This is a genomic window from Bacillus sp. 522_BSPC, from assembly GCF_001076885.1.
GTDB lineage: Bacteria > Bacillota > Bacilli > Bacillales > Cytobacillaceae > Niallia > Niallia hominis.
The window spans coordinates 1-47,798 of the sequence record NZ_JVDT01000263.1; the positions used below are offsets into that span (position 1 = coordinate 1).

Consider the following 47,798-nt stretch of genomic DNA (forward strand, 5'->3'; position numbering starts at 1 on the left):
GCACGAATAAAACAAGCATCTACTTTGGTGGATGCTTGTTTTTTTATAGTTTACTAATTATTAGATAGATTATTCATCCAAAGATTAGGCTTGGCGTCTTTCTTGTAAAATCCGTGCTTTTCCCATTTGATAAACAAAAAATTGATATTTTGGATCACTTGTTTTGGTGTTGACGATTTCTCTCTCGCAGTCCATACATATAAAAGATTGAAAGAGATGAATTCCTTCTAATTTATTATTTTCACATATAAGACATTTTTCCCCTTTAATTGATTGGGTATGATATTTCCCCATTTTTTCTCCACCTCCATAGAAACTATTTTAACCATTTTAGTAATCATTTATACATTGACTCTCAAAGTCTATCAATCACTTATTTACTTCGTTCTAGCAAGTTTAAAGCTAGGCAATGATAAGATAGTCAAAAAAGTGATACTATAAATAGAGAGAAAAAAGAAAAGAGGAGTACTATTGCAAGAAAAAACACCATTATATTCTAAACTCTTACAGTTTCAGTCGGAAAATAATATATCTTTTCATGTGCCAGGCCATAAGAATGGAGAATTGATTTCTTATAATGACGAGGAATGGAGAAGACAATTATGGAAATTTGATGTTACGGAGCTTAATGACCTAGATGATTTACATGCTCCTATGGGCGTTATTGGTGATGCAGAGAAACTATTAACAGATCTTTATGGAGTGAAAAAAAGCTATTTTCTTGTAAATGGAAGTACTGTTGGGAATTTAGCTATGATACTTGCCTCTTTAAAAGAAGGAGATAAAGTATTTGTTCAAAGGAATAGTCATAAATCAGTAATGAATGGAATAAAGCTTGCTAAAGCAAAACCGATTTTTCTAAGTCCCGATTATGAGGAAGAATGGAAGGTGGAAACAGTCCTTTCAGAAAGAACCGTAAAGCAAGCGATTGCTCAATTTCCTGAAGTGAAAACACTTATCCTAACGTCTCCTAATTATTATGGTATGATTGGAAATTTAGAAGAAATCATTCAATTAGCCCATGCTAACGGAATTTGTGTTTTAGTTGATGAAGCCCATGGTGCTCATTTTATAGGAAATGATAAATATCCACCATCAGCTGTTCAATTGGGGGCTGATCTAGTTGTTCAGTCCGCACATAAAACACTTCCTGCCTTAACCATGGGAGCATACTTACACTATAATACTGATTTTATAGAGGAGCATGAAGTAAAATATTATCTGGAGATATTGCAGTCCAGTAGCCCCTCTTACTTAATCATGGCTTCCTTAGATAAGGCTAGACACTATTTAGCAACATACAGTGAGGAGGATTGGGATTACCTGCAAAATACTATTAGTCTGTTTCGTAGTGAGCTAGCAAAGGTTTCACAGCTAAAAGTGTTAGGTTATCCTTATATAGGGGATCCCTTAAAAATTACTATTCAATCGACAGTAGATAAAACTGGTTTTATTCTTCAAAAACAATTAGAAAAAGAGGGGATTTATACAGAATTAGCTGATTCTAATAATGTACTATTTGTTTTTCCATTGCTAAAAAAAGAAATAGCATTTCCTCTTAATGAGATTATTACTAAAGTAAGAAAGGCATTGTCTGAGAACCTATCTGAGATTCCCTATGAAAGAAAAGTGTCAGCATCTATAAAAAAAGGGCAGGATATAGTAGAATTAAAACTTGGTGAAACAGAGCAAGCTTTACGAAATAAAAGAGAAATATCATTAAATGATGCCCATCATGCTATTTGTGCAGAAACAATTATTCCGTATCCACCAGGAATCCCTATTCTAATGCCTGGTGAGGAAATAACGATGTATCATATCAATCAAATAAAGAACTTATTAAAAGATGGAGCGAGATTCCAAGGAAGCCCATCTATTTATGAAAATAAAATTACAATTTTCGAGAAATGACAGCTTTAGGAGGACAATACGGTGACAAAAGGGCTCTTTATTACATTAGAAGGACCAGAGGGAGCAGGGAAAACAACGATTATTGATATGTTGTTAAACTATTACCAGGAGCAAGAGAAGCAGATTATTAAGACGCGAGAACCAGGTGGAATCCCTATTTCTGAAAAAATTAGAAGTATTATATTAGATCCCAAGCATACTGAAATGGATGCTAGAACAGAAGCTTTACTTTATGCAGCTGCAAGAAGACAGCATTTAGTAGAGAAAGTAATACCAGCTTTAAACAGTGGAGCAATTATTCTATGTGATCGTTTTATTGATAGCTCTTTGGCATATCAGGGGTTTGCTAGAGGAATTGACATGGATGAAATTTGGGAGATTAATCAATTTGCTATTGGAGATGTGATGCCGGAGCTAACGATTTATTTTGATCTTGACCCACGAGTTGGTTTAGCGAGAATTAACACTACTAGTGATAGGGAGATCAATCGTCTAGACTTAGAAAAAATAGAATTTCATGAATTGGTCCAAGAGGGCTATTATAAGGTGATAGAGAAATTTCCAGAAAGAATTGTTAAAGTGGATGCATCTAAGCCTTTAGAGCAGGTATTTCAAGATACGGTAGAGATTATTAATCAATTTCTGAAATAGTATGGGTACCTTTAAACAAAATATTCATGTAAATCTATTACTTCTAAAGAATGAGTGCTGACAATGCGCCTGAGGAATTATTTTTCCTTTCAGCTGTTTGTTTTTGCATTTATTGCTATAATAGGAACAAGTTATAAAATCATTCGGAAACTATAATAAGGGGCGGGATAAAAATGAAATTAATTCTAACAGTCATTCAAGATAAAGATAGCAATAAATTGCTTAATGCACTTGTTGAAAATAATTTTAGAGCGACAAAGCTTGCGAGTACGGGCGGATTTTTGAAATCTGGAAATACCACCTTTATGATAGGAACGGAAGATATACGTGTGGAAAAGGCTTTGCAAATTATTAAAGATAATTGTCAATCAAGAGATCAATTAGTAGCTCCTGTTTCGCCCATGGGAGGGAATGCAGACTCTTACGTTCCTTATCCAGTGGAAGTGGAAGTGGGAGGAGCAACTGTTTTTGTATTACCTGTTGAGCAATTTAAGCAATTTTAAATCATACATCGGTTAGCTTCGAGTTGCCGATGTACTTTCATGCTTAATGGATAATGGTAGTCTATGCTATCCAGTAAGAAGTAGAACGTTCTTCAGGAGGAAGAATATGAAGATAAATAAAGACATTCGAATTAAGCCTGAAGGGACTAAAATAGAAACAAAAGGTAGTCTAGGTGGTTCGAAATTTCAAGGATATGTCCAACAACAAAACGAGAAATTGAAGATCGAACAGCTTCAGACATTAATGAAAAACATTGATGATATTGGTAACAGGTTGGGGAGATCTCAAAATCTAAAGGATTTGACTAAGTATAAATCCCTTGTAAAACAGTTTGTAAAGGAAGCTGTTGAATATGGGATGGAAGTGAAAAAAGATAATTCTTGGGATCAGTTTGGTCAGGGTAGAGATTTAAGTATTATACATGTCATAGATGATAAATTAGTTGAACTGACAGAAGAAGTAATAGCAAAAGAGAAAAACAGTTTAAATATTTTGGATAAAATTGGTGAAATCAAAGGTTTGCTGATTAATATATATACGTAATGGAGTGATTGTCTTGACAAGAACATGGGAACAGCTTGAACAGACACAGCCCATTGTTTTAAAGATGCTGAAAAACAGCTTAAAAAAAGAACGACTAGCACATGCTTACCTTTTTGAGGGAATGAAAGGTACGGGGAAAAGGGAAATAAGTCTTGTTCTCACAAAGAGTATTTTATGTGAAAATAGTATAAAAGGATATGTTCCATGTGAAACATGTTCTAATTGCAAGAGGATAAATAATGGAAATCATCCAGACGTTCACTTGCTTGAACCAGATGGATTATCAATAAAAAAACATCAGATACAAAGCCTGCAAGAAGAATTTTCAAAAACTGGGGTGGAGTCAAATCAAAAGGTTTACATTCTTGTTCACGCAGATAAAATGACCACCAATGCAGCTAATAGTTTGTTGAAATTTTTGGAAGAACCTAATGCAGAAACAACTGCCATTCTATTAACGGAACAAATTCAGCAAATATTGCCGACTATTTTATCTCGATGCCAAACACTTTCCTTTAAACCATTATCCCCAAATGAAATGGCAAAAGAACTAGTAAGAAATGGAATTAAACCAAATGAAGCCCCTTTGCTTGCGCAGATTACCAATAGTTTTGAAGAAGCATTGACTCTAAGTACAGATGAATGGTTTGTACAAGCACAAAAAATAGTGGTAAAATTATATGAGGTTCTGAATAGAACCCCATTAGAAGCATTAGTGGCTCTTCAAAGAGACTGGTTTTCACATTTTAAAGAAAAAGATCAGTTTGATAGAGGGCTCGATTTATTATTGCTACTATATAAAGATTTATTATATATACAGCTTGGCAAGCACGATCAGATTGTATACGTTGGCGAGAAAGAACGTCTAGAGGCATATGCCTTAAGAACTTCTAATAGGCGCTTAACGGAACAAATGACAGCTATTTTTGAAGCAAAGCGAAAGCTGCAAGGGAATATGAATCCACAGTTATTGATGGAGCAGCTGGTGCTAAAGCTGCAGGAGGGATCTTCAGTTGTATGATGTCGTAGGAATCCGCTTTAAAAAAGCTGGAAAAATATATTATTTTGATCCAAATGAATTAATTATCCAAAAGGGAGACTTTGTCATCGTTGAAACTGTTCGGGGTGTAGAATTCGGGAGAGTAGTAATTGGCCCGAAAAAAGTAGATGAAAATGACGTTGTTTTACCTTTAAAGAAAGTATTAAGAATTGCGGATCAGAAAGATCAAATGATTGTAGAGGAAAATAAATTCGCAGCCAAAGAAGCATATGATGTTTGCTGTGAGAAAGTGACGCTACATGAATTAGAGATGAAATTGGTTGATGTAGAATATACATTTGACCGTAATAAAATCATTTTTTATTTTACCGCAGATGGTCGAGTAGATTTTAGGGAATTAGTAAAAGATTTAGCATCCATTTTTAGAACTAGAATTGAGCTTCGTCAGATTGGGGTTAGAGATGAGGCGAAAATGTTAGGTGGCATTGGTCCTTGTGGAAGGATGCTTTGCTGTTCAACTTTCTTAGGGGATTTTGAACCAGTATCTATTAAGATGGCAAAAGATCAAAACCTTTCCTTAAATCCAACAAAAATTTCTGGATTATGTGGACGATTAATGTGTTGTTTAAAATATGAAAATGATGATTATGAAGCTGCAAAAGAACTTTTACCTGACTTAGGTGACTGGATTAATACACCGGATGGAAAGGGAAAAGTTGTTGGTTTAAATATTTTAGAACGTGTACTCCAAGTGGAAATTTCTGAACAAGAACGAGTGCTTGAATATACATTAGATGAAATACTGCAAGAAGATGCTGTTTCAGTTCAATCCACAGATTAATGAGGTGGAAGAGTGGATAAAAAAGAAGTTTTTGAATCAGTAATAAATATGGAAAGTCAAATTGGTAATTTATATAAGCAATTAGGTGATCTTAAACAGCATGTAGCTGAACTTATTGAAGAAAATAATAGGTTGAAGCTAGAAAATGAGAATCTAAGGAAGCATTTAGAGGATATACCAAGAGAGAAAGAATCAAGACAGGATAATCAGAAAAAAAGAAACGCAAAACAAAGTAAGATGATAGAGGAAAAAAACATTGATATAGGGGAAGGATATGATAACCTCGCAAGATTGTATCAAGAAGGTTTCCATATTTGTAATCTTCATTTTGGGAGTCCCCGAAAAGATGGTGATTGTCTATTTTGTTTGTCGTTTCTTAATAAAAAATAAGGATGTCTCAAAGAAAATAATCCCAGTGAAAATAAGCAATACAACCAATTGTATTGGATGGGATGACTCTTTCTTCTTGAGACATCTCTTTTTCTATGTAGGTAATAAATAAATGGAGGTTAAAGGTAGTGGTACCATTAATTGGAGATGAAAGATTAGATTATTTATTGGATGAACGTTTAAGGATTATCCAAAGTCCATCCGTATTTTCATTCTCGTTAGATGCAGTATTATTAGCTGATTTTGTAGGTATTCCCTTAAAAAAAGGGAAGATAGTCGATTTATGTAGTGGCAATGGGGTTATTCCACTTTTTTTATCACTTCGTACACAGGGAGAAATCATAGGAGTCGAGATACAGGAACGATTATATGATATGGCGAATCGAAGTATACAGTATAATCAGTTAGAAGAGAAAATTAAAATGATTCATGGTGATATTAAGAATGCCCCTAGCTTCCTTGGATCGGAGAAGTATGATGCAGTTACGTGTAATCCCCCTTACTTTAAGAAGACTAATTCTATAGAAGAGATTAATATAAATGAGCATCTTGCTATTGCGAGGCATGAACTCCTCTGTACGTTGGAGGACTCCATTAGTGTAGCTAGCCAATTAGTTAAACAAGGTGGAAAAGTGGCTTTTGTCCATAGACCAGGAAGATTATTAGATATCATTACATTAATGCGAGCAAATCGATTGGAGCCAAAGCGTATACGATTCGTTTATCCAAAAGCAGGGAAGGAAGCGAATATTTTGCTAGTCGAAGCGATAAAAGATGGCAAACCGGACTTAAAAGTTTTACCTCCGTTATTTGTTTATAAAGATGGCAACAATTATACAGAGGAAATGAGTAAAATTTTATATGGAAAGTAAGAAGCATTATTTCTATGTACTAATTTGTAATGATGGAAGCTATTATGCAGGCTATACAAATGATCTTCAAAAGCGTTTGAATACACATAATGCCGGAAAAGGGGCAAAATATACTAGAGGGCGTTTGCCAGTAGCGATTATTTATCAGGAGGAATTCCAAACAAAACAGGAAGCCATGCAACAAGAGTATGCCTTTAAACAATTAGGGAGAAAGAAAAAAGAGCAGTTTCTAAAGAAGGAGCTTGGTGAAGGAAATGAAGCAACAAAAAAGCTATAAAGAAAAAAGAGGATCTCTGTATCTAGTCCCTACTCCTATTGGGAATTTAGAAGATATGAGTTTTCGTGCAATCAGGATTCTGAAAGAGGCAGATGTTATTGCTGCCGAAGATACACGTAATACAAAAAAGCTTTGTAACTATTTTGAAATCACTACACCTGTGGTTAGTTATCATGAGCATAATAAAGAGACGAGTGGCCAGAAGCTAATACAAGCTTTAAAAGAAGAAAAAGTTATTGCCTTAGTAAGTGATGCAGGGATGCCAACTATTGCAGATCCAGGATATGAACTAGTTATAGATGCGATTGCTCAAGAAATTCCAGTTATTCCACTTCCAGGAGCCAATGCGGCATTAACAGCACTTATTGCTTCAGGTCTTCCGACACATCCCTTTTATTTTTATGGATTTCTTAATCGACAAAAAAAGGAGAAGAAAAAAGAATTACTTTTCCTTAAGACTATTCCAGGTACGATTCTTTTATATGAATCTCCACACCGTTTAAAAGAAACTTTAACTTTAATAATGGATATACTTGGTAATAGAAAGATCACTTTATGCAGAGAATTGACCAAGCTATATGAAGAATTTATTCGTGGTACAGTAGAGGAAGCAATTGCATGGTCGCAATCAGAAGAAATTAGAGGAGAATTTTGTTTAGTAATTGAGCAGGGTGAATTCCAAAAAGAAGAAGAAAATAATTGGTGGGACGAATTGACCGTTGTACAACAAGTGAATCATTATGTTCAAAAAGAAGGAATTACAGTAAAAGAAGCAATTAAAAAGACAGCATTAGATAGAGGAATGCAAAAAAGAGACGTCTACCAAGAATATCATATTGAATAAGAAAAGAGCTGCCGTCATAAAAGTGAACATAAAATAACATGGTGTTCACCTTTAATAAGGCAGCCCTTTGTTTATAAAAAAGAATGAATAGGTTCTAGTTACTTCAAGGAGCTTCTAATCCAATAAAAAGATGGATGGATAAATACTAGTTGAAAAAGTACCTACACATTTCTTATTTTATTCTTATTTAGAAACTTCAAAGTTACTTTTAATTTCTTGGATTAATTGCTCTGCACCTTCACGGCTAAGGATTAATTTACCGCCAGCTAAAGAAAGGTTGTCATCTGAAACTTCTCCAGTAACTTGGCAAGTCATGTTTGGCTTATATTTTTTTAAGATGATTTTTTCATCATCTACATAAATTTCTAGAGCATCTTTTTCAGCAATACCTAATGTACGTCTTAATTCGATTGGAATAACTACACGACCTAATTCATCAACTTTACGAACAATACCTGTAGATTTCATTTATTTTCTCCTCCCAAAAAGTGAATATTTATATTTTTTTCGCTAATTTTCGACAAATTTCTTTGTATGTCATTATAATACCAGCCATTCCCATAAACGTCAATTATTTATTTTCAAATTATTGTATTTTAAAAAGCCTTGTTATATTAGGCTTTTGCGAGAAGTAGTCAGATACTTACCTAGTTAGTGGGATAAATTAGTATATTTTAATAGTATTATTTATGTTCTTTTTTCGACAAAAACCAACATTTTTATTTCTTTTCCAACAGGCTTTAAAATGTCTGTTGCATAAACTAGTAATTTTAGGTATATTTTGATGGGATAAAAGGAAAAAATGGCAATGATTATGCGGTTTATACGAATGTTCTTATACTTTTTTGTTTCGATAAAAAAGAAGAATGGTTACAATAGTAATATCGGTTATTTTTATTTTACTAAAGGTACATATGTATACATATATATAGGAGGGAACTAAGTGAAGGATCAAGAAAAATCTTTTTATATTACTACGCCAATTTATTATCCAAGTGGTAATTTACATATTGGACATGCTTACACAACAGTTGCTGGAGATGCAATGGCTCGTTATAAAAGAATGCGAGGCTATGAAGTTCGTTATTTAACCGGAACGGATGAACATGGACAAAAAATCCAACGAAAAGCAGAAGAAGCAGGAATTACGCCTATTCAATATGTAGATGAAATTGTTGCAGGAATTAAAGAACTATGGGGTAAACTGGATATTTCTTACGATGATTTTATTCGTACTACAGAAAAAAGACATACAGATATTGTGGAAAAAATGTTTAAGAAGCTAGTGGATCAAGGAGATATTTATTTAGACGAGTATCAAGGCTGGTATTCTGTTTCTGATGAAACATATTATACAGAGCTTCAACTAGTTGATCCTATCCATGATGAAAATGGAAAAGTAATTGGAGGTAAAAGCCCTGATAGTGGTCATGCTGTTGAATTAGTGAAAGAAGAATCTTATTTCTTTAGAATGGGAAAATATGCTGATCGTTTATTAGCGTTTTATGAGGAAAATCCAGCATTTATTCAACCAGAATCTCGTAAGAATGAGATGATTAATAACTTTATTAAACCTGGATTAGAAGACTTGGCTGTTTCAAGAACTACATTTGATTGGGGAATTAAAGTTCCAGGAGATCCGAAGCATGTTGTTTATGTGTGGATTGATGCACTTTCCAATTATATTACCGCACTAGGATATGGTTCTGATGATGAGACATTATATAAGAAGTTCTGGCCAGCAAATGTCCATTTAGTAGGGAAAGAAATTGTACGTTTCCATACAATTTATTGGCCAATTATGTTAATGGCATTAGACCTTCCATTGCCGAAGAAGGTTTTTGCACATGGTTGGATCCTTATGAAGGATGGCAAAATGTCTAAATCAAAGGGCAATGTGGTTAATCCTGTTACATTAATTGATCGTTATGGTTTAGATGCCCTTCGTTATTATTTACTAAGAGAAGTTCCGTTTGGTTCTGATGGTGTATTTACTCCTGAAGCATTTGTAGAAAGAGTGAATTTTGACTTAGCCAATGATTTAGGTAATTTATTAAATCGTACAGTGGCGATGATTAATAAGTACTTTAATGGAGAAATACCTACTTATAAAAATTCGGAAGGACCGTTTGAACAATCTCTTGTTGCGGCACATAGAGAAACAGTGGAAAAATATGCAGAGCATATGGATAATATGGAGTTCTCTGTTGTATTAACAACATTATGGCAATTAATTAGCAGAAATAATAAATATATTGATGAAACACAACCATGGGTGTTGGCAAAAGAAGAAAGAACAGAAGAATTAGCAATTGTTATGAACCATTTAGCGGAATCTTTAAGAAGAATCGCTATTTTACTAAAACCTTTCTTAACAAGAACTCCTGACAAGATTTTTAAACAATTAAATATACAGGACGTTTCTTTGCACACTTGGGATAGCCTAGAACGTTTTGGGGTCATACCTGCAGGTACTATAGTTGAGAAGGGAGATCCTATTTTCCCTAGGTTAGATATCCAAGAAGAGGTGGAATTTATCAAGGAAGAGATGAAGGGACCTCAAAAGGAAGAAGAGAAGAAACCAGAAGTCCAAGAAGTTCCAGAAGTAGATGAAATCACGATAGATGACTTTATGAAAGTGGACTTACGTGTTGCACAAGTTCTTGAAGCAGAACCAGTGAAAAAAGCAGACAAGTTATTGAAGCTACAATTAGATTTAGGTTATGAGAAACGACAAGTAGTTTCTGGTATTGCTAAATATTATTCTCCAGAAGACTTAGTTGGACGAAAAGTTATTTGTGTAACAAATTTAAAACCGGTTAAATTAAGAGGAGAGCTTTCACAAGGTATGATTTTAGCTGGAAGTCATGATGGTGAACTGTCTCTTGCGACAATTGCAGAAGCTTTACCATTGGGTTCAAAAGTAAAATAAAAACAAATCAATGAAAAAACATGGAGATGTTCCTAAAGAGGAATCGCCTTTCTTAAAAAGGTGAGGAAAACAATGGGTTAAACATCTCTATGTTTTTTCTTCTTACAGTATGAAAAAAAGAGGAATCAACATAAGCAATAAGCGATTGTAAGTATATCTAACAAAAGATGGAGGGAAGATTTTCATGTTATTTGATACCCATACACATATTAACGCAGATGAGTTTCAAGAGGATTTAGAAGAAGTTATAGAACGGGCAATGGATGCTGGGATGGAAAAGATGGTAGTTGTTGGATTTGATAGACCTACCATCACAAGAGCGATGGAGCTTATTGAGCAATATGAATTTGTTTATGCAAGTATAGGATGGCACCCAGTAGATGCAATTGATATGAAAGAAGAAGACTTAGTTTGGATTGAAGAGTTAGCTAAGCATCCAAAAGTAATTGCAATTGGAGAAATGGGATTAGATTATCATTGGGATAAATCGCCAAAGGAAATTCAAAAAGAGGTATTCAGAAAACAAATTCAACTAGCAAAAAAAGTAAAACTTCCAATAATTATTCATAATCGTGAAGCAACAGCTGATATTGTAGAAATTTTAAAAGAGGAAGATGCGAAAGAAGTTGGAGGGATTATGCACTGTTATGGTGGGAGTGTAGAAACTGCACTAGAATGCATAAATATGAATTTCTATATCTCGCTAGGTGGAACGGTGACTTTCAAAAATGCCCGGAAACCAAAAGAGGTTGCAGAAGCAGTTTCACTAGATCATTTATTAATTGAAACAGACTGTCCATATTTAGCGCCGACACCGTTTAGGGGTAAAAGAAATGAACCGAGTTATGTAAAATTAGTGGCAGAGGAAATTGCTGCGATTAAAGGGATTTCTTATGAAGAGGTGGCTAGAAAAACAACAGAAAATGCAAAAAAATTATTCGGCATAAACTGATAAAGATTTTTGTCGAATAACGAAAAAGTTTGTCTGAAATTCACCTTATTTTTAATCATTCTACATCGCTTTCTTTTCTCATAGACTAATTATGTCGAGATTTCTTTCTTTCCTTTCGCTTGTTTTTTTTGCATAATAAGAAATACGTTCAAAGATTCTTAAGGGTTGACAGCAGACATGATACTCTATATAATCACTCCGAGAGAAAAGGAGGCGTTTTTCATCGTAATCCAAAACATGAAAAACCTGTTTTCGAAATCTTTGAGCAGGAAAAAGGTGTCCATCTTTTTAGCTAGTTTCATCGTTTTTGCAAGTAGCTTAGGCTTTATAATTTATGAAACTACTAAAAATACTGTGGCGCTGACGCTAAATGGTAAAGAACAAATCATCGAGACGCACTCATCTACTATAAAACAAATATTTGATGACTTGGACATTGCTATTGGCTCAAAAGATTATGTGTTTCCCTCGTTAAACACAAAGGTTACAGATAACCTTGAAGTTGTCTGGAAGAAAGCTAAACAGGTTGAATTGCAAAAAGACGACGAGAAGAAAACGGTTTGGACAACAGTAGATACTGTTAAGGAGTTTTTAGAAGAACAAAAAATTTCTTTGAACGAGCATGATCAGATCAATCAGAAAGAAACTAACGCTATAGAACATAATATGGAAGTTGTCGTACATACAGCATTTCCAGTCACACTAGTAGACGCAGGAAAGAAAAAACAAGTATGGTCCACTTCGACTACGGTCGCTGACTTTTTAACACAACATGAGATATCACTTGCTAAATTAGACCGAGTTGAACCAGATCTAAAAGAAAAAGTGAAAGAGGAAACTGTTGTAAATATAAAAAGAATAGAAAAGGTCACCGATGTAGTGGAACAACCGATTAACTTTGCCGTTATTACCCAAAAGGACGATAATCTTCCGGCAGGTACTGAGAAGATACTGAAAAAGGGCACAGAAGGATTAGTCTCTAAAAAGTATGAAGTTACCAAGGAAAATGGCAAAGAGATTTCCCGGAAATTACTCAGTGAAACAACAGTGAAAGAAAAGCAGGACAAAATTGTATCTGTTGGAACAAAAGGCGATGTCATACAACTAGCATCCCGAGGAGAAGAAAGCGGGAAAGAAGTGTACGTCAATTCAACAGCATATACTGCTAGTTGTAATGGATGTTCTGGCCGAACGGCTACTGGAATTGATCTGAAAGCTAATCCAAATGCAAAAGTAATTGCTGTCGACCCAAGTTTTATCCCATTAGGAACAAAGGTTTATGTTGAAGGCTATGGCTATGCTGTTGCAGGTGATACAGGTGGAAGCGTGAAAGGACAGAAAATCGATGTTTTCTTTTCTTCAAAAGCAGAAGCTTACCGTTGGGGTAACAGGCAAGTTATGATAAAAATAATTAATTAGCAATCAATAAATCTAGACACTTTATTACCTATTTAAAGGATAAAAAGATAGCTAATCTGGCAGAGGAATCAATTCCTCTGTCTTTTTCTTTGCTTTTGTTCACATTTTCTCACATAATAACTAGTCACAACAAATCGCCGTTTGTTAAAACATAAATATTAGCTATAATGATAGTGATTATAAATATTTCTCTCTCTGTATATATAGACGTTTCATGTTACAATTATGTTTCATTTTTTTTTCAAATTTTATAAATTATTTTTTGGAGGTTCCATGAAGATTAAAGAAATAATAGTAGTGGAAGGACGCGATGACACAACTGCTATTAAACGAGCAGTTGATGCAGATACTATTGAAACAAACGGTTCAGCAATTAATCAAGAAACATTGGTTAAAATAAAGCTAGCACAAAAAACAAGAGGGGTTATTGTGTTAACCGACCCAGACTATCCTGGTCAAAAGATTCGTCATACGATTGAAAAACATATTCCTGATTGTAAACATGCTTTTATACCAAAGGAGCTTGCAATCCATAAGCATGGTAAAGGTGTTGGGGTGGAACATGCATCAATAGAGGCAATTAGAGAAGCTTTAAAAGATGCTCATCTTATGCAGGAATTGATAACGGAGGAAATTACAAAAGAAGACTTAATAGATGCAGGATTGATTGGTGGTGCAGATTCTAAGGAGCGTAGAGAGCAGTTGGGAAAGCTGCTTAAAATTGGGTATACAAATGGGAAACAGCTTTATAAGAGATTACTGATGTTTCATATTACTAAGGAAGAGTTCGCACAAGCCATGAAGGAAATGCGTCAGGAGGGTAAGGATGTATAAAGATATCGCAACACCAGCAAGAACGAGAGCAATTCTAGATAAGTATGGTTTTTCTTTTAAGAAAAGCTTAGGGCAAAATTTTTTAATTGACACAAACATTTTGAGAAATATTGTAGATCATGCAGAGTTAACAGAAGAATCGGGTGCAATAGAGGTTGGTCCGGGAATTGGGGCATTAACAGAACAGCTTGCTAAGCGAAGTAAAAAGGTTGTTGCATATGAAATCGATCAACGCTTGCTGCCAATTTTAAACGAAACGCTTGAGCCTTATCCACATGCGAAGATTATTCACCAGGACATTTTAAAAGTAAACGTAAAGGAAATGTTAGAAACAGAGTTTAATGATATTCGGGATATTATGCTCGTTGCTAATTTGCCTTATTATGTAACAACACCAATCATTATGAAGATTTTGGAAGAGAAACTTCCTTTAAGAGGCATTGTTGTCATGCTGCAAAAAGAGGTAGCAGAGCGAATATCTGCTAAACCAGGAACGAAGGAATATGGATCTCTTTCAATTGCTATTCAGTACTATACTAAACCAGAAGTAGTGATGATTGTTCCGAAGACAGTCTTTGTTCCTCAACCAAATGTAGATTCTGCTGTAATTCGTTTAACCATTCGAAAAACACCATCTGTTTCGGTAAAAAATGAAGACTTTTTCTTTCAAATAACAAGAGCAAGCTTTGCTCAAAGGAGAAAAACGATTTTAAACAATCTCTCTAGCCAGCTAGAGGGCGGAAAAGAAAAGAAGGGTGAAATAATCGCTGCGCTTGAACAAGCGGGGATTGAGCCTTCTAGACGCGGAGAATCATTGTCTATCGAAGAGTTTGCAAAGTTAAGTGATGTTCTTTATGAAATATTTACTAAATAATGAGTAGAAATAGATGTACAGATGATTTTCTTTTCCCTAAAAGAATGACTGGGGAGAGAAGCTTTCTGTTCATCTTTTTTTGTTGTTGATGAAAATAGCCTTTTATGTTTTCGTTCTTCTCTTTTGAATTGCTCACAACTTTCTAGACATATGCATAATTTATCAGAGATAGATTTTGAATACTAATAACCACTCAGAAACGTGTTTGGGTTAATTGGAGTGACGACAGTGGCTGTAAACATCATGGATATCGTCGGAAGAGAATCATATCAATGCGATATGTTATTTCGAATAATTGATATGAAAGAGGTAAATGGTCAAAAAATCGCTATTCTTTATGGGGAGGATTTTCGTCTTATTGCAGATGCTCCATATGAGGATTTAGTGTTAATTAATCAACCGATGCAACGGAAAATTTCACAAAAGGTCCAGTTGATGGAGGAGCAATCTCTCCAATTATTTCGACAAGATGTGAATCTCTTAAGAAGAAAACAGGAGTATCAAGTAACAGAGGCATACAGCAAACCTTCCAACTATTTTCAACTACCAGGCAAAGTGCTGCATATTGATGGCGATCCTAATTATTTAAACAAATGTTTAACTTTATATGAAAAAATTGGAATCCCTGTAAATGGAGTTCATTGCCATGAAAAAGAGATGCCCAGTAAAATAAGCAGTCTTTTGGATTATTATCGTCCAGATATCCTTGTTATAACAGGGCATGATGCCTATTCTAAGGCGTTAGGGGAGAAAAACGATATTAATGCATACCGACATTCAAAATACTTTGTACAGACCGTCAGAGAAGCGAGAAAGAAACTTCCTAATTTAGATCAATTAGTTATTTTTGCTGGTGCCTGTCAATCTCACTTTGAGTCCCTTATCTATGCAGGTGCTAATTTCGCAAGCTCTCCTTCGAGGGTAAATATTCATGCACTTGATCCGGTTTATATTGTTGCAAAGATTAGTTTTACGCCATTTATGGAACGAGTAAATGTTTGGGATGTATTAAGGAATACCTTAACTGGCGAAAAAGGGTTAGGTGGAATAGAAACCAAAGGAGTTCTTCGAACAGGTATGCCATATCATACGAATCAATCAGAAGAAGGGTAAATAAATGGAACACACAGGATGATAATAGCTTAAGCAAGCATAGCAGGACTGCTTAAGCTATCCATCCTGTGTGTTTCTTTGTTGATTCAGTTAAGATTATCATGCATCCTTTTTCCAGCAGTTTAAAAAAATCAAATTTTTCTACATATTTATCTTTACGTCGTGCATACTAATCTTTGTTGAAAAATTGGAGAAAAATAAGAATAAAAAATATTGACAACTTCCAAAAAAGACTGTTATAATTTATGTTTTTATTTGACTCTGTTATGTCAGTGTGATATACTTTACACAGTGAGGTGGACCGAATGGCAAAAACATTATCAGATATAAAAAAGGCTCTTGATTCAAATTTAGGAAAAAGGCTTATGCTGAAGGCAAATGGCGGTCGTCGTAAGACAATTGAGCGTTCTGGCGTGTTGGCAGAGACTTATCCATCTGTGTTTGTAGTGGAGTTAGATCAGGATGAAAATGCATTTGAACGTGTATCATACAGCTATGCAGATGTTTTAACAGAAACGGTTCAAATTACCTTCTTTGAGGATACATCAGGACAAGTTGCTTTAAGCTAACTATATATTGCTTGAAAGCATTAAGCGGCAGTAAACGATTTGTTTGCTGCTTTTTTCATGCAATAAAAATGGAAGCATGGCCATTTTTTAATAAAGTCAGCTGTGAATGTATAAATAAGTATCGCTTCTGGCAACAAATAGATAACATGAAAAACTAATGATAGTTACATACTAAATCTACCGTGGGTGATGAAAGGAGAGATTCACTATGGGTAGACGAAGAGGAATTATGTCTGAAGGATTAAAAGAAGAATTGGCAAAAGAACTTGGTTTCTATGATGTGGTCCAACAAGAGGGCTGGGGCGGTATTCGTGCAAGAGACGCAGGGAATATGGTCAAAAGAGCAATAGAAATTGCAGAACAAAGTCTTCTTACTCAAAATAAAGAGTAACTTCAACATCACTTAACGTCCATCTTTTTTATATTATAATCACAATGGATTTACTCACGGTAACAATAGGATCTATCATTAGCTACTATCTATATTCCAAAATATAGATAGAAAGGATAATGATAGATCCTTTTTTATTCGAAGATGAATGAGTTAATATTACCTATAAAATCATGATAATAATTCAGGAAATCATAATCTCTATTACATGTAATAGACTAATTTGTGGTAAAATCACTATATCGAAATAGAAGATTAGATGAGCATAATGCTTAGATAGGTACGGAATAAGGAAAAGATAGAGTTCGTCTAGCCTACTATTATTACCTCCTTCCAAGGAAAGCTGTTTTCTTTAGTGAGAGGAAAAAAGTAAATGATGAAATTTGTTAAGTGGGTGGAAATATTGAAGCTTTTGGTTAAAGCGCCAGCTAAAATCAATTTGTCATTGGATGTGCTTCGTAAGAGACCTGATGGGTATCATGAAGTAGAAATGATTATGACAACAATTGATTTAGCAGATAGAATTGAGCTAGCACTGCTAGATAGCGATGTAATAAAAATAACTTCTCTTAATAGATTTGTTCCTGATGACCAACGTAATCTTGCTTATCAAGCAGCAAATATATTAAAAGAAAAGTTCCGTGTAAAGAAGGGGGTAGAAATAAAAATAGAAAAGAACATCCCTGTGGCAGCTGGCTTAGCTGGAGGAAGCAGTGATGCGGCGGCAGTATTACGCGGTCTAAATAAGTTATGGGGTTTAGGGCTAACATTAGATGAGTTAGCGATAATTGGGGCTGAAATAGGATCTGATGTGTCTTTCTGTGTCTACGGAGGAACCGCACTTGCAACTGGAAGAGGAGAAATCATTAAGGAATTACCTGCACCTCCAGTTTGTTGGGTTATTTTAGCGAAACCATTTATTGGTGTATCAACAGCTGATATTTATAAAAGACTAGATGTAGAGACAATTGAGCATCCAAATACGGAAAAAATGATTGAGTCAATTTCATCCAAGGATTATGATTTAATGTGTGAGTGTGTAGGGAATGTACTAGAAAATGTCACTTTATCCTTATATCCTGAGGTTGCCCAAATAAAAGAGCAAATTTGTAAGTTTGGGGCAGATACAGTACTTATGAGCGGAAGTGGCCCTACGGTTTTCGGATTAATTCAACATGATTCAAGAATGAACCGTGTTTACAACGGATTAAGAGGATTTTGTGACCAAGTATTTGCAGTTAGAATGATTGGACAGCGACATACTCTTGATTAAATCCGTATAATAATGTAATATTGTCCTTAAATATTCGGATTTTGGGGGTTCTGTTATGAAGTTTCGTCGTAGTGAACGTTTAATAGACATGACGAATTACTTGCTGGAGCATCCTAGGCAATTAGTGTCTCTTTCTTATTTTGCAGAAAAATACAGTTCGGCCAAGTCTTCTATAAGTGAAGATTTGGCTATTATTAAGGAAACTTTTGAGCAAAGAGGAATAGGGACGTTACATACATTGCCAGGAGCTGCTGGTGGAGTAAAGTATCAAGTAAGAGTCAGTGAAGAGGAAGCAAAACCATTTGTTGAGGAGCTTTGCGATTTAATTAAAAGCCCGGAAAGACTATTGCCAGGTGGATACCTATATATGAACGATATATTAGGCAACACGGCTATCGTTCAAAAAGTAGGTAGGCTTTTTGCATCAGCTTTTGCTGATACGGATATAGATGTAGTCATGACAGTAGCAACAAAGGGAATTCCTTTGGCGTATGCAGTAGGGAATTATTTAAATGTTCCTGTAGTTATGGTTAGAAGAGATAGTAAAGTAACAGAAGGTTCTACTGTAAGTATCAACTATGTTTCTGGTTCTACTAAAAGAATTCAAACGATGCTATTGTCAAAAAGAAGCTTGGAAGATGGTTCAAAAGTTTTGATTGTGGATGACTTTATGAAAGCTGGTGGTACCATCAATGGTATGATTAGCTTGTTAGAGGAATTCAATGCAAGTGTTGCAGGAATAGCAGTATTAGTTGAGGCAGAAGAAGCGGAAGAAAGATTAGTAGATGATTATTTATCACTAGTGAAATTATCAGGCGTTGATGTGAAAGAAAAGAAAATTTCAGTGAAAAATGGCAATTATTTTGACAAAAAATAGATCTTAGGGGGAAAAGACACATGAAAGTTGTTCAAACAAGTAATGCACCAGCAGCTATCGGGCCATATTCTCAAGGTATTATTGTTAATAATCTGTTTTTCAGTTCAGGTCAAATTCCTTTAACTGCTGAAGGGACCTTAATCGAGGGAGACGTTCAGACACAGACACATCAAGTATTTAAAAATTTAGCTGCCGTTTTAAAAGAAGCGGGGGCATCGTTTGAAACGGTTGTTAAAGCGACTGTATTTATTAAAAATATGGAAGACTTTCAAGCAATTAATGAGGTATATGGGGAATATTTCTCAACGCATAAACCTGCTCGATCTTGTGTAGAGGTAGCAAGGTTACCGAAAGATGTATTGGTTGAAATCGAGGTAATTGCTCTTTGTAAGTAAGGTAATTCATATGAAGAATAGTCGAAGTTTTAGTGAAAAAGCGAGGATTTTATCACTTTTCGGCAATTTTTCTTTATTTTATCCGAAATATTCTAAAAAATTTCGCCTTTTAAGAAGGAGTTATGAAAGTTCTGTTGAATTTATTAACTAGATTTTATCTTCTAGTAAAGGTGGTGAACAGGATGGAAGTAACTGATGTAAGGCTACGCCGAGTTAATACGGATGGACGAATGAGAGCTATTGCCTCTATTACACTAGATAATGAATTTGTTGTTCACGATATTAGGGTAATTGATGGAAATAATGGATTATTTGTAGCGATGCCAAGTAAGCGAACACCGGATGGTGAATTTAGAGATATCGCTCATCCAATTAACTCTGGTACAAGAGGAAAAATCCAGGAAGCAGTTTTGGCAGAATACCACCGCCTGGGTGAATTAGAAATTGAATTTGAAGAAGCTGGAGCTTCCTAAAATAATCTGCAGCTAGAGCCTACTTCCTAAGAGTAAGGCTCTTTTTTTTACCTATTAAAAAGCGGTTGAGATACAAAGCAGTAAAATAAGCACTATATAGCACAAAGAGAATTATACATATAGGTCATAATAAATGTATTACACTTCTATATACCCCTTTATTTTCCAATGAAAACCTCTTTTACTTTTAGTATCATAAAATAGTTAAGAAATAATTTATATCCCTGACTTTTTCGGTATATTTAATCCGTTTCATGTAGAGTAAGAGAAGAATCCCCTATTGCTTAAAGCAAGGAAGTCCTACTATGGTGGTCTCTTAAAAAGTGAAATGAAAGTAAGATCCTCTCTCTTAAGCAATTATTAGTGTTTTTCCTATTTAGATAAATTTATTTTTGGTACGGAATAAGCAAATAATTAGTATAAAAAAGAAACTTTTCTAAATAACCATACATAAAATGTGAATCCTTCCTTGAAATCAAGAGGTATTTAAGATATATTTTTTAGTGGATAAAAAGGTTATTGGAGGCCTGTGAATGACAACTCGTTACGCAGTGATTTTAGCCGCAGGACAGGGAACTAGAATGAAGTCAAAGCTTTATAAAGTACTTCATCCTGTTTGTGGAAAACCGATGGTACAGCATGTTGTAGATCAAGTAGAGAAGCTACAAGTGGATTCAATCGTAACAGTAATTGGCCACGGTTCAGAAAAAGTAAAAGCACAGCTTGGCAATAGTGTTAATTATGTGTATCAACAAGAACAGCTTGGAACAGCACATGCGGTAATACAAGCAAAAGATATTCTTGGAGACAAAGATGGAGTGACATTAGTTATTTGTGGGGATACACCACTTATGACGAGTGAGACTATAGAAGCGCTCTTTTTACAACATGAGAAAATGGGAGCAAAGGCAACCATTTTAACTGCAGAAGCAAGTAAACCAGATGGTTACGGTAGAATTGTTCGTAACGAAATGGGAGTAGTAGAAAAAATAGTCGAACATAAAGATGCTACGGAAGCGGAAAGAAAAATAACAGAAATTAATACAGGTACCTATGTATTTGATAATGCATTGTTATTCCAGGCATTAAATAACGTTTCGAACGAAAATGTTCAAGGTGAATATTATTTGCCAGATGTTATTGAGATTTTAAAGCAGCAGGGAGAAACAGTTAGTGCATTCCAAACAAATGATTTTGATGAAACCATTGGTGTGAATGATCGTGTGGCTTTATCGGAAGCAGAAGCAATTATGAGAAAACGTATTAATGAACTGCATATGCGAAATGGAGTAACGCTTATTGATCCATTAAATACGTATATCGAAGCAGATGTAACGATTAAGGAAGATACTGTTATATACCCAGGGAGTATTCTTAAAGGTACGACTGTAATAGGTTCAGAATGTATCATAGGACCCAATACAGAAATAAATAATTGTATTGTTGGAAATAATACAGCTATCAAACAATCTGTTGCACATGATAGTAGCATAGGTTCAGATGTGAATATAGGACCATTTGCTCATATTCGACCAGCGTCTACAATCAATGATGAAGTGAAGATCGGGAATTTTGTTGAAATTAAGAAAGCGACATTTGGAAAAGGAAGTAAAGCATCCCATTTGAGTTATATTGGAGATGCAAGTGTTGGCAATGATGTAAATATTGGCTGTGGTACAATCACGGTTAATTATGACGGCAAGAATAAGTTTATGACTACAATAGAAGATGGCGCATTTATTGGTTGCAATTCCAATTTAATTGCTCCTGTCACAATTGGTAAAGGTGCTTATGTTGCAGCAGGTTCCACCATAACAGATGATGTTCCTTCTGAGGCACTATCCATTGCCCGTTCCCGTCAAGTTAATAAAGAGAATTACAAACGTAAATAATCAGATTTAAAAAAGAGAAGAATAAGTAGCTTTTATTCATACATTCTTCGTATCATTAGTGGAAAAAGACCAGTGGAGGTTCAGCATGCCAGTTAAGAATTTAGATCCAAATTTGAAGGTATTCAGTTTAAACTCTAATCCAGCATTAGCGCAAGAAATTGCAGAGTCAATTGGAGTAGAATTAGGGAAATGTTCTGTGACGCGTTTTAGCGATGGAGAAATTCAAATTAATATTGAAGAGAGTATTCGTGGTTGTGATGTATATGTCATTCAGTCAACTAGTGCACCTGTTAACGAACATATTATGGAATTGTTAATTATGATTGATGCATTAAAGCGTGCATCAGCTAAAACGATTAACCTAGTTATTCCTTATTATGGTTATGCTAGACAAGATAGAAAAGCACGAGCACGTGAACCAATTACAGCAAAATTAGTAGCAAATTTACTAGAAACTGCTGGAGCAACCCGTGTTATTACATTAGACTTGCATGCCCCGCAAATTCAAGGATTCTTCGATATTCCGATTGATCACTTAATGGGTGTACCAATCCTAGGCAACTATTTCAGTCAGCGTGAATTTGATGGAGAACTTGTTATTGTATCACCAGATCACGGTGGTGTTACGAGAGCAAGAAAGCTTGCAGAACGATTAAAAGCACCAATTGCTATTATTGATAAAAGAAGACCAAAACCAAATGTTGCGGAAGTAATGAATATTGTTGGTAATATAGAAGGGAAAATTGCCATTCTTATCGATGATATTATTGATACAGCTGGTACCATCACACTCGGTGCTAATGCTCTTGCTGAAAATGGCGCTAAAGAAGTCTATGCATGCTGTACACATCCCGTATTATCAGGACCTGCAATGGATAGAATCAATAATTCCAAAATTAAAGAGCTGGTTGTAACAAACTCTATTGAACTTGGAGACAAGAAACTTTCTGCGAATGTCATCCAATTATCAGTTGCTGATTTACTAGGTGAGGCTATTTTACGTGTACATCAAGATCAGTCTGTAAGTTTCTTATTTGATTGATAGATTTAAAAGCAAAACTTTCTGATTAGTCGCTTGCCTTTTGGCAGGCGACTATTAGTATTGTCGTACTCTATTTAATAGAGAAGCAAAATTCTCTATGTTTAAATTTCTTCCATTTAGGGCATTTTTTATATAAGAGTGTTCATTGAATAAATAATGGAAGGTGAAATAATGACGACAACTTTACAAGCAAAAAAACGTATGACAGACAAGCATTCAAGCTTAACGAAATTAAGAAATGAGGGAGAAATCCCAGGAATTGTGTATGGATCAAAAGTAGAAAATACGTCGATTTCCTTAAGTGAGGCAAATTTCTTAAAAACGATTCGTGAGGTTGGAAGAAATGGTGTTATTTCGCTGGATATCGACGGGGAAACCTATAATGTCGTTTTAAATGAATATGATTCCGATCCAATAAAGCGAGCAGTACTGCATGTGGACTTCTTGGCAGTTGATTTATCAAAAGCTATCAGTGCACCAGTGAGAGTTTCCTTAGTGGGAGAAGCAGCTGGAGTGAAAGATGGCGGCGTTATGCAGCAGGCATTACATGAAGTAACAGTAACAGCAAGACCTAATGACATACCGACTAGTATTGATATTGATGTAACAGAACTCCAAGTTGGAGATACGATTACTGTGGGAGATGTTAAGGGTTATGATAAAATAGAAATAGACCATGAACAAGAAGAAGTAATCGCATCAATTCTTGCTCCAAGACAGGAAGAAGAGATTAGTACAGGAGAACAACAAGAAGAAGGAATGCCTGATAATGTAGAAGGCAGAGAAACGGAGCCGGATACAAAAGAAGAGTAATGCAATTCCTACAAATGAATTCTCCCTGTACGTTTAGAAAGTACATTTCTAAAGAAGGCTAGCAAAAAAAGGTTTGACCGGTAAGTGTTTCTATTGGCCAAACCTTTTTCATATATAGCTTACATAGTGATTAATAAATCAGGGGGATTGTCATGAAATTAATCGTGGGCCTTGGGAATCCAGGGAAGCAATATGATAGAACAAGACATAATATAGGTTTTGAAGTAATAGATTTTTTATCCAACCATTACAATATTCCATTAGATAAAGCGAAATTCAAAGGGAATTTTGGAATAGGGAATATTGGGGGCGAAAAAATAATTTTACTAAAGCCGCTTACATATATGAATCTCTCAGGAGAATCAATTCGTCCGATTATGGATTACTATAATCTTGAGCCAGAGGATTTAGTAGTCATTTATGATGATTTAGACTTACCTGTTGGGAAAATTAGACTTCGTCAAAAGGGAAGCTCTGGTGGACATAATGGGATCAAGTCTACGATTCTTCATGTTGGGACAGAAAAATTTAATCGTATAAGAGTTGGAATTGATCGTCCTAAAAATGGTATGAAGGTTGTTGATTATGTCCTTGGAAAATTTACAAAAGAAGAAATGGACATATTAGAGGGAACGATCAGAAAATGCGCGGACGCATGTGCGCAATGGGCTGAGGAACCTTTTTTGCAAGTAATGAATAAATATAATATCCAGTAAGATATTGTTCCATTCCTGTTTATTCGGTTATATTTAGCTACGAATCGGTTAATACTAGCATTATTATAATGTGCTAGTAAGGAGGCCTTGGAATGGCTATACATTATCATTGCAGACATTGTGGTGTGCATATAGGTTCACTTGATGCAGGAGCAGTAGAAGCAAACCGCTTAGGATTCGATCATTTAACAGATGAAGATCGTTCAGAAATGATTCAATATCATCAAACAGGAGATATTGAGGTAAAATCAATTTGTGAGGATTGTCAAGAATCATTGTCTAAAAATCCTGGTTACTATGAAAATGATTATTTGATTCATTAATAGACTGTTTAAAAAGATACTGTTTTTAATTAGGAAAAAAGCTTTGGACTAATCCAAAGCATTTTTCCGTTGTCTATATACATGTTTTCTTTAGTAGCAGGAATATAGGCAAGATATCTCGTATATAACAACATAAAGGAGTATTTTCTCCACATTTTAACAAAGCCGCTTTTAGGAGAGGGTCAAGTCTTCTCAGGCTACTGCGTGTGGGAGCTTGGACTTTCACGCAGCTTCTCAGGCTGCTCAGTATCTCTAATTGTTTATTTATCATATTGAGAAAGTAACAATCTTTTAGAAAACAGCTTTTTCAAAAGAAACATATAGATGATGTCTTTATAAGAACTAAATAGATGGCAATTATAAATATTTATATAAGATAGGAACAGATTATAGGTTAAGTGCTTATCTTAGAAAAGGGCTAGATAGCTAGTGCTATGTCACTTTACTAAAATGTATAAACAAACTAGCTCTGCACCACTTATTATGGTGCCTTTGCTTTTAAATGGGAGGGAAAATTTTTTGTTAGGGCTAAAAGAGTTATTTAAACAGCAAGAAGATATACAAAATGTCATTTCTGGATTAGAGGCTGGATTGCATGAGCAATTAGTTTCAGGTCTTTCCAATTCAGCACGTACTTTATATATGACTTCTATTTACGAAAAAACGAAGAAACCTTTATTAATAGTGACACATAATTTATTGCAAGCACAAAAGCTATATGATGATATTACAAATATTGTGGATGAAAAGGAAGTCTTCCTTTATCCAGCGAATGAATTAATTGCTGCTGAGATTAGTATTGCGAGTCCAGAGCTTAAGGCACAGCGTATTGAAGTATTGAACTATTGGGCTAAGAAAAAATCAGGAATCATGATTGTTCCAGTAGCCGGGCTAAGAAAGTTGCTGCCTCCAAAAAAGCTATGGAAGGAAGCGCAATTAAAGCTTGAGATAGGGCAGGATTTGGATTTAGAGGCATTTTTATTAAGGCTTGTTCATATGGGATATGTGCGAGCAGAAATGGTTTCTTCACCTGGAGAATTTAGTGTGCGTGGTGGAATATTAGATATCTATCCATTGACAGAAGAAGATCCTCTTCGCATTGAATTATTTGATACGGAAATTGATTCCATCAGGGCTTTCTCACTTGAGGATCAACGCTCGAAAGAAAAGAAAGAAGTGGTTAGCATTGGGCCGGCTACAGAAATTCTTTATGATGAAAAAGCAGTCGATGAACTATTAAGCAAGCTGGAAAAGGGCCTAGCTCAAAGTTTAAAAAAGATAAAAGATGAAGCGACGAAAACGTTACTTGCGCAAAACATAGGCAGAGAAATAGAACAGTTAAGAAATGGACAAAAGCCAGAACAATTATATAAATACTTATCCATTCTTTATGGGGAACATGTAAGTTTAATAGACTATTTACCGACAAACGGCTTTTTAATTATTGATGAAATTAGTAGAGTGCAAGAAATGAACGACACGCTAGAGAAGGAAGAGGCTGATTGGTATACGAGCTTATTAGGCGAGGGAGCAATCATTCATGGATTAACCTTATCCCAAAGTATAAGCCATCTTTTACATCAAGCAAAACAGCCAATTGTCTATCTATCTTTGTTCTTACGCCATGTGCCAAATACTAATCCGCAGAATATAATCAATGTTTCTTGTAAACAAATGCAAAATTTTCATGGTCAAATGAATGTGTTAAAAACAGAAATAGAAAGATGGAAAAAGAATCATTACACCGTTTTATTGCTTGGTAATAGTGGGGAACGTATAGAAAAGCTAGATCAAGTTCTACGGGATTATGATATGGAAGTAATGATTCAAAAGAATGCCAAGAAGATTGCTGAAGGGAAAATCCAACTAGTAGAAGGGCATCTGCAATCAGGATTTGAACTTCCTATTTTAAAGCTAGCTGTAATAACAGAAGAGGAATTATTTAAAACAAAAACAAAAAAAATCTCTAAAAGAAGACAAAAGCTATCAAACGCGGAAAGAATAAAAAGCTATTCGGAATTAAATGTTGGAGATTATGTTGTTCATGTTAACCATGGAATTGGTAAATATCTTGGAATTGAAACACTTCAAATAAATGGTGTTCACAAGGATTATTTACATTTACGATATCAAGGAAATGATAAGCTATATGTTCCTGTTGAACAAATTGACTTAGTTCAAAAATACGTAGGGTCAGAGAGTAAAGAACCGAAAATATATAAATTAGGCGGCAATGATTGGAAGCGTGTGAAGAAAAAGGTAGAGTCTTCTGTTCAAGATATAGCCGATGATCTTATAAAGCTATATGCAGAAAGAGAGGCATCTGTTGGCTATGGGTTCTCTCCAGATGGAGAAATGCAGCGGGAATTTGAAGCAGCATTTGCTTATCAGGAAACAGAGGATCAGTTGCGCTCCATTCATGAAATTAAAAAGGATATGGAAAGAGAAAGACCGATGGATCGCCTTCTTTGCGGAGATGTTGGTTATGGGAAAACAGAGGTTGCTATTCGTGCAGCTTTTAAAGCGATAGCTGATGGAAAACAAGTTGCTTTCTTAGTGCCAACGACAATCTTAGCTCAACAGCATTATGAAACGTTGAGAGAGCGTTTTCAAGATTATCCGATTGAAATAGGTTTATTAAGTAGATTCCGGACGAGAAAACAGCAAAACGATACAATAAAAGGGCTAAAAGCGGGAACTATTGATATTGTTGTAGGAACACATCGGATTCTTTCTAAGGATATTTCCTATCGAGATTTAGGTTTGTTAATTATTGATGAAGAACAGCGATTTGGGGTAACGCATAAGGAGAAAATTAAACAGTTAAAAACAAATGTTGATGTGTTGACATTAACAGCAACCCCAATTCCAAGAACACTCCATATGTCGATGTTAGGTGTACGAGATTTATCTGTCATCGAAACACCTCCTGAAAATAGATTTCCTATTCAGACCTATGTAATGGAGTATAATGGTGGACTTGTAAGAGAAGCGATTGAAAGAGAGCTAGCAAGAAATGGGCAAATATATTTTCTATACAATCGTGTAGAAGATATTGAAAGAAAAGCGGAAGAGATATCCATGTTAGTCCCTGATGCAAGAGTAACATATGCACACGGTAAAATGACGGAAAATGAATTAGAATCAGTAATGCTTGGATTTTTAGAAGGAGAATACGATGTTTTAGTAAGTACAACCATTATTGAAACAGGGGTAGATATTCCGAATGTAAATACATTGATTGTCCAAGACGCAGATCGCATGGGGCTATCGCAGCTCTATCAATTACGGGGAAGAGTAGGTCGTTCTAATCGAGTAGCCTATGCTTACTTTACGTATAAGAAGGATAAGGTCTTAACAGAGGTAGCGGAAAAAAGGCTGCAGGCAATTAAAGAGTTTACAGAGTTAGGGTCTGGTTTTAAAATTGCCATGCGGGATTTAACGATTCGTGGGGCTGGAAATCTCCTAGGTGCTCAGCAGCATGGATTTATTGATTCTGTCGGATTTGATTTATACTCTCAGATGCTGAAAGAGGCGATTGAAGAGAGAAGAGGCACCATAGATGAAGAACAAAAACGAACAATCGAAATTGATTTAGATATTGATGCCTATATTCCTGAGTTCTATATAAGCGACGGACAGCAAAAGATTGAAATGTATAAAAGATTTAGAGGCGTTGCAACTTTAGATGATATGGAAGAACTAAGAGAAGAATTAACAGACCGTTTTGGAGACTATCCAGAGGAAGTTTCTAATCTTTTCAGGATTACAGAAATGAAGATTTATGGGAAGCAAGCTGGAGTAGAATTAATTAAACAAACAAAGGAAGAAGTGCTGATTCTCTTATCAGAACAAGGTAGTGACCGCATGGATGGTCAAAAAATATTTGAGAAAAGTTCTAAATATGGCAAAATGATTGGTCTTGGCATGGAAGGAAGAAAACTAAAGATGATCTTCCATGTAAAGGGTGTAGAGAAGGACAAATGGCTTAAGGTGTGTCAAGAAATGATAGAAGCATTGAGTACCTTTAAAAAAGAACCAGAGGAAGTTACTAAGTAAATGTAGATGACGAATAAAAATGTGAATAAAAGCCAAACAACCCATATTTACGTGTGGATTGTTTGGCTTTTTTGTTTGGCTGGAATACTTATGTCCAAACCTCTTTAATACCCAAAGTTATGAAGAAAATTGTGGAAAACGAATGTTTAATAAGGGGGGACAAGGGTATACACAAATATAGATAAAGGATAAAAAGTTCTCATTAAATGACATCTAAGTTAAGTACCGGAATAAATAAATGGTTATACCAAAATTTGGGATATAATATTCCCGCTTGTTAAAAATATGGTAAATGTTTTTGTTAGGTGAAATATTCACCAAGGAAAATAAAGCTACCTAGAGAAAATTTTGCATGATTAATGTATAGAACTTACCATATGAAAGATACTATGTTTAAATATGGTGAACATTTCATGTATAGTGAGAATGCACTCACCAATTTTAAAAATCATCTGATGAAAGTGAGGCAACACGGAATGAAAGCAACTGGAATTGTGCGTCGAATCGATGATTTGGGTCGTGTCGTTATCCCAAAAGAAATCAGAAGAACATTACGAATTCGTGAAGGTGATCCATTAGAGATTTTTGTTGATCGAGATGGAGAAGTAATTTTAAAGAAATATTCACCGATTAGTGAGTTAAGTGATTTTGCTAAAGAGTATGCAGAAGCTCTTTATGACAGTTTAGGAAGTGCTGTATTGATTTGTGACAGAGACTCTTACATTGCCGTTTCGGGTGGATCGAAGAAGGACTATTTAAATAAAAATATTAGTAATATAGTGGAAAAGGCAATGGAAGATAGAGGAACTATTCTTATGAATCAACAAGATCAAGTTTCCTTAGTGGATGGTACTACCGAAACTATTTCTGCTTATACAATTGGTCCAATCATTGCAAATGGAGATCCAATTGGAGCGGTTGTCATCTTTTCAAAAGAAGACTCCCTTGGTGATGTAGAGAAAAAGGCTGTAGAGACTGCGGCAGGATTTTTAGCTCGCCAAATGGAATCATAATCATGCTTGCATAACGTTTTCTTTTACTAATCCATATATTGTTTAAACCGTCGACAAACTCAGGAATTGGAGTTGTCGACTTTTTTTGTACTTACATAAATAATAGGAACTTCATTTTTTATTTGGAAAATGAATATTGTTCTATTCAAACTAGAACAACATTGTTATAATAAGTATATAACAGTTTAAGGTGGATGATTATGTATATTCAAATTAATCCTGATTTAGAAATGCCGATTTACGAACAGCTTTCGATGCAAATTATGATAGGGGTAATAAGAAAAGATATACAGGATGGAGATGTATTGCCTTCTGTTCGTTCATTGGCAGCTGATTTAGGCGTAAATATGCATACTGTAAATAAAAGCTATCACGAATTAGAGAAAAAGGGACTAATTCAAATTATTCCTAAATCTGGTGCAGTTATCCGAACCGCTAATCGAAAGCTATCTGAAGAAGAGAAAAACAGAACATCAGATAATTTAAAGCCGACTATAGTGGAAGCATTAGTGCTAGGGATGAATGAGGAAGACATATTAAGCATAGCAAAATCAATTATTCAAAACTTGAAGGAGGAATAGTAATGGAAGCACTTATATTTATTATGATGATGTTGTTAACAGTCATGCTTGAGGCAGCTATCCCTTTTCTAATAAGAAAAACAATCGTATTTGGGGTTTCCATTCCAAGTACACAAATAAAGCATCCACAAATTTCTGTATATAAAAAAAGATATTCTCTTTTAATTGTGGTACCTGCTCTTCTTCTTCTTCTTGCTTATTGCATTTGGCAAGCAACCAATAGTCCCCAAGCCAATCAAGTAGCGATTGTTGGAACGTTTCTTTTGTTTGGAACTTTATTTTGGAGCTTTAGCCTTTATTTCTATTTTCATGGGAAAATGCTTGAATTGAAAGGTGAAAATAAATGGGAAGAACAGTTAAAAGTAGTAAGTGTAACAGAGCTTGGGATTAGACAAAAGGATGAAATGCTTCCGTGGTATGTGTTTCTAATTCCGATGATTATTACGGTAGGATTCCTTCTTTTTACTGCAACTCAATATGATGTGTTGCCGACAGAGATACCTGTGCACTGGGGAGCTGATGGTAAAGCTGATCGATTTACGACAAAGACACCTATCTCTTCTGTGTCATTGCTTCTCGTTTTGCTAACAATGCAATTCATGTTTTTAGGTATTAATATAGCGACAAAGAGATCAGGGATCAAAATAATTGCTAATAATAAACAAGCATCCAAGCGAAGACAGCTAAAGTATCGTAAATATTCAAGCTGGCTTAATCTTCTTATATCCATTACCATAACTGTTCTGTTCATTCTTTTACAATTAACAACGTTATACAATAATATTTTCAGTGATTACATGATAGTTATTATTCCTCTCCTCCTTACAGTAGTCCTATTAATTTGTACCATTGTATTTACGTTTAAGGTAGAGCGGTTAAATCGGGAATTAGATGGAAAAGAGCAAGAAACGCAGGAAATTTCCACTTTTGATGCTGATAACCATTGGAAGGGTGGCTTGTTTTACTTTAATAAAAATGATCCTTCTATTTTTGTTGAAAAGAGATTTGGAATTGGTTGGACAATAAACTTTGCAAATCCAATTGGATATTTATTACTATTTATTCCTTTGCTGCTTATCCTCCTTTTAAGCTTTATATAGAGGGACATTAAGAGCGCTTCTTTCCAGGTCTGTATAAACAAATAATTGGAAAACGGCTTGTTGACAGTGTTTCTTAATTATTAGTAGGTAGAAAGGAAGGATATGGATGTAAGCAGGCATCTTCCTTCCAACTATGCTATAATACAAGGCGAAGTAATTATGGAAGGAGCTAGACATGTGAAGACTTCGCAATCAAATGTCTGGTTTAAAGGCGCTTTTATTCTGATGTTAGCTGCCTTAATAACTAAAGTACTAAGCGCTGTATATCGAATACCGTTTCAAAATATTGTCGGTGATAAAGGATTTTATATTTATCAGCAGGTTTATCCTTTTTACGGGGTAATTATTGCTTTATCTACATATGGTTTTCCAGTAGTCCTATCAAAATTGTATATGGAAATGAAAGTAGAGGGGAACCAATCGGGTATAAATAGACTTGTGAGTTCCTCTTTTTACTTGTTTTTTCCCATAGGGATTGCTGCTTTTCTTATTTTGTTTTTCAATGCCGGAAGACTGGCTACTTGGATGGGAGATCCCTATTTAGCATCTTTGTTGAAGGTGATTTCTTTTGCATTTCTTTTTTCTCCATTGACAGCTATTTTGCGAGGAATCTTTCAAGGGGAGGGCAATATGATTCCGACAGCAGTATCACAGGTGAGTGAACAACTGCTTAGAGTTGGGATTATCTTATTTGTTGCTGTCTTTTTTTCCTATAAAAGATATTCCTTGTATGCGATTGGTTCTGGGGCTATGTTTGGTTCTGTCATAGGAGGCTTACTTTCCCTGCTAGTACTAATCTATTTTTATCGAAAAAAATCTTTTTCTCTATTCCGAGTTTCCGCCCTTTTTCACAAGGAAAATCGTCTTCTATCTAAAAGAGTAATATTTGAGGGAATCACGATTTCGATTAGTAGTATGCTATTAATATTATTGCAGCTTGCAGATTCTTTGAACTTATATGCCTTATTAATCGAAAATGGAGTCGCGGATGAAACGGCTAAAGTCATGAAAGGTATTTATGATAGAGGGCAGCCGCTCATACAAATTGGAAGTATTATATCCACATCCATGGCTTTAAGTATTGTCCCGCTTATTACAAAGAATCGGCAAAAGGAAAGTAAAAAAGATCTAATGGAGAATATTCATTTCTCTCTTTTAGTCAGTTATTTTATCGGCCTCGGTGCTACTGTAGGTTTGATCGGGATTATTAATGAGACAAACAGGATGCTTTTTGAAAATGATGCTGGGTCTCATGTCCTTGCCATTTTGTTTTTTATTATCTTCTTTAATGCCATTATTGTTACGGTAATGTCCATTCTTCAAGGGTTAGGTCATTCTTTCTATCCGGCCATTTTGATTATATTTGGTTTTATAGGGAAGTATGTTCTTAATATCTGCCTTGTTTCTTCTTATGGGATTGCAGGTGCAGCTTATGCATCGCTCATTATATTATTTATTATTTTACTTTTAATGGTGGTAAAATTGAGAAGAATAGTCAAGGAGCCAATTATTGATCTAAAGCAGATAGCAATCATTATTGGGGCGAGTTTCGTAATGTTACTTGTTCTAAAAGGATATATACCTCTTTCCTCGTTGTTGCTTGAATTTATAGAGAATAATCGCATAAAAAGTGCTATACAAGCATTATCTGGTGTTATGATAGGCGGCATCGTGTATGTGTTTCTTGTTTTGCGAGGAAATGTTTTTAAAGAGAAGGAATTACTTCTATTGCCGTTAGGAAGTAAACTAATTTGGTTTTTACCGAAAAGAAGGAAGGGAACTAAATGAAGCAAATAAAGATTATTGGATTGGGTGCAGGGGATATAAATCAACTGCCATTGGGTGTCTACCGAAGCTTAATGGATGAGAATAAAGCGGTATATGTACGGACGAAGGATCACCCGGTAATATCAACCCTTGAACAGGAAGGTGTCATGTTTTATTCATTTGATTCTATTTATGAGAAACATGATCAATTTGAAGCAGTATATAAAGAAATCGTTGCATTTCTAATAGAAAAAGCTAAAGAGACAGACGTTGTATATGCAGTTCCAGGTCATCCACTTGTTGCGGAAAAAACGGTTCAATTATTAATAGAAAAAGATAGAGAAGGAGTGGTCTCTATTGAAATAGCCGGTGGCCAAAGCTTTTTAGACAGCATTTTTCAGGCATTGCGAATCGATCCAATTGAGGGCTTTCAATTATTGGATGGAACAGACCTTGATCGCTCAAGCATTCAGCTTAGAAATCATTTAATAATTGGCCAAGTATATGATGTCTTTTCTGCATCTGAAGTGAAGCTGACGCTAATGGATATACTGCCATATGACTATCCTATTAAAATTGTAACTGCAGCAGGAAGCAGTTTGGAATGCATAAAAGAAATGGAGCTACATGAGTTAGATAGAGAGATGGACTTAAATAACCTAACGAGTGTCTATGTGCCGCCTGTTCGGGAGGAAAAGCTATTACGTAAAGAGTTTTCTCAGCTACGACGTATTATAGCGGAGCTTCGTGGACCGAACGGCTGTCCGTGGGATAAAAAACAAACACATGAAAGCTTGCGTAAGTATCTACTAGAAGAAAGCTATGAATTAATTGAGGCCATTAATGAAGGAGATATTGATCATATTATCGAAGAGCTTGGTGACGTGTTATTGCAAGTGATGCTTCACGGTCAAATAGGAGAAGATGAGGGCTACTTTTCTATTGATGATGTAATCGAGGGAATATCCGATAAGATGATTCGCAGGCATCCTCATGTATTTGGAGAGGAACAGGCGGAATCTGTCGATGATGTGATGAAGCATTGGCAAAATGCAAAGAAAAAGGAAGCAAAGAAAGAAAAGGATTCTGTGTTAGATGGAATTAATCAGGCATTACCACATTTAATGCAAGCCCACGAATTACAGAAAAAAGCGGCAAAGGTTGGCTTTGATTGGCCGGATGCAGATGGAGCTTGGGAAAAGGTAAAAGAAGAGATTCTAGAGTTTGATAAGGAAATAAAAGAGGCAAGTAATGAAGAAAGGATAGAAAGTGAATTTGGCGATGTTTTGTTCTCGCTAGTAAATATCGCTAGATTTTATAAGGTTAATCCTGAGCTTGCTATCTTGCAGACAAACAAGAAATTTATTCAGCGTTTTTCTTATATAGAAGAGAGGGTGAAGGCGTCTGGAATGGAATGGAGTCAAATGAGCTTAGAGGAATTAGATGGGTATTGGAAGGAAGCAAAGAAAAAACAACGATAAGAAGGAGCGGTTAAGATGCGACTAGATAAATTCTTGAAAATTTCACGCTTAATTAAACGAAGAACGTTAGCGAAAGAGGTAGCGGATCAGGGACGAATTTTAGTAAACGGGCTGCAGGCAAAAGCGAGCACTAATGTGAAGGTAGGAGATGAGCTTCAGGTGCGTTTTGGGCAAAAGCTAGTAACAGCAAAAGTGGAAATGCTACAGGAATCTACGAAAAAAGAAGATGCAGCAAATATGTATAAAATAATGAAAGAAGAGACCATTTCATAAGTTTAATTAGCTGTATTATTGGTAATAAAACAAGGTAGAGTTGTTTCGACTATCTTCCTTTTGAAGGCTTGTTCTAAAATAATTTTTCTTCACATATATTTGTACAAGTAGAGATTGTACTAAGTGATTGTGAGGGATAAAGATGAGCCAATATTATGATTCTAACACGACTAAAAGTAATGTAGTAGAACATGATGTAATTATGAGAGGGAGAAAGTTATTAGATATTACAGGAGTAAAGCAGGTGGAGAGCTTTGACAACGAAGAGTTCATTTTAGAAACAGTAATGGGCTTTTTATCCATTCGTGGTCAAAATCTTCAAATGAAAAATCTCGATGTGGAAAAGGGTATCGTCTCCATTAAAGGAAAAGTGTTTGATTTAGTATATGTAGACGAACAAAGTGGAGATAAGGCTAAGGGATTCTTTAGCAAGATATTCCGATGACGTTATCTACACAATTTATGACCATGCTAGCTATGGTTAGCATGGGTCTATTCTTTGGCATAAGCTTAGATACATATCAGTACTTTTTGAAAAGGCCGATAAGGAAACGAAGTATTGTTTTTATCCATGATATCCTTTTTTGGATTTTGCAAGCCCTTCTTATGTTTTATGTGCTTTTCCTAGTAAACAAAGGAGAGGTCCGCATTTATTTGATTTTAGCTTTGCTGCTAGGATTCGCCATGTACAAAAGTTTATTTCAAGCTCTATATCTTCGATTATTAAAAGCAATTATTTCTTTTTGCATCCATTCTTATCGTTTTTTTATTAAATTGTTTATGAATATTGTATATAAGCCAATTAAATCTATCTTGCAATTGCTCTTGTCGATAATAATTACTTTAGGTAAGGGACTTATGGCACTTGTCAGTGGTATAATTAGGGTATTAAGATTTATCATAAAGATACTATTTAAACCAATTGAATGGCTTTTATCCCTATTATGGCTAATTGTGCCGAAAAAGGTTAAATTATTCGTCGAGAGAATTTCTAGTAAATTGGCAGGATATTACTTTAAAATAAAGAAATATTTGAAAGAATGGGTAGCTAATAGAAAAAAATAATGAAAGGAGGAGCCTCTATGAGTGCCATAAGAAAACCAGATATTACAACATTCCCAACAGAATATAATTTAAAGCATCAAGCGGATAGTCTCAGTGGAGCCAGAAAGAAAAAGTTATTGATGCGCAGGCTGACAACATTCTTCGTATGTGCTGCTGTTATTGGCTTTATCATGATTTCCACACTCATATCACAAAGCTCCACTTTAAACGAGAAAAGAGCAGAGAAAGAGGACTTAGATGGACAACTTGTAGCGCTAGAAAAGCAGGAAGCGGAATTAAAAGATCAAATTGCTAAATTAAATGACGAAGAGTATTTAGCTAAATTAGCTAGAAAAGATTTATTACTATCACAAGAAGGGGAAATTATTTTTAATATCCCAGAAAAAGATGCAAAAAACGCTACTGGAAAATAATAAGGTCGGCTGTAATATTGACACCCTTTTTTTCCATTCTGTATAATATAAATAAGTACGATTTTTTATATCCTTAAGGAGGCAAAACTTTTTTATGTCAATCGAAGTAGGCAGCAAGTTACAAGGAAAGGTAACAGGAATTACTAATTTTGGTGCGTTTGTTGAGCTCCCAGAAGGCGCAACAGGTCTTGTTCATATTAGTGAGGTCGCAGACAATTATGTTAAGGACATTAATGAACACCTAAAAGTAGGCGATGAAGTAGAAGTTAAAGTTATTAATGTCGAGAAAGATGGCAAAATTGGACTATCCATTAAAAAGGCGAAGGATAGACCAGAAAGACCAGAGAGACCACAATACGAACGCGGAGAAAGAAGAGAATCAAGAGGCGGCTATTCCGGTGGGAATTCTCAAAGGTCACGTAATGCAAAATCAAATGAAAATCGTGCTCCTAAAGAGAATTTCGAATCGAAAATGGCTCGTTTCTTAAAAGACAGTGAAGATCGATTAGCTTCTCTGAAAAGAAATACTGAGTCGAAACGCGGGGGAAGAGGCGCGAGACGCGGGTAACTTGCTGCTGAATAACCAATAGATAGCAGGGTTTATCGTTTATATATTCCCATAGCTTAAGCAAGCCTATTAAGGCTTGCTTTTTTGTGTTTTTGATAAAAATGGTTTATTTCCACTGATAAACTTCAGTAAGACTTTCATTTCTTGTTTGGAAGAAGAGGAAGAAAATAGGTTGGAGATCAGCTGTAATAGAAAAAGACATAAAAAAAACCACGTAAAAATTTACGTGGTTTTTTAGATAGCGGCGGAGGGGATCGAACCCCCGACCTCACGGGTATGAACCGTACGCTCTAGCCAGCTGAGCTACACCGCCATAATATTAACAAGACAATTAATATAATACAAATAAATAAATGTAATGTCAATAGGTTTTATTCATTTCATTATTTGTTGGCAAATTTATATTTTATTGTATGGCTGTATTTAAATCTTTTTACATACGTATATAAAGTGTAAAGCTGTAGGAACCACTATTATCGATGGATAACTAAAAAAACATATTGCATGAATTGACAAAAATAAGCAATAAATACAAAAAAGCAGGCAGAAGAAAATGTTTTCTTTCTCCAAACGTACTTCAGTTAAAACCACTTTTTTAATGATAGAATAGCCTCTTTTCTATAAAAGTTTTCCAAATAACGGGCAAAAAGGAATGTATCGAATTTTGTAGCTCCTTAAAAAAATGAAGGAAAGAAGTCGAGCGAAAAGCTGGAACTGCTTCGTTATTTTGACAAACTTTTAAATAGCTACCTTCTATAATGTGGAGCAACGATACTTGATAGGGAGTGGAGTGTATGGAAAAAGTAGAAAGGGATATAATCGATCCGATTGGTGAGGTTGATTTTGGGAAGTCACGGGAAAGCTTCAGCTCAATTCTTCATAAATTTAATTCAAAATTGGAGAATTTTTTTTTAGTAAAAGGCTATTTGCTTTTAATCATTGGTTTCTTGCTTGGACGAGCCTTAATATTAGGACAGCTTACTCCTTTTGCTCTTCCATTTTTTGCAGCGGTGTATTTATCAAGGAAAGATAAAGCCCCACTTGCCCTCATTGGTTTAATTGCTGGTGCGGCTACTTTAGGAATAACGGAGGCGGCTACTAATTTTGTCTTGTCTTTCTTATTCTTGATAAGCTATAAGATTATTTTGAACTGGAAAAATAAAGAACAACAACTCGTACCAGTATTTGTTTTTGGTCTTGTCTTTCTTGGTAGCTTAGTAAAAGCATATCTATTAACAAACGGTTTTACATGGTATGGAGGAATGTTATCGTTAGTAGAAGGAAGTCTTGGTTATATTCTTACATTAATCTTCTTACAAAGCTTACCATTACTCACCGTAAATAAAAGGAGACAAGCACTTAAAACAGAGGAAATTGTTTGTTTGATTATCATGCTAGCTTCTATTATGACTGGAACAATAGGATGGGCGGTCTATGGCATATCCATTGAACATATTATGTCACGTTACTTAGTATTAGTATTTTCCTTTATTGCAGGGGCAACGATTGGCTCTACAGTTGGTGTGGTAACAGGGTTAATTTTTAGCCTAGCAAGTATTTCAAGTTTCTATCATATGAGTTTGCTCGCATTTTCTGGTCTTCTAGGTGGATTACTGAAAGAAGGGAAGAAAATTGGCGTGGCATTGGGATTATTTATTGCTACTCTTCTTATTGGAATGTACGGAGAAGATGGAGGCGTATTATCTGTTTCATTAATGGAAACAACAATAGCTGTTTTTCTATTCCTTCTCACACCAAGAAGTTTAACCTCTCGAATTGCAAAACACATACCAGGAACAACAGAATATTCCCAAGAACAACAGCAATATATGAGAAAAATGAGAGATGTAACTGCCCAAAGAGTTTCTCAATTTTCTAATGTTTTTCAGGCTCTCTCCAATAGTTTTTCGTCTCCCAACATTAGTGAGATGGTGGAGGAGGAAGATAATGAGTTAGACTACTTTTTAAGTAATGTGACGGAAAAAACATGTCAGACATGTTTTCGAAAGGAATATTGCTGGGCTCGCAACTTTAATACAACCTATGATTATATGAAAGACATTATGACAGAAATGGCAGATTCAGGCGGAAATATTTCCCCCAATCTTTCGAGGGATTGGGATAAACATTGTACGAGATCGAAAAAGGTTAAGGATGCTATTCATCAGGAACTGGCACTGTACCAGGCCAACCAAAAATTAAAAAAACAGGTACAGGAAAGCAGAAAACTAGTTGCAGATCAATTACTTGGTGTATCAGAGGTTATGGGTGATTTTGCCAAAGAAATTCAAAGGGAAAGGGAAAATCATTATAAGCAGGAAGAACTAATATTAGAAGCTATTCAAGAATTTGGCATTCATATTGAAAATGTAGAGATATATAGTCTAGAACAGGGGAACGTAGATATCGATATAACCATCCCTTACAGCACTGGTTATGGTGAATGTGAGAAACTGATTGCACCGATGTTATCTGATATTCTTGGGGAAACAATTATTGTAAATAAGGAGGAGGTTGCTGAGTATTCCAATGATTATAGTCATGCAACATTCCGATCAGCCAAAGCTTATACGGTAGAAACTGGCGTTGCACATGCAGCAAAGGATGGGGGATTTATATCAGGTGATAGCTATTCAACGATTGAACTAGGTTTGGGGAAATATGCCATGGCAATAAGCGATGGAATGGGAAATGGAAAGCGTGCCCATGTAGAAAGTGAAGAGACACTACAATTATTGCAAAAAATTCTTCAATCAGGGATTGAAGAACAAGTGGCGATTAAATCGATTAATTCAATCCTTTCTTTACGAACAACAGATGAAATTTTTTCCACGTTAGATTTAGCAATGATTGATCTTCAAAATGCAGCTGTTAAATTTTTGAAGATAGGATCTACCCCAAGTTTTATTAAAAGAGGATCAAAAGTAATGAAAGTTCAGGCAAGCAATTTACCTATGGGCATTCTCCAAGAATTTGATGTAGATGTTGTTAGTGAACAATTAAAGGCTGGCGATTTGCTAATTATGATGAGTGATGGTGTTTTTGAAGGACCAAAACATGTAGAAAACTTTGAAATATGGATGAAGCGAAAAATCAAGGAGCTGAAAACAGAGAATCCCCAAGAGGTAGCAGACTTAATTATGGAGGAGGTTATACGATCTCGTTTAGGGTTAATTGAAGATGATATGACTGTTTTAGTGGCAAAGATTGATCATAATATTCCGAAGTGGGCATCTATTCCGGTAAAAGGTTTTAAGCAAGCAGCAAATTGAATTTGATAACTTATTTCCCTCCTTTTTAACAAATGAAACCTCTCCTCGGTTTCCCTTCTTAAAAAGGGTATAAATTCTTCCTTTTTCGTCGAGAATGGAACTAACTCACGAAGATGGAGGGGAGATATTTATGAAAACAGGTACGTTAAAGCAGGTTCTGCTTATTACAGATGGATGTTCTAATAAAGGAGAAGATCCAATTGCGATGGCAGCGTTAGCGAATGAACAAGGAATTACGGTTAATGTCATTGGAGTAATGGAACAAGATACAATTGACGAGCAGGGGATGAAGGAAATCGAAGGCATCGCACTTTCTGGAGGTGGTGTCAGCCAAATAGTATATGCGCAGCAATTAAGTCAGACTGTCCAAATGGTTACGAAAAAAGCAATGACTCAAACACTCCAAGGTGTAGTCAATAAAGAGCTTCAGCAAATATTAGGTTCCTCGAAAACAATGGAGGATCTTCCGCCGGAAAAGCGAGGAGAAGTAATGGAGGTTGTTGACGAACTAGGAGAGACAGTTGAACTTGAAGTATTGGTATTGCTAGATACAAGCGCTAGCATGAAGCATAAACTGCCAACTGTAAAAGAGGCTTTGCTTGATTTATCTCTAAGCTTGAATGCACGTTCTGGCGAGAATCGTTATTCAGTGTTTGTATTTCCCGGGAAAAAGAAAGATGTCGAAAAATTAATGGATTGGACTCCTCGTTTAGAATCACTAACCAGTATATTTCCGAAATTATCTACAGGAGGAATTACGCCAACTGGTCCAGCTTTAAAAGAAGCAGTCTATTACTTTAAGCATAAGCGCTCATTAAGGAGCTTGATTTCAAGTGATGATGAATACTTCGAAGAGTCCATTTAAAATAAACGGCGGTACGGTAGTAAAAGGAAAGTGGCATAACAAGCAATATACCATCTTGAAGGAGCTTGGCTATGGAGCAAATGGCACTGTTTTTTTAGCAGATTCCCGAATAGGAAAAGTTGCTTTAAAATTAAGCAACAATAGCGTATCTATAACTTCCGAAGTAAATGTATTGAAGTCCTTTGCAAAGGTCCAAGGTTATAGCCTTGGACCTTCTTTAATAGATGTGGATGATTGGGTAACAAATAAGGGGAATATCTCTTTTTATGTAATGGAATACATTAATGGACCTGATTTACTCGCCTTTATTCATAATAAGGAAGGTTCATGGATTGATGTACTAATGATCCAATTATTAAAAGATTTACAAGTTCTCCATGAAAACAACTGGGTTTTTGGAGATTTGAAGCCAGAGAATCTGATTATTACAGGACCACCTACGAAAATTAGATGTATTGATGTAGGCGGAACAACGATTATTGGAAGGGCAATTAAAGAATTTACAGAGTTCTTTGATAGAGGCTACTGGGGATTGGGAACCAGAAAGGCAGAGCCGAGCTATGATTTATTTGCAGTTGCTATGATTATGCTAAATATATATCATCCAAAGCGCTTTAATAAAACAGAAGGCGGAATAAAACAGCTACAAACGATGATTCGGCAAAAAAAAGGACTTCTTCGCTATGAAGGAATTCTTATAAAAGCATTAACGGGAAAATACCAAAGTGCAAAGGAAATGCGATTTGATTTATTGAAATTAACGAATGGTGGTAACACAAGTAGAAGGAAAGTAGTAGCTGGATCTCAAGCAAATATTTCTCGACAAGTAAAAGGACAAAACCTCCAAACTTCCAATACAAGAAGCAAAATGGTTAAAAAGAAGAAAAAAGCCGGTTGGATTGAATCTATGCTTATCATTATTCTTATTTCCATTTGTTACATTTTGTATATATATGGTCAATTAACTTGAAAAGAGGAATTTTAACAATTTTAGAGAATAGTCTTTGGTATCACTTTTAAAAAAGTGATATCCTTGACTATAGTAACTACAACCTCGGATGAAAAAGTAATAACCTGAGTGTTGCTAGAATAGTGATAGTGATAAGGAAGTAATTAGAATGTTTGAGGATCAAGTTTCGAATTATCTGCAAAGAAAAAATGTGACCCTAGAAGGAAAAAAAATCTTAGTTGGAGTATCGGGTGGACCTGATTCTTTAGCGCTTCTTCATTTTTTATGGACAAAGGAAGAAGTATGGAAAATCACTGTGTATGCCGGGCATGTCGATCATATGTTTCGAGGGGAGGAGTCGCTTAAAGAGGCTGAATTTGTGAAATTATTCTGTGAAGAGAGAAATATCCCTTTTTCTTGGGAAAGAATAAATTTGCCTGAGTTTATAAATAAAACAGGGATGAATTCACAAAAAGCTGCAAGAGAATGTAGGTATTCTTTCTATGAAAAAGTGATGAGGGAAAATAACGTAGATTATTTAGCACTAGGTCATCATGGTGATGATCAAATAGAAACAATTCTGATGCGATTAACGAGAGGGAGTTCAGGTAAGGCGAGAGCTGGAATTCCTTTTATCCGTCCTTTCGGAGCAGGAAATATTATTCGTCCCTTTTTATGTTTAGAAAGGGACGACATTGAGGAATATTGTAAAGTACATAATTTAAATCCAAGAAGAGATCCAAGCAATGAAAAAGACACATACAGCCGCAATCGATATAGAAAGTATGTTGTGCCCTTTTTGAAAAAAGAAAACATACACGCGGCAAAGCATTTCCAGCGGTTTAGTGAAGAATTAGCAGACGATGAAGCTTATTTAATGGAGCAGGCAGAAGAAAGGCTTTCATTTATATTAGTCGAAAAACGAGAACAGGAAGCAGTAGTTGATATTAATCGATTTCTTTCAATAGCTATTCCTTTACAAAGAAGATGTATTCAACTAATATTAAATTATCTCTATGACGAGATGCCTATTTCATTATCCGCATTACATACTGAGCAAATGATGATATTACTTAAGAGTCCTCATTCTTCTGGAAATATTGATCTCCCGAATGGTCTGAAAGTGAAAAAGTCGTACCATTATCTTCATTTTCAGCTTAATTTTTCTCCAACAAAATCCTTTTATTATGAATTATCAAAAATGGGAGAGTTATTATTACCAAATGGGTATAATATTAAGGTAGAATATATAGACGGTGAACATCATACTGATAATCATTGTATTCTTTTGGATTCTTCTATTTCCTTCCCTCTTATTATCCGTACAAGAAGCGCTGGCGATAGAATCCATTTAAAAGGGATGGATGGTAAGAAAAAAGTGAACCGCATTTTTATCGATGAGAAGATTCCAATCCATGAAAGAGAGAATTGGCCAATTATTACGGATAGTAATGGTGAAATTCTTTGGATACCTGGACTAAAAAAATCGATATATTCTCATAGTAATACGAATAGTGGTAGTAATCTATTAATAACATATAAAAAGCAATGATCTTCTAGGGGGCACACAAGAAATGAAACACGATATTGAAAAAATATTGATATCTGAAGAAGAAATACAAGGTAAAATCAAGGATTTGGCTTTTCAACTTACAGAGGAATATCAAGATAAATTTCCTTTGGCAATTGGAGTGTTAAAAGGTGCTATGCCCTTTATGGCCGATCTTTTAAAGCGAGTGGATACATACCTAGAGATGGATTTTATGGATGTGTCAAGTTATGGTAACTCTACTGTTTCTTCTGGAGAAGTAAAAATTTTAAAAGATTTGGATACTTCTGTTGAAGGAAGAGACATACTAATTATTGAGGATATTATTGATAGTGGATTAACATTAAGTTATCTTGTAGAGTTGTTCCGTTATCGTAAAGCAAAATCAATCAAAATTGTGACTCTTCTTGATAAACCTTCTGGTAGAAAAACGGATCTTGAAGCAGATTATGTAGGATTTAACGTGCCAGACGCTTTTGTTGTGGGGTATGGATTAGACTACGCAGAAAAATATCGTAATCTACCTTATATTGGTGTTTTAAAACCGGAAGTTTATGCAAGTGATAGTAAATAAGGATAAAAGAAAGGAATTCAGATCCAGAAAGGGTAATTCCTTGAATTTACTTAATTTTCTATGTTACTATACTCTATAGTTTGTTTACCGTGGGAGGAGGTAAGGGATGAACCGTATTTTTCGTAATACCATTTTTTATTTATTAATCTTTTTAGTAATTATCGGTGTGGTTAGTTTTTTCAATGGAAATAATCAGCCTACCAAGCAATTAACATATACTGAATTAATAAATCACCTTGAAGCTGGTGATGTTGCAGAAATAACGCAGCAGCCTGAAAGAGGTGTACTTGAAGTACGAGGGAAATTAAAGGGCTACAAAGAAAATGAAACATTTGTTTCTTATGTAACAAACAATGAAACAAATGCTCAAGTGATCTTGAAAGCTGCTACAGAAGGTTCCAATATTGATGTGCAGCCAGCGCAAGAAACAAGCGGATGGATCACATTCTTTACTTCAATTATCCCGTTTGTGATTATTTTCATCTTATTTTTCTTCTTGCTCAATCAAGCCCAAGGTGGCGGCGGCGGCCGAGTAATGAACTTTGGTAAAAGTAAGGCAAAGCTTTACAATGAAGAAAAGAAAAAAGTTCGCTTTAATGATGTAGCAGGAGCCGACGAAGAAAAGCAAGAACTAGTAGAAGTTGTGGAATTCTTAAAAGATCCACGTAAATTTGCTGAGCTAGGTGCTAGAATACCAAAAGGAGTCCTTCTTAATGGACCTCCAGGAACAGGTAAAACACTACTTGCTAGAGCGGTTGCAGGAGAAGCTGGCGTACCTTTTTTCTCCATCAGTGGTTCTGACTTCGTAGAAATGTTTGTAGGGGTAGGGGCTTCACGTGTTCGTGATTTATTCGAAAATGCGAAGAAAAATGCTCCTTGTATTATCTTTATTGATGAAATAGATGCAGTTGGTCGTCAGCGTGGAGCTGGTTTAGGTGGAGGACACGATGAACGTGAACAAACCTTAAACCAATTATTAGTTGAAATGGATGGATTCGGTGCAAACGAAGGTATCATTATTATCGCTGCTACAAACCGTCCTGATATTTTAGACCCTGCATTATTACGTCCAGGTCGTTTTGACCGACAAATTACAGTTGACAGACCAGATGTTAATGGTCGTGAGGCAGTTTTACGTGTACATGCTCGTAATAAGCCTTTAGATGAGTCTGTCAATCTAAAAAGCATTGCTCAGCGTACACCAGGATTTTCTGGAGCTGATTTAGAAAATCTTCTAAATGAAGCAGCGCTTGTTGCAGCGAGAGCTGATAAGAAGAAAATTGATATGGAAGACATGGATGAGGCAACAGACCGTGTTATTGCTGGACCTTCCAAGAAAAGCCGAGTTGTTTCTAAAAAAGAAAGAAATATTGTTTCTTACCATGAAGCAGGTCATACAATTATCGGTGTTGTGTTAGATGAGGCTGATATGGTTCATAAAGTAACAATCGTACCTAGAGGTCAAGCTGGTGGGTATGCAGTTATGCTTCCTAAGGAAGATCGTTTCTTAATGACCAAGCAAGAGCTTCTTGATAAGATTACTGGATTACTTGGTGGTCGTGTGGCAGAGGATATCGTATTTGGTGAAGTAAGTACTGGAGCACATAATGATTTCCAAAGAGCTACAGGTATTGCTCGTAAGATGGTAACAGAGTATGGAATGAGTGATAAGCTTGGACCATTACAATTCGGTCAAGCACAAAGCCAAGTGTTCCTAGGTAGAGATTTAAATAATGAACAAAATTATTCTGATGCAATTGCATATGATATTGATTTAGAAATTCAACGAATCATAAAAGAGTGTTATGAAAGAGCGAAACAAATTCTTACAGAAAATCGTGAGAAGTTGAACCTAATCGCCGAAACACTTCTGGAAATAGAGACATTGGATGCTGAACAAATCAATAGCCTTTACAAAGATGGTGTCTTACCTGATCGTACGATTAAAGCTGATACGACTTTAGGTTCAGATGATGTGAAGGTAAATATTAACAAAAAAGATGACCGAAACGAGTAATTGTTCATCTAGGAAAGGGTACGCGTAAAGCGTACCCTTTTTTTGTCTGTATCGTAAAATATAAAAATAGCTTTTATAAGGGCTCTATAATATTTGTTGGGGTTGTCCTACAATTTGTATGCAAAAAAATACACGCATACATCCAATTCTTTTATACTTGAATTGTCGAGAAACAAGTAAAGAAATGGAGATGCGTGTATATGAATTTTAACATTTCTATTCCAGGATTAAAAGATGTGCTGGTAAAAAACGTAGAAGAAGTAGGAGAATATATTCATGTTTATGTAGAGATGGAGCGTAAACCGCACTGTTGTCCAAAGTGTGGCAGTCAAACCAATCGAATTCATGATTATCGCATTCAAAAAATCAAACATTTGAAGTGGTTTGAACGAAAAACGCTGTTGTTCTATAAAAGAAGAAGATATGTTTGTGCTTGCGGAAAGCGATTCTCTGAAATGAACACGTTTGTAGAGTGTTATCAGCGTAGTACGATCGAATGGAACCAGGCAATTGCAATCAAAGCAATAAAAGGAAAAACATATAAAGAGACGGCAGAAGTTTATGGAACATCCCCAACAACAGTTGTTCGTCGTTTCGATCAAATAGCCAAAGAAGCAATTCATCCGGTCACAGAGCTGCCAAAAGTGATAGCTATTGATGAGTACAAAGGCGATACCAAGGAAGGGAAATATCAATTAATTATAGCTAATGGAATCACAAGAGAACCAATTGACATTCTTCCAAATCGGTATAAAAAAACGATTAAACGGTACCTTCAAAAACATGGAGCGCAAGTACAAATCGTAATCATGGATATGAGTCCATCCTTTAAAGCAGCTGTACAAGAAGCTCTGGGTAAACCAGTTATTGTAGCGGACAGGTTTCATTTTTGTCGATATATTTATTGGGCATTAGATAAGGTTAGGCGACGTGTCCAACAAAACTTTCATGCGTATGATCGTAAGAAGTGTAAGAGAATGAAACATGTCTTTCATAAAGCAAAAGATAAGTTAAATAATGAAGAACGTTGGCTTCTAGAGAGATATCTATCTATGTCGGAAGAATTAAAGCAGGCCTATGAACTGAAAGAAGCCTTTCGAGCATGGTTTACAAGGGCTAAAGAAATTGGAAGCACACAAATTAAGAAGGTCAAATATGAACTCGAACAACTTTTAATAAGATTTAAAACCGAAGGTATTTTAGAGATGTCTGATGTAATAAAGACATTCAAGAATTGGCAGACGGAGATACTCAACAGCTTTGTGTACAATTACTCAAATGGTTTTCTTGAGGGGATTAACAATTCCACCAAAGTAATCAAACGAAACGCATTTGGATTTAGAAGTTTTGAGCGCTTTCGTGCCAAGATATTATTAACACATCAATTTAAGGGAATTGGAATACATGTTGGATAAAAACTAGAGAATGAACATTTGTATGTTTGGAGGGTCTAAGACCTTCCAAACATACAAATGCCACCAAGCTTAAGCGCGGTAGCCTAGTATTTTACCCCAACAATTGACTTAGAACC

The 47,798-nt window shown here is 35.4% G+C and carries 47 protein-coding genes and 1 tRNA gene; 45 read left to right on the forward strand and 3 right to left on the reverse strand.

Going from position 1 to position 47,798, the window contains the following annotated elements; genetic code table 11:
* Positions 1–84: 84 nt before the first annotated feature.
* On the reverse strand, positions 85–294 hold the full coding sequence (locus ADJ83_RS21775; RefSeq protein ID WP_031540302.1) for a sigma factor G inhibitor Gin: 210 nt from the start codon (positions 292–294) through the stop codon (positions 85–87).
* Positions 295–471: 177 nt separating this feature from the next.
* Here ADJ83_RS21775 and ADJ83_RS21780 point away from each other — a divergent pair, with 177 nt between their 5' ends.
* From ADJ83_RS21780 to rsmI, 10 genes are all read left to right on the forward strand, one after another.
* On the forward strand, positions 472–1,911 hold the full coding sequence (locus tag ADJ83_RS21780) for an aminotransferase class I/II-fold pyridoxal phosphate-dependent enzyme (protein WP_048719092.1): 1,440 nt from the start codon (positions 472–474) through the stop codon (positions 1,909–1,911).
* 21 nt (positions 1,912–1,932) lie between these two features.
* On the forward strand, positions 1,933–2,562 hold the full coding sequence (tmk, locus tag ADJ83_RS21785; RefSeq protein WP_031540304.1) for a dTMP kinase: 630 nt from the start codon (positions 1,933–1,935) through the stop codon (positions 2,560–2,562).
* A 173-nt stretch (positions 2,563–2,735) separates the two neighbouring features.
* Positions 2,736–3,065: a cyclic-di-AMP receptor gene (locus tag ADJ83_RS21790; RefSeq protein ID WP_031537105.1), complete on the forward strand. Its 330-nt coding sequence runs from the start codon at positions 2,736–2,738 to the stop codon at positions 3,063–3,065.
* 106 nt (positions 3,066–3,171) lie between these two features.
* Positions 3,172–3,609 (forward strand): YaaR family protein, encoded by a 438-nt coding sequence (locus ADJ83_RS21795; RefSeq protein ID WP_048719094.1) that lies wholly within the window; start codon positions 3,172–3,174, stop codon positions 3,607–3,609.
* Positions 3,610–3,622: 13 nt separating this feature from the next.
* Positions 3,623–4,630 carry a DNA polymerase III subunit delta' gene (gene holB, locus ADJ83_RS21800; protein ID WP_031537107.1) on the forward strand — a complete coding sequence of 336 codons (1,008 nt, stop codon included), beginning with the start codon at positions 3,623–3,625 and terminating at the stop codon, positions 4,628–4,630.
* Positions 4,623–5,450 (forward strand): PSP1 domain-containing protein, encoded by an 828-nt coding sequence (locus tag ADJ83_RS21805; RefSeq protein WP_031537108.1) that lies wholly within the window; start codon positions 4,623–4,625, stop codon positions 5,448–5,450. Before holB ends, ADJ83_RS21805 begins: the two co-directional genes overlap by 8 nt.
* A 12-nt stretch (positions 5,451–5,462) precedes the next feature.
* Positions 5,463–5,840 carry a DNA replication initiation control protein YabA gene (gene yabA / locus ADJ83_RS21810; RefSeq protein ID WP_031537109.1) on the forward strand — a complete coding sequence of 126 codons (378 nt, stop codon included), beginning with the start codon at positions 5,463–5,465 and terminating at the stop codon, positions 5,838–5,840.
* A gap of 128 nt (positions 5,841–5,968) precedes the next feature.
* Positions 5,969–6,712 carry a tRNA1(Val) (adenine(37)-N6)-methyltransferase gene (locus ADJ83_RS21815; protein ID WP_031537110.1) on the forward strand — a complete coding sequence of 248 codons (744 nt, stop codon included), beginning with the start codon at positions 5,969–5,971 and terminating at the stop codon, positions 6,710–6,712.
* Positions 6,702–6,989 carry a GIY-YIG nuclease family protein gene (locus ADJ83_RS21820; protein WP_031537111.1) on the forward strand — a complete coding sequence of 96 codons (288 nt, stop codon included), beginning with the start codon at positions 6,702–6,704 and terminating at the stop codon, positions 6,987–6,989. Before ADJ83_RS21815 ends, ADJ83_RS21820 begins: the two co-directional genes overlap by 11 nt.
* A complete protein-coding gene (gene rsmI / locus ADJ83_RS21825) occupies positions 6,967–7,833 on the forward strand; it encodes a 16S rRNA (cytidine(1402)-2'-O)-methyltransferase (protein WP_031537112.1) in 867 nt (288 codons plus the stop codon). Before ADJ83_RS21820 ends, rsmI begins: the two co-directional genes overlap by 23 nt.
* 183 nt (positions 7,834–8,016) lie before the next feature.
* On the opposite strand, the gene ADJ83_RS21830 is transcribed toward rsmI, so the two are convergent.
* Positions 8,017–8,301, reverse strand: coding sequence for an AbrB/MazE/SpoVT family DNA-binding domain-containing protein (locus ADJ83_RS21830; RefSeq protein WP_031537114.1), 285 nt, complete (start codon positions 8,299–8,301; stop codon positions 8,017–8,019).
* 475 nt (positions 8,302–8,776) lie between these two features.
* Here ADJ83_RS21830 and metG point away from each other — a divergent pair, with 475 nt between their 5' ends.
* The 28 genes from metG (at position 8,777) to ADJ83_RS21970 (ending at position 37,041) form a co-directional block, all read left to right on the forward strand.
* Positions 8,777–10,765, forward strand: a complete 1,989-nt coding sequence (gene metG, locus ADJ83_RS21835; protein ID WP_031537115.1) for a methionine--tRNA ligase — start codon at positions 8,777–8,779, stop codon at positions 10,763–10,765.
* Between the two features lie 184 nt (positions 10,766–10,949).
* Positions 10,950–11,717: a TatD family hydrolase gene (locus tag ADJ83_RS21840; protein ID WP_031537116.1), complete on the forward strand. Its 768-nt coding sequence runs from the start codon at positions 10,950–10,952 to the stop codon at positions 11,715–11,717.
* A gap of 237 nt (positions 11,718–11,954) precedes the next feature.
* Positions 11,955–13,136, forward strand: a complete 1,182-nt coding sequence (locus ADJ83_RS21845) for a G5 and 3D domain-containing protein (RefSeq protein WP_031537117.1) — start codon at positions 11,955–11,957, stop codon at positions 13,134–13,136.
* 273 nt (positions 13,137–13,409) lie between these two features.
* Positions 13,410–13,970, forward strand: coding sequence for a ribonuclease M5 (rnmV, locus tag ADJ83_RS21850; protein ID WP_031537118.1), 561 nt, complete (start codon positions 13,410–13,412; stop codon positions 13,968–13,970).
* Positions 13,963–14,844 carry a 16S rRNA (adenine(1518)-N(6)/adenine(1519)-N(6))-dimethyltransferase RsmA gene (gene rsmA, locus ADJ83_RS21855; RefSeq protein ID WP_031537119.1) on the forward strand — a complete coding sequence of 294 codons (882 nt, stop codon included), beginning with the start codon at positions 13,963–13,965 and terminating at the stop codon, positions 14,842–14,844. Before rnmV ends, rsmA begins: the two co-directional genes overlap by 8 nt.
* Positions 14,845–15,072: 228 nt before the next feature.
* On the forward strand, positions 15,073–15,957 hold the full coding sequence (yabG, locus tag ADJ83_RS21860; protein ID WP_031537120.1) for a sporulation peptidase YabG: 885 nt from the start codon (positions 15,073–15,075) through the stop codon (positions 15,955–15,957).
* 305 nt (positions 15,958–16,262) lie between these two features.
* A complete protein-coding gene (gene veg, locus ADJ83_RS21865) occupies positions 16,263–16,526 on the forward strand; it encodes a biofilm formation stimulator Veg (protein ID WP_031537121.1) in 264 nt (87 codons plus the stop codon).
* 208 nt (positions 16,527–16,734) lie between these two features.
* A complete protein-coding gene (locus ADJ83_RS21870) occupies positions 16,735–16,917 on the forward strand; it encodes a small, acid-soluble spore protein, alpha/beta type (protein ID WP_031537122.1) in 183 nt (60 codons plus the stop codon).
* A 403-nt stretch (positions 16,918–17,320) separates the two neighbouring features.
* Positions 17,321–18,190, forward strand: a complete 870-nt coding sequence (gene ispE / locus ADJ83_RS21875; RefSeq protein ID WP_048719110.1) for a 4-(cytidine 5'-diphospho)-2-C-methyl-D-erythritol kinase — start codon at positions 17,321–17,323, stop codon at positions 18,188–18,190.
* Positions 18,191–18,245: 55 nt separating this feature from the next.
* Positions 18,246–19,067 carry a pur operon repressor gene (gene purR, locus ADJ83_RS21880; RefSeq protein ID WP_031537124.1) on the forward strand — a complete coding sequence of 274 codons (822 nt, stop codon included), beginning with the start codon at positions 18,246–18,248 and terminating at the stop codon, positions 19,065–19,067.
* Positions 19,068–19,087: 20 nt separating this feature from the next.
* Positions 19,088–19,462: a RidA family protein gene (locus ADJ83_RS21885; RefSeq protein WP_031537125.1), complete on the forward strand. Its 375-nt coding sequence runs from the start codon at positions 19,088–19,090 to the stop codon at positions 19,460–19,462.
* 182 nt (positions 19,463–19,644) lie between these two features.
* Positions 19,645–19,935, forward strand: a complete 291-nt coding sequence (gene spoVG, locus ADJ83_RS21890) for a septation regulator SpoVG (protein WP_026574035.1) — start codon at positions 19,645–19,647, stop codon at positions 19,933–19,935.
* A gap of 533 nt (positions 19,936–20,468) precedes the next feature.
* Complete coding sequence (gene glmU, locus ADJ83_RS21895) at positions 20,469–21,827, forward strand: bifunctional UDP-N-acetylglucosamine diphosphorylase/glucosamine-1-phosphate N-acetyltransferase GlmU (protein WP_031537126.1); 1,359 nt, start codon at positions 20,469–20,471, stop codon at positions 21,825–21,827.
* An 85-nt stretch (positions 21,828–21,912) separates the two neighbouring features.
* Complete coding sequence (locus ADJ83_RS21900) at positions 21,913–22,869, forward strand: ribose-phosphate diphosphokinase (RefSeq protein ID WP_031537127.1); 957 nt, start codon at positions 21,913–21,915, stop codon at positions 22,867–22,869.
* A gap of 171 nt (positions 22,870–23,040) precedes the next feature.
* Positions 23,041–23,682: a 50S ribosomal protein L25/general stress protein Ctc gene (locus ADJ83_RS21905; protein ID WP_031537128.1), complete on the forward strand. Its 642-nt coding sequence runs from the start codon at positions 23,041–23,043 to the stop codon at positions 23,680–23,682.
* A gap of 152 nt (positions 23,683–23,834) precedes the next feature.
* Complete coding sequence (gene pth / locus ADJ83_RS21910; RefSeq protein WP_031537129.1) at positions 23,835–24,398, forward strand: aminoacyl-tRNA hydrolase; 564 nt, start codon at positions 23,835–23,837, stop codon at positions 24,396–24,398.
* Between the two features lie 92 nt (positions 24,399–24,490).
* The gene (locus ADJ83_RS21915; protein ID WP_031537130.1) at positions 24,491–24,721 is read left to right on the forward strand and encodes an anti-sigma-F factor Fin family protein; all 231 of its coding nucleotides are present in this window, start codon (positions 24,491–24,493) and stop codon (positions 24,719–24,721) included.
* 519 nt (positions 24,722–25,240) lie between these two features.
* Complete coding sequence (gene mfd, locus ADJ83_RS21920; protein ID WP_048719099.1) at positions 25,241–28,780, forward strand: transcription-repair coupling factor; 3,540 nt, start codon at positions 25,241–25,243, stop codon at positions 28,778–28,780.
* Between the two features lie 476 nt (positions 28,781–29,256).
* The gene (gene spoVT / locus ADJ83_RS21925; RefSeq protein ID WP_031537132.1) at positions 29,257–29,793 is read left to right on the forward strand and encodes a stage V sporulation protein T; all 537 of its coding nucleotides are present in this window, start codon (positions 29,257–29,259) and stop codon (positions 29,791–29,793) included.
* Positions 29,794–29,993: 200 nt separating this feature from the next.
* Positions 29,994–30,374, forward strand: coding sequence for a GntR family transcriptional regulator (locus ADJ83_RS21930; RefSeq protein WP_031537133.1), 381 nt, complete (start codon positions 29,994–29,996; stop codon positions 30,372–30,374).
* A 2-nt stretch (positions 30,375–30,376) separates the two neighbouring features.
* Positions 30,377–31,474: a DUF1648 domain-containing protein gene (locus tag ADJ83_RS21935; protein ID WP_031537134.1), complete on the forward strand. Its 1,098-nt coding sequence runs from the start codon at positions 30,377–30,379 to the stop codon at positions 31,472–31,474.
* 177 nt (positions 31,475–31,651) lie between these two features.
* Positions 31,652–33,262 carry a putative polysaccharide biosynthesis protein gene (locus ADJ83_RS21940; RefSeq protein WP_081836616.1) on the forward strand — a complete coding sequence of 537 codons (1,611 nt, stop codon included), beginning with the start codon at positions 31,652–31,654 and terminating at the stop codon, positions 33,260–33,262.
* Positions 33,259–34,722, forward strand: coding sequence for a nucleoside triphosphate pyrophosphohydrolase (gene mazG / locus ADJ83_RS21945; protein WP_031537136.1), 1,464 nt, complete (start codon positions 33,259–33,261; stop codon positions 34,720–34,722). Before ADJ83_RS21940 ends, mazG begins: the two co-directional genes overlap by 4 nt.
* A gap of 15 nt (positions 34,723–34,737) precedes the next feature.
* A complete protein-coding gene (locus ADJ83_RS21950) occupies positions 34,738–34,995 on the forward strand; it encodes an RNA-binding S4 domain-containing protein (protein ID WP_031537137.1) in 258 nt (85 codons plus the stop codon).
* A 142-nt stretch (positions 34,996–35,137) separates the two neighbouring features.
* The gene (gene yabP / locus ADJ83_RS21955) at positions 35,138–35,440 is read left to right on the forward strand and encodes a sporulation protein YabP (RefSeq protein WP_031537138.1); all 303 of its coding nucleotides are present in this window, start codon (positions 35,138–35,140) and stop codon (positions 35,438–35,440) included.
* A complete protein-coding gene (yabQ, locus tag ADJ83_RS21960; protein ID WP_048719101.1) occupies positions 35,437–36,060 on the forward strand; it encodes a spore cortex biosynthesis protein YabQ in 624 nt (207 codons plus the stop codon). Before yabP ends, yabQ begins: the two co-directional genes overlap by 4 nt.
* Before the next feature lie 17 nt (positions 36,061–36,077).
* Positions 36,078–36,473 (forward strand): FtsB family cell division protein, encoded by a 396-nt coding sequence (locus ADJ83_RS21965; RefSeq protein WP_031537140.1) that lies wholly within the window; start codon positions 36,078–36,080, stop codon positions 36,471–36,473.
* 94 nt (positions 36,474–36,567) lie between these two features.
* The gene (locus ADJ83_RS21970) at positions 36,568–37,041 is read left to right on the forward strand and encodes a S1 domain-containing RNA-binding protein (protein ID WP_031537141.1); all 474 of its coding nucleotides are present in this window, start codon (positions 36,568–36,570) and stop codon (positions 37,039–37,041) included.
* A 239-nt stretch (positions 37,042–37,280) separates the two neighbouring features.
* Here ADJ83_RS21970 and ADJ83_RS21975 read toward each other — a convergent pair.
* Positions 37,281–37,354, reverse strand: a tRNA-Met gene (locus tag ADJ83_RS21975).
* Between the two features lie 481 nt (positions 37,355–37,835).
* Here ADJ83_RS21975 and spoIIE point away from each other — a divergent pair.
* From spoIIE to ADJ83_RS22010, 7 genes are all read left to right on the forward strand, one after another.
* Entirely contained in the window at positions 37,836–40,313 is a 2,478-nt protein-coding gene (gene spoIIE / locus ADJ83_RS21980; RefSeq protein WP_031537142.1) for a stage II sporulation protein E, read from the forward strand.
* Positions 40,314–40,443: 130 nt separating this feature from the next.
* On the forward strand, positions 40,444–41,178 hold the full coding sequence (locus tag ADJ83_RS21985; RefSeq protein WP_031537143.1) for a vWA domain-containing protein: 735 nt from the start codon (positions 40,444–40,446) through the stop codon (positions 41,176–41,178).
* A complete protein-coding gene (locus ADJ83_RS21990; RefSeq protein ID WP_031537144.1) occupies positions 41,147–42,148 on the forward strand; it encodes a protein kinase domain-containing protein in 1,002 nt (333 codons plus the stop codon). The genes ADJ83_RS21985 and ADJ83_RS21990 overlap by 32 nt, the downstream gene beginning before the upstream one ends.
* A 148-nt stretch (positions 42,149–42,296) precedes the next feature.
* The gene (tilS, locus tag ADJ83_RS21995) at positions 42,297–43,679 is read left to right on the forward strand and encodes a tRNA lysidine(34) synthetase TilS (protein ID WP_048719103.1); all 1,383 of its coding nucleotides are present in this window, start codon (positions 42,297–42,299) and stop codon (positions 43,677–43,679) included.
* Positions 43,680–43,701: 22 nt separating this feature from the next.
* A complete protein-coding gene (gene hpt, locus ADJ83_RS22000; RefSeq protein ID WP_048719106.1) occupies positions 43,702–44,250 on the forward strand; it encodes a hypoxanthine phosphoribosyltransferase in 549 nt (182 codons plus the stop codon).
* A 106-nt stretch (positions 44,251–44,356) separates the two neighbouring features.
* On the forward strand, positions 44,357–46,267 hold the full coding sequence (gene ftsH, locus ADJ83_RS22005; RefSeq protein ID WP_048719108.1) for an ATP-dependent zinc metalloprotease FtsH: 1,911 nt from the start codon (positions 44,357–44,359) through the stop codon (positions 46,265–46,267).
* Positions 46,268–46,461: 194 nt separating this feature from the next.
* Positions 46,462–47,682, forward strand: coding sequence for an ISL3 family transposase (locus ADJ83_RS22010; RefSeq protein ID WP_081836520.1), 1,221 nt, complete (start codon positions 46,462–46,464; stop codon positions 47,680–47,682).
* The last annotated feature ends 116 nt before the right edge of the window (positions 47,683–47,798 follow it).

What these genes read in the sequence shown, in the direction of transcription:
- ADJ83_RS21775 (WP_031540302.1), bottom strand. Translation starts at nt 294, where the DNA reads ATGGGGAAATATCATACCCAATCAATTAAAGGGGAAAAATGTCTTATA.
- ADJ83_RS21790 (WP_031537105.1), top strand. Translation starts at nt 2,736, where the DNA reads ATGAAATTAATTCTAACAGTCATTCAAGATAAAGATAGCAATAAATTG.
- ADJ83_RS21795 (WP_048719094.1), top strand. Translation starts at nt 3,172, where the DNA reads ATGAAGATAAATAAAGACATTCGAATTAAGCCTGAAGGGACTAAAATA.
- ADJ83_RS21820 (WP_031537111.1), top strand. Translation starts at nt 6,702, where the DNA reads ATGGAAAGTAAGAAGCATTATTTCTATGTACTAATTTGTAATGATGGA.
- rsmI (WP_031537112.1), top strand. Translation starts at nt 6,967, where the DNA reads ATGAAGCAACAAAAAAGCTATAAAGAAAAAAGAGGATCTCTGTATCTA.
- ADJ83_RS21830 (WP_031537114.1), bottom strand. Translation starts at nt 8,301, where the DNA reads ATGAAATCTACAGGTATTGTTCGTAAAGTTGATGAATTAGGTCGTGTA.
- ADJ83_RS21840 (WP_031537116.1), top strand. Translation starts at nt 10,950, where the DNA reads ATGTTATTTGATACCCATACACATATTAACGCAGATGAGTTTCAAGAG.
- ADJ83_RS21845 (WP_031537117.1), top strand. Translation starts at nt 11,955, where the DNA reads ATGAAAAACCTGTTTTCGAAATCTTTGAGCAGGAAAAAGGTGTCCATC.
- rnmV (WP_031537118.1), top strand. Translation starts at nt 13,410, where the DNA reads ATGAAGATTAAAGAAATAATAGTAGTGGAAGGACGCGATGACACAACT.
- rsmA (WP_031537119.1), top strand. Translation starts at nt 13,963, where the DNA reads ATGTATAAAGATATCGCAACACCAGCAAGAACGAGAGCAATTCTAGAT.
- veg (WP_031537121.1), top strand. Translation starts at nt 16,263, where the DNA reads ATGGCAAAAACATTATCAGATATAAAAAAGGCTCTTGATTCAAATTTA.
- ADJ83_RS21870 (WP_031537122.1), top strand. Translation starts at nt 16,735, where the DNA reads ATGGGTAGACGAAGAGGAATTATGTCTGAAGGATTAAAAGAAGAATTG.
- purR (WP_031537124.1), top strand. Translation starts at nt 18,246, where the DNA reads ATGAAGTTTCGTCGTAGTGAACGTTTAATAGACATGACGAATTACTTG.
- ADJ83_RS21885 (WP_031537125.1), top strand. Translation starts at nt 19,088, where the DNA reads ATGAAAGTTGTTCAAACAAGTAATGCACCAGCAGCTATCGGGCCATAT.
- spoVG (WP_026574035.1), top strand. Translation starts at nt 19,645, where the DNA reads ATGGAAGTAACTGATGTAAGGCTACGCCGAGTTAATACGGATGGACGA.
- glmU (WP_031537126.1), top strand. Translation starts at nt 20,469, where the DNA reads ATGACAACTCGTTACGCAGTGATTTTAGCCGCAGGACAGGGAACTAGA.
- ADJ83_RS21900 (WP_031537127.1), top strand. Translation starts at nt 21,913, where the DNA reads ATGCCAGTTAAGAATTTAGATCCAAATTTGAAGGTATTCAGTTTAAAC.
- ADJ83_RS21905 (WP_031537128.1), top strand. Translation starts at nt 23,041, where the DNA reads ATGACGACAACTTTACAAGCAAAAAAACGTATGACAGACAAGCATTCA.
- pth (WP_031537129.1), top strand. Translation starts at nt 23,835, where the DNA reads ATGAAATTAATCGTGGGCCTTGGGAATCCAGGGAAGCAATATGATAGA.
- ADJ83_RS21915 (WP_031537130.1), top strand. Translation starts at nt 24,491, where the DNA reads ATGGCTATACATTATCATTGCAGACATTGTGGTGTGCATATAGGTTCA.
- spoVT (WP_031537132.1), top strand. Translation starts at nt 29,257, where the DNA reads ATGAAAGCAACTGGAATTGTGCGTCGAATCGATGATTTGGGTCGTGTC.
- ADJ83_RS21930 (WP_031537133.1), top strand. Translation starts at nt 29,994, where the DNA reads ATGTATATTCAAATTAATCCTGATTTAGAAATGCCGATTTACGAACAG.
- ADJ83_RS21935 (WP_031537134.1), top strand. Translation starts at nt 30,377, where the DNA reads ATGGAAGCACTTATATTTATTATGATGATGTTGTTAACAGTCATGCTT.
- mazG (WP_031537136.1), top strand. Translation starts at nt 33,259, where the DNA reads ATGAAGCAAATAAAGATTATTGGATTGGGTGCAGGGGATATAAATCAA.
- ADJ83_RS21950 (WP_031537137.1), top strand. Translation starts at nt 34,738, where the DNA reads ATGCGACTAGATAAATTCTTGAAAATTTCACGCTTAATTAAACGAAGA.
- yabP (WP_031537138.1), top strand. Translation starts at nt 35,138, where the DNA reads ATGAGCCAATATTATGATTCTAACACGACTAAAAGTAATGTAGTAGAA.
- yabQ (WP_048719101.1), top strand. Translation starts at nt 35,437, where the DNA reads ATGACGTTATCTACACAATTTATGACCATGCTAGCTATGGTTAGCATG.
- ADJ83_RS21965 (WP_031537140.1), top strand. Translation starts at nt 36,078, where the DNA reads ATGAGTGCCATAAGAAAACCAGATATTACAACATTCCCAACAGAATAT.
- ADJ83_RS21970 (WP_031537141.1), top strand. Translation starts at nt 36,568, where the DNA reads ATGTCAATCGAAGTAGGCAGCAAGTTACAAGGAAAGGTAACAGGAATT.
- spoIIE (WP_031537142.1), top strand. Translation starts at nt 37,836, where the DNA reads ATGGAAAAAGTAGAAAGGGATATAATCGATCCGATTGGTGAGGTTGAT.
- ADJ83_RS21985 (WP_031537143.1), top strand. Translation starts at nt 40,444, where the DNA reads ATGAAAACAGGTACGTTAAAGCAGGTTCTGCTTATTACAGATGGATGT.
- tilS (WP_048719103.1), top strand. Translation starts at nt 42,297, where the DNA reads ATGTTTGAGGATCAAGTTTCGAATTATCTGCAAAGAAAAAATGTGACC.
- hpt (WP_048719106.1), top strand. Translation starts at nt 43,702, where the DNA reads ATGAAACACGATATTGAAAAAATATTGATATCTGAAGAAGAAATACAA.
- ftsH (WP_048719108.1), top strand. Translation starts at nt 44,357, where the DNA reads ATGAACCGTATTTTTCGTAATACCATTTTTTATTTATTAATCTTTTTA.